The sequence below is a fragment of the Microbacterium sp. SORGH_AS_0454 genome (assembly GCF_031453395.1).
GTDB lineage: Bacteria > Actinomycetota > Actinomycetes > Actinomycetales > Microbacteriaceae > Microbacterium.
Map to the genome: position 1 here is coordinate 1,428,615 of NZ_JAVIYS010000001.1, position 55,311 is coordinate 1,483,925.

54 protein-coding genes (2 of these 54 running past the window's edge) are annotated in these 55,311 nt (G+C 70.8%); 25 read left to right on the forward strand and 29 right to left on the reverse strand.

The window, feature by feature from the left end:
- Positions 1-711, reverse strand: partial view of a YqjF family protein gene (locus tag QE454_RS06620; protein ID WP_307456788.1) — the 5' portion only. Its footprint begins 21 nt before the window's first position; the window shows 711 of its 732 coding nt (coding positions 1-711); the start codon lies at positions 709-711; its stop codon lies off the left edge, out of view.
- A gap of 47 nt (positions 712-758) precedes the next feature.
- Here QE454_RS06620 and QE454_RS06625 point away from each other — a divergent pair, with 47 nt between their 5' ends.
- Positions 759-1,019 carry a DUF3253 domain-containing protein gene (locus QE454_RS06625; RefSeq protein WP_210075694.1) on the forward strand — a complete coding sequence of 87 codons (261 nt, stop codon included), beginning with the start codon at positions 759-761 and terminating at the stop codon, positions 1,017-1,019.
- 301 nt (positions 1,020-1,320) lie between these two features.
- Here the strand turns inward: QE454_RS06625 and QE454_RS06630 are convergent, their stop codons facing one another.
- The 4 genes from QE454_RS06630 to purL form a co-directional block, all read right to left on the reverse strand.
- Complete coding sequence (locus tag QE454_RS06630) at positions 1,321-2,055, reverse strand: hypothetical protein (protein WP_307456782.1); 735 nt, start codon at positions 2,053-2,055, stop codon at positions 1,321-1,323.
- A 33-nt stretch (positions 2,056-2,088) separates the two neighbouring features.
- Complete coding sequence (locus QE454_RS06635; RefSeq protein WP_307314264.1) at positions 2,089-3,081, reverse strand: hypothetical protein; 993 nt, start codon at positions 3,079-3,081, stop codon at positions 2,089-2,091.
- A gap of 154 nt (positions 3,082-3,235) precedes the next feature.
- On the reverse strand, positions 3,236-3,373 hold the full coding sequence (locus tag QE454_RS06640; protein WP_170210666.1) for a hypothetical protein: 138 nt from the start codon (positions 3,371-3,373) through the stop codon (positions 3,236-3,238).
- 45 nt (positions 3,374-3,418) lie between these two features.
- The gene (gene purL / locus QE454_RS06645) at positions 3,419-5,821 is read right to left on the reverse strand and encodes a phosphoribosylformylglycinamidine synthase subunit PurL (RefSeq protein ID WP_373459395.1); all 2,403 of its coding nucleotides are present in this window, start codon (positions 5,819-5,821) and stop codon (positions 3,419-3,421) included.
- A 161-nt stretch (positions 5,822-5,982) separates the two neighbouring features.
- Between purL and QE454_RS06650 the strand changes: the two genes are divergently transcribed.
- The gene (locus tag QE454_RS06650; protein ID WP_307456774.1) at positions 5,983-6,978 is read left to right on the forward strand and encodes a glycerate kinase; all 996 of its coding nucleotides are present in this window, start codon (positions 5,983-5,985) and stop codon (positions 6,976-6,978) included.
- A gap of 123 nt (positions 6,979-7,101) precedes the next feature.
- On the opposite strand, the gene QE454_RS06655 is transcribed toward QE454_RS06650, so the two are convergent.
- Both QE454_RS06655 and fdhD read right to left on the reverse strand, forming a co-directional pair.
- Positions 7,102-9,426, reverse strand: coding sequence for an FdhF/YdeP family oxidoreductase (locus tag QE454_RS06655; protein WP_307456771.1), 2,325 nt, complete (start codon positions 9,424-9,426; stop codon positions 7,102-7,104).
- 60 nt (positions 9,427-9,486) lie between these two features.
- Complete coding sequence (gene fdhD, locus QE454_RS06660; RefSeq protein ID WP_210075720.1) at positions 9,487-10,377, reverse strand: formate dehydrogenase accessory sulfurtransferase FdhD; 891 nt, start codon at positions 10,375-10,377, stop codon at positions 9,487-9,489.
- Between the two features lie 300 nt (positions 10,378-10,677).
- Between fdhD and QE454_RS06665 the strand changes: the two genes are divergently transcribed.
- From QE454_RS06665 to QE454_RS06690, 6 genes are read left to right on the forward strand one after another with little or no spacing between them, the layout of a single operon-like run.
- On the forward strand, positions 10,678-11,157 hold the full coding sequence (locus QE454_RS06665) for an Asp23/Gls24 family envelope stress response protein (protein WP_210075723.1): 480 nt from the start codon (positions 10,678-10,680) through the stop codon (positions 11,155-11,157).
- The gene (locus tag QE454_RS06670) at positions 11,154-11,342 is read left to right on the forward strand and encodes a DUF2273 domain-containing protein (RefSeq protein WP_210075725.1); all 189 of its coding nucleotides are present in this window, start codon (positions 11,154-11,156) and stop codon (positions 11,340-11,342) included. Before QE454_RS06665 ends, QE454_RS06670 begins: the two co-directional genes overlap by 4 nt.
- A complete protein-coding gene (locus QE454_RS06675; protein WP_210075728.1) occupies positions 11,339-11,731 on the forward strand; it encodes a hypothetical protein in 393 nt (130 codons plus the stop codon). The genes QE454_RS06670 and QE454_RS06675 overlap by 4 nt, the downstream gene beginning before the upstream one ends.
- Positions 11,731-12,312 carry a DNA/RNA endonuclease G gene (locus tag QE454_RS06680; RefSeq protein WP_307456763.1) on the forward strand — a complete coding sequence of 194 codons (582 nt, stop codon included), beginning with the start codon at positions 11,731-11,733 and terminating at the stop codon, positions 12,310-12,312. Before QE454_RS06675 ends, QE454_RS06680 begins: the two co-directional genes overlap by 1 nt.
- Entirely contained in the window at positions 12,309-12,896 is a 588-nt protein-coding gene (locus tag QE454_RS06685; RefSeq protein ID WP_210075730.1) for a hypothetical protein, read from the forward strand. Before QE454_RS06680 ends, QE454_RS06685 begins: the two co-directional genes overlap by 4 nt.
- Before the next feature lie 18 nt (positions 12,897-12,914).
- Complete coding sequence (locus tag QE454_RS06690) at positions 12,915-13,868, forward strand: Asp23/Gls24 family envelope stress response protein (RefSeq protein ID WP_307456759.1); 954 nt, start codon at positions 12,915-12,917, stop codon at positions 13,866-13,868.
- Here the strand turns inward: QE454_RS06690 and QE454_RS06695 are convergent.
- Positions 13,850-15,703, reverse strand: a complete 1,854-nt coding sequence (locus QE454_RS06695; RefSeq protein ID WP_307456755.1) for a ricin-type beta-trefoil lectin domain protein — start codon at positions 15,701-15,703, stop codon at positions 13,850-13,852. The two genes, QE454_RS06690 and QE454_RS06695, sit on opposite strands and share 19 nt — an antisense overlap.
- A 353-nt stretch (positions 15,704-16,056) precedes the next feature.
- Complete coding sequence (locus tag QE454_RS06700; RefSeq protein ID WP_307456752.1) at positions 16,057-16,551, reverse strand: DUF1990 family protein; 495 nt, start codon at positions 16,549-16,551, stop codon at positions 16,057-16,059.
- A gap of 82 nt (positions 16,552-16,633) precedes the next feature.
- Between QE454_RS06700 and QE454_RS06705 the strand changes: the two genes are divergently transcribed.
- Genes QE454_RS06705 through QE454_RS06715 form a run of 3 tightly spaced genes read left to right on the forward strand, consistent with a single transcriptional unit; the run spans position 16,634 to position 18,898 of the window.
- Positions 16,634-17,092 (forward strand): GNAT family N-acetyltransferase, encoded by a 459-nt coding sequence (locus QE454_RS06705; protein WP_103207239.1) that lies wholly within the window; start codon positions 16,634-16,636, stop codon positions 17,090-17,092.
- Positions 17,093-17,132: 40 nt separating this feature from the next.
- A complete protein-coding gene (gene glp, locus QE454_RS06710; RefSeq protein WP_307456749.1) occupies positions 17,133-18,329 on the forward strand; it encodes a gephyrin-like molybdotransferase Glp in 1,197 nt (398 codons plus the stop codon).
- On the forward strand, positions 18,323-18,898 hold the full coding sequence (locus QE454_RS06715) for a molybdenum cofactor guanylyltransferase (protein WP_307456746.1): 576 nt from the start codon (positions 18,323-18,325) through the stop codon (positions 18,896-18,898). Before glp ends, QE454_RS06715 begins: the two co-directional genes overlap by 7 nt.
- A 12-nt stretch (positions 18,899-18,910) precedes the next feature.
- On the opposite strand, the gene QE454_RS06720 is transcribed toward QE454_RS06715, so the two are convergent.
- Positions 18,911-19,474, reverse strand: coding sequence for a TetR/AcrR family transcriptional regulator (locus tag QE454_RS06720; protein ID WP_307456743.1), 564 nt, complete (start codon positions 19,472-19,474; stop codon positions 18,911-18,913).
- A gap of 115 nt (positions 19,475-19,589) precedes the next feature.
- Between QE454_RS06720 and QE454_RS06725 the strand changes: the two genes are divergently transcribed.
- Complete coding sequence (locus QE454_RS06725; protein WP_210075745.1) at positions 19,590-20,552, forward strand: alpha/beta hydrolase; 963 nt, start codon at positions 19,590-19,592, stop codon at positions 20,550-20,552.
- Between the two features lie 137 nt (positions 20,553-20,689).
- Here the strand turns inward: QE454_RS06725 and QE454_RS06730 are convergent, their stop codons facing one another.
- The 7 genes from QE454_RS06730 to QE454_RS06760 are packed head-to-tail and all read right to left on the reverse strand — an operon-like array spanning position 20,690 to position 28,554.
- Entirely contained in the window at positions 20,690-21,349 is a 660-nt protein-coding gene (locus QE454_RS06730) for a hypothetical protein (protein ID WP_309668559.1), read from the reverse strand.
- Positions 21,350-21,368: 19 nt separating this feature from the next.
- Positions 21,369-23,642: a glycoside hydrolase family 2 TIM barrel-domain containing protein gene (locus tag QE454_RS06735; protein WP_309668560.1), complete on the reverse strand. Its 2,274-nt coding sequence runs from the start codon at positions 23,640-23,642 to the stop codon at positions 21,369-21,371.
- Entirely contained in the window at positions 23,639-24,385 is a 747-nt protein-coding gene (locus QE454_RS06740) for a glucosamine-6-phosphate deaminase (protein ID WP_307456734.1), read from the reverse strand. The genes QE454_RS06735 and QE454_RS06740 overlap by 4 nt, the downstream gene beginning before the upstream one ends.
- Positions 24,386-24,387: 2 nt before the next feature.
- Positions 24,388-25,284 carry a carbohydrate ABC transporter permease gene (locus QE454_RS06745; protein WP_210075749.1) on the reverse strand — a complete coding sequence of 299 codons (897 nt, stop codon included), beginning with the start codon at positions 25,282-25,284 and terminating at the stop codon, positions 24,388-24,390.
- Positions 25,281-26,249, reverse strand: a complete 969-nt coding sequence (locus QE454_RS06750) for a carbohydrate ABC transporter permease (RefSeq protein WP_267788961.1) — start codon at positions 26,247-26,249, stop codon at positions 25,281-25,283. The genes QE454_RS06745 and QE454_RS06750 overlap by 4 nt, the downstream gene beginning before the upstream one ends.
- Entirely contained in the window at positions 26,246-27,520 is a 1,275-nt protein-coding gene (locus QE454_RS06755) for an extracellular solute-binding protein (protein ID WP_307456730.1), read from the reverse strand. The genes QE454_RS06750 and QE454_RS06755 overlap by 4 nt, the downstream gene beginning before the upstream one ends.
- Entirely contained in the window at positions 27,517-28,554 is a 1,038-nt protein-coding gene (locus QE454_RS06760) for a PfkB family carbohydrate kinase (protein ID WP_210075751.1), read from the reverse strand. Before QE454_RS06760 ends, QE454_RS06755 begins: the two co-directional genes overlap by 4 nt.
- A gap of 131 nt (positions 28,555-28,685) precedes the next feature.
- Here QE454_RS06760 and QE454_RS06765 point away from each other — a divergent pair, with 131 nt between their 5' ends.
- From QE454_RS06765 to QE454_RS06785, 5 genes are all read left to right on the forward strand, one after another.
- The gene (locus QE454_RS06765; protein ID WP_210075753.1) at positions 28,686-29,432 is read left to right on the forward strand and encodes a DeoR/GlpR family DNA-binding transcription regulator; all 747 of its coding nucleotides are present in this window, start codon (positions 28,686-28,688) and stop codon (positions 29,430-29,432) included.
- Positions 29,429-30,769, forward strand: coding sequence for a 6-phospho-beta-glucosidase (locus QE454_RS06770; protein ID WP_210075755.1), 1,341 nt, complete (start codon positions 29,429-29,431; stop codon positions 30,767-30,769). Before QE454_RS06765 ends, QE454_RS06770 begins: the two co-directional genes overlap by 4 nt.
- A 120-nt stretch (positions 30,770-30,889) precedes the next feature.
- Entirely contained in the window at positions 30,890-33,964 is a 3,075-nt protein-coding gene (locus tag QE454_RS06775) for a glycoside hydrolase family 38 C-terminal domain-containing protein (protein ID WP_309668561.1), read from the forward strand.
- On the forward strand, positions 33,961-35,244 hold the full coding sequence (locus QE454_RS06780) for a nitrate/nitrite transporter (protein WP_307456723.1): 1,284 nt from the start codon (positions 33,961-33,963) through the stop codon (positions 35,242-35,244). The genes QE454_RS06775 and QE454_RS06780 overlap by 4 nt, the downstream gene beginning before the upstream one ends.
- A gap of 98 nt (positions 35,245-35,342) precedes the next feature.
- Positions 35,343-35,612, forward strand: coding sequence for a DUF6457 domain-containing protein (locus tag QE454_RS06785; RefSeq protein ID WP_307456721.1), 270 nt, complete (start codon positions 35,343-35,345; stop codon positions 35,610-35,612).
- Positions 35,613-35,659: 47 nt separating this feature from the next.
- On the opposite strand, the gene QE454_RS06790 is transcribed toward QE454_RS06785, so the two are convergent.
- Together QE454_RS06790 and QE454_RS06795 are read right to left on the reverse strand one after the other, a co-directional pair.
- Positions 35,660-36,049: a hypothetical protein gene (locus QE454_RS06790; RefSeq protein ID WP_307456718.1), complete on the reverse strand. Its 390-nt coding sequence runs from the start codon at positions 36,047-36,049 to the stop codon at positions 35,660-35,662.
- Between the two features lie 139 nt (positions 36,050-36,188).
- Positions 36,189-37,370 carry a citrate synthase gene (locus tag QE454_RS06795; protein WP_307456714.1) on the reverse strand — a complete coding sequence of 394 codons (1,182 nt, stop codon included), beginning with the start codon at positions 37,368-37,370 and terminating at the stop codon, positions 36,189-36,191.
- 52 nt (positions 37,371-37,422) lie between these two features.
- Here QE454_RS06795 and QE454_RS06800 point away from each other — a divergent pair, with 52 nt between their 5' ends.
- Together QE454_RS06800 and QE454_RS06805 are read left to right on the forward strand one after the other, a co-directional pair.
- Complete coding sequence (locus tag QE454_RS06800; protein ID WP_307456712.1) at positions 37,423-38,505, forward strand: citrate/2-methylcitrate synthase; 1,083 nt, start codon at positions 37,423-37,425, stop codon at positions 38,503-38,505.
- Between the two features lie 176 nt (positions 38,506-38,681).
- Complete coding sequence (locus tag QE454_RS06805) at positions 38,682-39,878, forward strand: MFS transporter (RefSeq protein WP_307456711.1); 1,197 nt, start codon at positions 38,682-38,684, stop codon at positions 39,876-39,878.
- 33 nt (positions 39,879-39,911) lie between these two features.
- On the opposite strand, the gene QE454_RS06810 is transcribed toward QE454_RS06805, so the two are convergent.
- A complete protein-coding gene (locus tag QE454_RS06810; RefSeq protein WP_309668562.1) occupies positions 39,912-40,799 on the reverse strand; it encodes an AraC family transcriptional regulator in 888 nt (295 codons plus the stop codon).
- A 43-nt stretch (positions 40,800-40,842) separates the two neighbouring features.
- Positions 40,843-41,214: a hypothetical protein gene (locus QE454_RS06815; RefSeq protein WP_307456704.1), complete on the reverse strand. Its 372-nt coding sequence runs from the start codon at positions 41,212-41,214 to the stop codon at positions 40,843-40,845.
- Between the two features lie 83 nt (positions 41,215-41,297).
- Here QE454_RS06815 and QE454_RS06820 point away from each other — a divergent pair, with 83 nt between their 5' ends.
- Complete coding sequence (locus QE454_RS06820) at positions 41,298-42,047, forward strand: DUF429 domain-containing protein (protein ID WP_210075774.1); 750 nt, start codon at positions 41,298-41,300, stop codon at positions 42,045-42,047.
- A 9-nt stretch (positions 42,048-42,056) separates the two neighbouring features.
- On the forward strand, positions 42,057-43,130 hold the full coding sequence (locus QE454_RS06825) for a DUF4241 domain-containing protein (protein ID WP_307456697.1): 1,074 nt from the start codon (positions 42,057-42,059) through the stop codon (positions 43,128-43,130).
- A 19-nt stretch (positions 43,131-43,149) separates the two neighbouring features.
- On the opposite strand, the gene QE454_RS06830 is transcribed toward QE454_RS06825, so the two are convergent.
- From QE454_RS06830 to QE454_RS06845, 4 genes are read right to left on the reverse strand one after another with little or no spacing between them, the layout of a single operon-like run.
- Positions 43,150-43,929 carry a DUF6671 family protein gene (locus tag QE454_RS06830; protein WP_307456694.1) on the reverse strand — a complete coding sequence of 260 codons (780 nt, stop codon included), beginning with the start codon at positions 43,927-43,929 and terminating at the stop codon, positions 43,150-43,152.
- A gap of 53 nt (positions 43,930-43,982) precedes the next feature.
- Positions 43,983-44,306, reverse strand: coding sequence for a P-II family nitrogen regulator (locus tag QE454_RS06835; protein ID WP_210075779.1), 324 nt, complete (start codon positions 44,304-44,306; stop codon positions 43,983-43,985).
- A complete protein-coding gene (locus QE454_RS06840) occupies positions 44,306-46,855 on the reverse strand; it encodes a DUF2309 domain-containing protein (protein ID WP_307456692.1) in 2,550 nt (849 codons plus the stop codon). The genes QE454_RS06835 and QE454_RS06840 overlap by 1 nt, the downstream gene beginning before the upstream one ends.
- Positions 46,855-48,330, reverse strand: a complete 1,476-nt coding sequence (locus QE454_RS06845; RefSeq protein WP_307456688.1) for a proton-conducting transporter membrane subunit — start codon at positions 48,328-48,330, stop codon at positions 46,855-46,857. Before QE454_RS06845 ends, QE454_RS06840 begins: the two co-directional genes overlap by 1 nt.
- Positions 48,331-48,428: 98 nt before the next feature.
- Here QE454_RS06845 and QE454_RS06850 point away from each other — a divergent pair, with 98 nt between their 5' ends.
- From QE454_RS06850 to QE454_RS06865, 4 genes are all read left to right on the forward strand, one after another.
- Positions 48,429-48,701 carry a winged helix-turn-helix domain-containing protein gene (locus tag QE454_RS06850; protein WP_115916228.1) on the forward strand — a complete coding sequence of 91 codons (273 nt, stop codon included), beginning with the start codon at positions 48,429-48,431 and terminating at the stop codon, positions 48,699-48,701.
- Between the two features lie 34 nt (positions 48,702-48,735).
- A complete protein-coding gene (locus QE454_RS06855) occupies positions 48,736-49,641 on the forward strand; it encodes an arginase family protein (protein ID WP_307456685.1) in 906 nt (301 codons plus the stop codon).
- Between the two features lie 138 nt (positions 49,642-49,779).
- The gene (locus QE454_RS06860; protein ID WP_373459394.1) at positions 49,780-50,142 is read left to right on the forward strand and encodes an ArsR/SmtB family transcription factor; all 363 of its coding nucleotides are present in this window, start codon (positions 49,780-49,782) and stop codon (positions 50,140-50,142) included.
- Between the two features lie 18 nt (positions 50,143-50,160).
- The gene (locus QE454_RS06865; RefSeq protein ID WP_307456679.1) at positions 50,161-51,138 is read left to right on the forward strand and encodes an SRPBCC family protein; all 978 of its coding nucleotides are present in this window, start codon (positions 50,161-50,163) and stop codon (positions 51,136-51,138) included.
- 186 nt (positions 51,139-51,324) lie between these two features.
- Here the strand turns inward: QE454_RS06865 and QE454_RS06870 are convergent, their stop codons facing one another.
- The 4 genes from QE454_RS06870 to QE454_RS06885 all read right to left on the reverse strand — a co-directional run.
- Positions 51,325-53,325, reverse strand: a complete 2,001-nt coding sequence (locus tag QE454_RS06870; protein ID WP_309668563.1) for an Ig-like domain-containing protein — start codon at positions 53,323-53,325, stop codon at positions 51,325-51,327.
- A gap of 574 nt (positions 53,326-53,899) precedes the next feature.
- Positions 53,900-54,334: an iron chaperone gene (locus QE454_RS06875; protein ID WP_307456673.1), complete on the reverse strand. Its 435-nt coding sequence runs from the start codon at positions 54,332-54,334 to the stop codon at positions 53,900-53,902.
- A 148-nt stretch (positions 54,335-54,482) separates the two neighbouring features.
- Complete coding sequence (gene sufU, locus QE454_RS06880; protein WP_210076974.1) at positions 54,483-54,938, reverse strand: Fe-S cluster assembly sulfur transfer protein SufU; 456 nt, start codon at positions 54,936-54,938, stop codon at positions 54,483-54,485.
- On the reverse strand, positions 54,935-55,311 hold the 3' end of the coding sequence (locus tag QE454_RS06885) for an aminotransferase class V-fold PLP-dependent enzyme (RefSeq protein WP_210076973.1). 865 nt of this gene lie beyond the right edge of the window; only the last 377 of its 1,242 coding nucleotides appear in the window; its start codon lies beyond the right edge, outside the window; its stop codon occupies positions 54,935-54,937. Before QE454_RS06885 ends, sufU begins: the two co-directional genes overlap by 4 nt.

A 55,311-nucleotide genomic window follows, 5' to 3' on the forward strand; every position in this document is an offset into this window, starting at 1 on the left:
CGTGAAACGCGTGATGAAGCCGGGGTGGTCGGCGGGCATCGCCAGCACCGAATCGGGCGTGCGTCCAGCGAGCTGGGGAAAGCCGGAATCGGCGACGAGGTCGTCGTCGAGCACGTCGAGCTCGGCGCTGACGAGCGGCCAGGGTTCGTGCGCGTTCGCGGCCCAGATCGTGCGGCCGAGGTGTCGCTCGTGGAAGCCCCAGCGGGCGGTGAGGAAACGCGACAAGGGGGTGTCGACCGTGTCCGTGCCGAGGGTCGCCCGCACCCGGGTCGCCGGATGCCGCGCCCCGTGGCGCCGAGACCGGAACTCGATGCGCGAGCCCTCGGTGCGCACCCCCGTCCGGGCCCAGCGGTACGGCAGGCCGAACAGGGCGCGCGCGGCGAGGACGGGAGCGAGGTGCTCGGCCTCGAGTGTGCGGAACACGACCCCGCGGCGGCCGTGATCGTCGACGGCGTAGGTGCGGACGTTGATCTCGGTGAAGGTCCCGAGAAGCGGCACCGGCGGCAGCGGGAGGAACCGGAACTCGCTCAGCACGAACGGCACGAGACCCACCCACGCGGAACCGTCGTGCACGTCGGGGCGGGTACCCGGCGGCAGGAGCGGGGCGACCTCGGCCGGATCGACGCGCCAGTGCACGAACACGGCGCGGTTCCAGCGCTGCGCGATGACGGCGCGTCCGGGCAGGTCGGGGGAGTGGCGCTCGGTGATCACCGGGTCATTCTGGCCCTGCCGCCCCGGCGCGGAGGGACACTGGACAGATGGCCCCGTCATCTGGTGCAGATCCTCGGCTCGTGGCATCCATCCGCGAGCTGCTCGCGGCGCGCGACGCCGGCAAGACGATCTGCCCGTCCGAGGCCGCTCGCGCGGTCGGCGGCGACGACTGGCGCGACCTCATGCAGCCCGCACGCGATGCGGCGCGTGAGTTGGTGGGGCTCGGCGAGGTCGAGGTGACGCAGCGGGGTGAGGTCGTCGACGTGACCACGGCCCGGGGTCCGGTGCGGATCCGTCGCGCGCGCTGAGGCGTGCGCTGCGGCTTTCGTGGAATCGGAGATTCGCATTGAAATCGGATGCTAGGGGCGTCGGCATCCGATTCTGCTGCGGTTCTCCGATTTCGGGGCGCCGTCGGTCGGGGCAGGTGCTCGCTGAGCGCGCGGGTGTCGCAGATCGCGGCGCTTTCGTGAGGCGGTGAGGTCTCCGCGGGCGGGCCGACCGTCGTGGAATCGGAGATTGTCGCCGGAATCGGATGCCAGGGGTCTCGGCATCCGATTCTGCTGCGGTTCTCCGATTTCGGGGCGCATCAGCCCCCGGACGCGAGCGCGGTCAGGCGGCCGAGCCGGGCGCGGTCTCGGCCGGGGGCGCGGATGCCGGGGGCGCGGTCGCTGTTCGCGGGAGTTCGAGGGCCACCTTCTTCTCGAGCACGTCGACGGCCTCGTCGGACAGCAGGATCAGTCCGTCGAGCTCTTCGCGGACGCGCTTGTAGGCGAGCTGGCGTTCGTTCGGGGTGGCGGCCTGGTCGGTCGCGACGGTGAGCAACTGCTTCGCGGTGTCGAGGCGTTTGCGTTCGTCGGGGGTGAAGGCCGCGTCCTTCACGCGGCGCGCGTCGCGCTCGGCCACCTCGAACGCGACCTCGTAGTCGGTGACGGCGTCGCGGTATTCGCGCAGCCGTTCGGGCGTGAGCGTCTCGCCGTCGTCGGGACGCAGATTGTCGGCCGCCTTCTTGGCCCGGAGGAACGCGGCGGTGAGGGGCTGACGCCCGTCGCTCATCGCGGGGTAGGAGATGAGCTTGGACGCGTCGAGCTCGTACTCAAGCCAGCGGTGGGTGACGGCATCCTGTGCCGCGATGATGCGCTGCTGTCCATCGGCGGCGACGGTGCTCGTGGGTGCGACGGCGACCGCGCCACCCTGTGCGCGGATCAGCTCGAGCTGTTCCCGGTGGCGGCGGCGGGCGGTGACTTCGCGGTGCTTCACGCGCGCGTTGACGGCTCCCATCGTCATCCCGAAGAGGGGGAAGACGAGCCACCAGTAGCTACCGGCGAAGGTCCAGAAGTGCTCCACAGCGTCATGCTACGCCGCTCCTCCCAGCGGTTCTCAGGAAGACGACGTGGGCGGCCGATCGCGTGCGGGAGGAGGCCACACCGGACCGGACCGCGGCGGGGGGCCGCCGGCATCCGGAGTCTTCTTCTGCGCGCGTCTAGCACCGCGCTCGCTCCAGTTGCGGGCGGCCGCGCGGCCCATCGACTCCATCGAGCGGGCGAGGGCGCGCTGGGCCGTCTCGGCCAGATCGGATGCCATGCGACTCCATGCGTCGTTGCCCTCGACGCTCGGCTGCTCGCCCTCGTTGCGGCGCGCCGCCCGCTCGGCGCGGTCGAAGGCGTGGGAGGCGCGGCGCACGGCGTCGCGATAGGCGAGGAAGTCGGCCGGCTCGAGCCGCGTCTGCACCGACGCGGGGCGCAGCCACTGCGCCTTCTCGTGCGCGCGCAGGAAGTCGGCGAGAAGGGGCCAGCGGGAGTCGCTCATCTGCGGATAGTCGATGGCGAGACCCGGGTCGGTCTCGTACGCCATCCACCGCGCGAGGATCGCGTCGTGCTCGGCCAGCAGACGGGCGACGGGCAGCGGCGCGCTGCCCGAGCGGATCGCCGGCAGCATCGCCTTGGCGGCCTTCACCCCGGCGCGGCGGGCGCGCACTTCGGCCATCGCGGCCCGCAAGTCGCGCTGCGCGTCGGTGAGGCGGCCGCGAGCCGCGGAGACGGCGTCGGACGAGACCCGGGATGCCGCCCGCTCGGCCTGGGCGCGGACAACCTCGGCGTCGGCGACCTTGACGTCGGCGCGTCCGCGGGTGACGGCGGTGCGCGCGACCTGGAGGTCGAGCACGGCGGCGTCGAGTTCGAGGCGGCGCGCGGCGGCTTTGCCGAGGGGACGCGTCGACCAGGCGCGGACGGCTCGACCGGTCGTGGTCGTCGCACCGGCGGGAAGCGCGTGCTGGCGCGAACGGCGCACGCCGAGCCAGCCGACGGTGCCCGCACCGGCCGCTGCCGGGCCGATCCACCACCAGTCGACCAGAAGGGCCATCAGCGGTTCCACGGTCCCCATGCTATGCCGGGCCTCCGACAGCGGGCTGGGCGTCGGGCCGAAATCCGCAGCGGTCAGCCCGGGTGCACCACCGTGCGGGGCTGCTCCGTCGTCCCGGCGGCTTCCCGCGGCAGGAAGTGGCTCCTCACGCGAGGATCGGGCGGCCTCAGCCGAGGATCAGCGAGATCACCGTGGCGCCGCCGCCGGTGAGCACCAGCGCGCCGATCACGACCCACGCGGTGATCTTGACGCGCTTCTGCCGCTTGTCGCTGAACACGGTCATGTCGTCGTCGTCATCGGTCATCGCGCGTCTCCTCTCCAGAGTGCGTCGTGCGGGGAATCGGCCAGCTCAGGCCACCGGCTCCGAGACGGTCGGGCCAAACACGGCGGGCAGCGTCTCGGTCGACAGGCGGCGCAGCTCCGACACGGGGACGGTGAAGACGTCCTGGATCTCGAGGGATGCCTCGGTGCCCGGCTCGACGTCGGTCACGCCGATGCGCAGCACCGGGTAGCCGCGGCCGTCGCACAGGCCCCGGAACTTCACGTCTTCCTCGCGGGGGACGCTGACCAGCACGCGGCCGGTGGACTCGCTGAACAGGGCGGCCGTGGCATCCACACCGTCGCGCTCCATGAGCTCGGTGAGCCAGACGCGCGCGCCGACGCCGAAGCGCATGACGCCCTCGGCGAGGGCCTGCGCGAGGCCGCCCGACGACAGGTCGTGCGCGCTGGAGACGAGCGACTGCGAGCCCGCGGCCTGCAGCAGCTCGGCGAGCTTGCGCTCCTGAGCCAGATCGACCTTCGGCGGGCGTCCGCCGAGGTGGTCGTGGATCGTGCCGGCCCACTGCGAACCGTCGAGCTCGTCGGCGGTGACCCCCAGCAGGTAGAGGTTCTCGCCGGCATCCTGCCAGCCGCTCGGGATGCGGGCGGCGACGTCGTCGATGATGCCGAGGACGCCGACCACGGGGGTCGGGTGGATGGGCTGGTCGCCGGTCTGGTTGTAGAACGACACGTTGCCGCCCGTGACCGGGATGCCGAGCTCGAGGCATCCATCGCTCAGGCCCTCGACGGCCTGGCTGAACTGCCACATGACCTCGGGGTTCTCGGGGCTGCCGAAGTTCAGGCAGTCGGTGACGGCGGTGGGTACGGCGCCCGTGACGGCGACGTTGCGGTACGCCTCGGCCAGCGCCAGCTTCGCGCCGTTGTAGGGGTCGAGCTGGTTGTAGCGGCCGTTGCAGTCGGTGGCGATCGCGAAGCCGAGGCCCGTCTCCTCGTCGACGCGGATTATGCCGGCGTCGTCGGGGAAGCTCAGCGCCGTGTTGCCCAGCACGTAGTAGTCGTACTGGTTCGTGATCCACGAGGTGTCGGCGAGGTTGGGGCTCGCCACCAGGGTCGTGAACTGGTTGCGGAGGGTCTCGGCATCCGTCGCCCGTGAGAGCTTCGCGGCGGAGTCTGCCTGCAGGGCGTCGATCCAGGTGGGGTAGGCGACCGGGCGCTCGTAGACGGGGCCGTCGACCGCGACGGTTGAGGGGTCGACGTCGACGATGCGCTCGCCGTACCAGTCGATGACGAGGCGGCCGTCGCCGGTGACCTCGCCGAGAACACTGGTCTCGACGTCCCACTTGCCGACGACGGCGAGGAACGCGTCGAGCTTCTCGGGCGCGACGATCGCCATCATGCGCTCCTGCGACTCCGACATGAGGATCTCTTCGGGAGTCAGCGAGGGGTCGCGCAGCAGCACCTTCGAGAGTTCGACCTTCATGCCGCTGTCGCCGTTGGCGGCCAGCTCGCTCGTCGCGCACGAGATGCCCGCGGCCCCGAGGTCTTGAATGGCTTCGACGAGGTCGTCTCGGTAGAGCTCGAGGCAGCACTCGATGAGGACCTTCTCGGCGAACGGGTCGCCCACCTGCACCGCGGGACGCTTGGTGGGTCCGCCGTCGGCGAAAGTGTCGGATGCCAGGATGCTGGCGCCGCCGATGCCGTCGCCGCCCGTGCGGGCACCGAACAGCACGACCTTGTTGCCGACGCCGGTGGCGTTGGCGAGCTTGATGTCTTCGTGGCGCATGACGCCGACCGCGAGGGCGTTGACGAGCGGGTTGCCCTGGTAGACGGCGTCGAACACCGTCTCGCCGCCGATGTTGGGCAGGCCGAGGCAGTTGCCGTAGAACGAGATACCGCTGGTGACACCGTGCACGACGCGGGGGGTGTCGGGGTGGTCGATGGCGCCGAAGCGCAGCTGGTCCATGACGGCGACCGGGCGCGCGCCCATCGAGATGATGTCGCGGACGATGCCGCCGACGCCGGTCGCCGCACCCTGGAAGGGCTCGATGTAGCTGGGGTGGTTGTGCGACTCGACCTTGAAGGTGACCGCCCAGCCGTCGCCCACGTCGACCACGCCGGCGTTCTGGCCCATGCCGACCATGAGGCGCGTCTTCATCTCGTCGCTGACCTTCTGGCCGAACTGACGGAGATAGATCTTGCTCGACTTGTAGGAGCAGTGCTCGCTCCACATGACCGAGTACATTGCCAGCTCACCGCTCGTGGGGCGACGGCCCAGGATCTCGCGAATCTGGGCGTACTCGTCGCTCTTGAGGCCGAGGGCGCCGTACGGCTGCTCTTTCTCGGGCGTGGCGATCGCGTTCTCAACCGTATCGGCGAGGGCGGTACGGGCGGCGGGGTTCGGGGTGGTCACGCGGCTGAGCTCCAAGAATCGCAGGGGCCGGACGGGAGTCAGTCTAGTTGGGTGCGCCGACATCGCCGGGGTCGACGGCAGCCGGGGGCATAACCTCAGCGATCCGCGGAAAGTCAGCCGGGTTCCCCGCATTCGGGCTGAGGATGTGCGGATCGCCGAGGTGTGAAGGTGGCTCGGGCAAGATAGACGGGGCTGCACCGTCCGCAGTCAGCGGAGGAAAGACCATGCGCATCGTCATCGCCCCCGACAAGTTCAAGGGCACGCTGACCGCGCGTGAGGCGGCGGATGCCATGGCCCTGGCGGTGCGCGAGCGGTGGCCCGGCGCCGAGATCGCGATCGTGCCGATGGCCGACGGGGGAGACGGTACTCTCGACGCCCTGGGCGGGGCGAACGTCTCCGACGAGGTGACCGGACCGCTCGGCGAACCCGTGCGTGCCGCCTGGCGGCTCGACGGCCGAGCCGCCGTGATCGAGTCGGCGGCGGCATCCGGGCTCGTCCTCGCTGGGGGTGCGGAGGCCAACGACTCCTGGGGCGCGACGACACGGGGCGTCGGCGAGCTCATCAGGCTCGCCCTCGACTCGGGGTCGATCCGGATCGTGGTGGGGACCGGCGGCGTCGCCGCGACCGACGGCGGCCGCGGCGCGATCGAGGCGCTGGGCGACCACGTGCCGTTCGCTCCCGGGCAGGTGACGGTGCTCACCGACACGACCACGACGTTCGTCCACGCGGCCAAGGTGTTCGGTCCGCAGAAGGGCGCCGACGCGGCACTCGTCGAGCGCCTGACGGAGCGATTGCGGGCGGATGCCGCGGACTGGGCCGAGCGCTTCGGACTGGACGTTTCGATCGTGCCGAGGTCGGGGGCCGCCGGTGGTCTGTCGGGTGCTCTCCTCGCTGCCGGTGCCGAGGTCGTCGACGGTGCGGCCTACGTCGCGCAGGCGCTCGAGCTGAGCGAAGCGCTCGCCGAGTCGGATCTCGCCCTCACCGGGGAGGGCACGTTCGACGCGACGAGCATCGCAGGCAAGGGGCCGGGGCACGTGCTCTCGGTCGCCGCGCGCCACCGGGTGCCGGCCATCGTCATCGCGGGGGTCGTCGCCGCGGATGCCGTCGGCTCGCGGGTCTTCTCGATGAGCAAGGTCGTCGGCGCCGAGCACGCCCTCGCCGACCCTGCCGACGCACTGCGCGTCACGACGACGCAAGCCCTCTGGCAACTCGACCTCTGAGTCGTCGCTGCGGGCTCGCGACCCGGTGGTCCCGGTAGCGGATCGACGCGTCTGCGTCGGATGCCGCTGCCGAAACCGCATGACTCTCGGGCACCGGTCCGATTCTGTCGAGCGAACCCCGCGTCAGCCTCCGGTCTTCGCGATCCGCACCCGGATGTCTTTCATCAGCGGCTGGTCGCTCTGACGGCTGTAGTCGTCCGGGCCGAGCAGCACGTTCAACTCGGGGAAGTACCCGGCGGCGCTGCCGCGCGGGGTGTCGTACTCCAGCGCACGGAACGCCGTGACACTGCGGACCGATCCGTCGCGCGAGGTGGCGACGATGTCGACGAGGTCGCCCTCGGCGATGCCGCGCTCCTTCATGTCGCGTCGGTTCATGAACACCAGTTCGCGGATGTTGCGGACGCCCCGGTAGCGATCGTCGGCCGAGTAGATGGTGGTGTTCCACTGGTCGTGCGAGCGCATGGTCTGCAGCACCAGCACATCGGCCTCTTCGGGGATGACATTGGGCAGCTCGGCATCCGAGAACTCCGCCTTGCCGGACGGCGTCTGGAAGTCGCGCTCGCGAGCCGGCTGGGGGATTCGGAAGCCGTAGTGCTGGCGCACGAGCTCGTTGAACCCCTCGAACCCGGGCAGAACTTTGGCCATCGTGTCGCGGATGCGGTCGTAGTCGCCGACGTACCACTCCCACGGCGTCGCCGAATCGGGCATGGCCGCTCGCGCGATGCGCGCGATGATCTCGGGCTCACTCAGCAGGTGCGGCGACGCGGGCTTGCGGGATCCGAGCGAGAGCATGACGGAGCTCATGGCGTCTTCGGTCGAGATCGACTGGGGCCCCGTCTCTTGCTCGTCGCGCTCGGTGCGGCCGAGGCAGGGAAGGATCAGGGCCTTCTTGCCGTGCGTGAGGTGGCTGCGGTTGAGTTTGGTGCTCACGTGCGCGGTCAACTCGCACCGACTCATGCCCTCGGCGGTGAGAGTGGTGTCGGGAGCGGCGCGGACGAAGTTGCCGCCCATGCCGAGGAAGACCTTGAGGTCGCCGCGGTGCAGGGCCGCCACCGTGTGCACCGTGTCGAGGCCGGGCTCGCGGGGTGAGGTGATGCCGCACACCTCGTCGAGCTTGGCGAGCCAGTCCTCGGTGGGCTTGTGGTTGATGCCGCACGTGCGGTTGCCCTGCACATTGCTGTGGCCGCGCACGGGGGAGGGGCCAGTGCCCTTGCGGCCGACGTTGCCGCGCAGCAGCAGGACGTTGACGATCTCGCGCACGGTGTCGACGCCGTGCTGGTGTTGGCTCACGCCCAGGCACCAGCTGATGACACAGGCGCGGGAGGCGAGGTACACCTCGGCGGCGCCGCGGATCTCGGCCTCTGTCAGACCGGCCTGCTCGACCAGTTCGTCCCAGCTCGTGGCCTCGACGAGTGCGCGGTAGGCATCGAGCCCGCTCGTGTACTGATCGAGGAACGCCTGGTCGAGGGCGGTCGGGTCGGTCTCGGACGCCTCGAACACGACCTTGGCCATGCCGCGGATCAGCGCGAGGTCGCCGCCCGGGCGCACCTGGAGGTTCATCGTGCTGGTCGGGGTGGAGTTGAAGGTCGCCATGTCGACGATCTCGTGCGGCACGATCGTGCGGGTGCCGGCGACCTCGCGCAGCGGATTGACGTGCACGATCTGCGCGCCGCGGTCGATCGCCTCGGCGAGGCTCGTGAGCATGCGCGGGGCGTTCGAGGCGGCGTTCACGCCGAGGATGAACAGTGCGTCGGCGTTCTCCCAGTCCTCGAGGTCGGCGGTGCCCTTGCCCGTGGCGAGGGATGCCGTGAGCCCGCGGCCCGACCCTTCGTGGCACATGTTCGAGCAGTCGGGGAGGTTGTTCGTGCCCAGTTCGCGCGCGAACAGCTGGTAGAGGAAGGACGCCTCGTTGCTCAGGCGGCCGGAGGTGTAGAAAGCGGCCTGGTCGGGGGAGTCCAGTGCGGTGATCTCGTGGGCGATCATGCGGAACGCGTCGTTCCACGAGATGGGCACATAGTGGTCGGTCTCGGCGTCGTAGACCATGGGGCCGACGAGGCGACCGGCGTCTTCGAGCTCGAAGTCGCTCCACTGCGACAGCTCGCTCACCGAGTGCTCGGCGAAGAACTCCTTGCCGACGCGCTTGTGGGTCATCTCCCACGTCACGTGCTTGATGCCGTTCTCGCAGATGTCGAGAGTGACGCCCTTGTCGTCGGGCCACGCGCACCCGGGGCAGTCGAAGCCGCTCTTGGGGTGGTTCATGGTGAACATGGCCTTGGTGCCGGCGACCGGCTGACGCTGTTCGAGCAGCACCTTGCCGACGGTCAGCGCCGCGCCCCAGCCGGCCGCGGGGTGCTCGTAGGGACCGGTGCTCGACCACTCGCCGTCGATCCGCGGGCCGAGGCCGCCCTGGCGCGGTTCCTCGGTCATCAGTCCGAACGATTCACCCATGTTCACCCTCCGTGGATCTCGGCGCCGAGTCGGTGGCATCTACACACCGAGCGCTGGTCGTCAGCGTACGCTCGCCACCTTCTGGGTGGAGGGGGTTGTGGACGCCGCGGGCTCGGGTACACGGACACGGTCGGCGCGCGTGTAGAGGTTCATGCTGTTGCCGCGCACGAAGGCGGCGAGGGTCAGCCCGGCGCGCTCGGCGAGTTCGATCGCGAGAGACGACGGCGCCGAGACGGCGGAGAGCATCGGGATGCCGGCCATGACGGCTTTCTGCACGAGCTCGAAGCTGACGCGGCCCGAGACCTGCAGCACCGTTTCGCGCAAGGGGAGCCGATCGTGGAGTACGGCCCAGCCCACGACTTTGTCGACGGCGTTGTGGCGACCGACGTCTTCGCGGGCGACCAGCAGCTCGCCGGTGGTCGCGTCGAACAAGGCCGCACCGTGCAGGCCGCCGGTCTTGTCGAAGGTCTTCTGCTGCTCGCGCAGGCGATCGGGGTACGCCGCGACCTCGTGCGCCGAGACGGACAGGGGGTCGGTGGACACGTCGTACGTCGACACTTTCTCGACCGCCTCGATCGAAGCGGTGCCGCACACCCCGCACGAGCTCGTCGTATAGAAGGAGCGCGCGATGTCGGGGGAAGGCAGGGCCACACCCGGTGCGAGGGTGAGATCGAGGACGTTGTAGGTGTTGCCGTCGGCGCCCCCGGTGCCCGGCCCGCCGCAGTGGATCGCGCGGGCGAAGTCCTCGCCCCGGCTGATCACGCCCTCCGAGACGAGGAAACCGGCCGCGAGCTCGACGTCGTGCCCGGGCGTGCGCATCGTCACCGACAGGGGCGTGCCGGCGACACGGATCTCGAGCGGTTCCTCGACGGCCACGGCATCCGGTCTCTGTCTGTTCACGCCGTCGAGCGTGAGGCGCGTCACGCGACGCGAGGCGGTCAGGCGGCCCATGTCAGGACCGAACCGGAGAGCTGGAGGGGGACATGGGTCGAGCGTACGCCGGGCCTCCGACACCGCGGGGGCCCTTTCGCGACGAATCAACCGGTCGAAGGGATGCCACCCCCCCGCTGCCATGAGAGCGTGCACACTCTCGAAATCCTGCGGTTTGCGGCTATCCGCATTCACTCAAATACAGAATCGCGGAACTTTTTCAAGTCCGACGTGACGATTCCCCGACCCGGTACGTCTAAGTCATGTAGGCCGAAGCGCCCACCCCGGACACCCGGGTCCAGACATTCGAAAGGCACGGACATGGCTGAGAACGCCCCCACCACCCCCGCTGCGCAGAACGTCCCCCAGTCGGCGTCGCGCGTGAACCGTCCGCTCAACGGCCGCGGCCAGGACGCCCCCGTCGAGGGCAAGACCTCGATCGCCGAGGGCGTCGTCGCCAAGGTCGCCGGCATCGCGGCCCGCGAGGTCTCGGGCGTGTACGCGCTGGGCGGCGGCGGAGCCCGTGCCCTCGGTGCGATCCGCGACGCGATCAACGCGACCGACCTTACGCAGGGCGTCAAGGTCGAGGTCGGCGAGACGCAGGCCGCGGCCGACATCACCATCGTGGTCGAGTACGGCGCCCCCATCCAGGAGGTCGCCGACCAGGTTCGCGCCCGTGTGGCCGGTGCCATCAACCGTCTGGTCGGCCTCGAGGTCGTCGAGGTCAACGTCGACGTCAACGACGTCCACATCCCGGGCGACGACAACACCGACGCCGACTCCGAGAAGCGTGTCCAGTGAGCGCCTCGACGAAGGGCGCCCTGGCCGGACTCGTTCTGGCCCTCAGCGCTCTAATCTTCGGTTTCTGGGGCTTCGTCCTCGTCGCCCTCTTCATGGTGATCGGCGTGGTCGTCGCCCGCATCACGGCGGGTGAACTCGACTTCGGCAACATCGTCAACGCCTTCAAGGGTCGGAGCACATCGTGACCACCGTCACCGCTTCCCCCGGGGTCGGCAGCCGCACCGCGGTTGCCGGCCCCGGCCTCCCGGCCGGTCGGGTGACCATCTCCGACCGTGTGCTGCAGAAGACGGCCGAGCAGGCCGCCGCCGACATCGTCGGAGTGGATGCCAAGAACGTCCGCGTCGAGATCGTCTCGGCGCGGGACACCGCTGCGGTGCGCGTGACGACGTCGTTTCCCGTCCCCCGCCTCGACGACACCGAGGCCGTACGCGCCGCGACTCCGGTGCTGGAGGCCGCGCGCGTCGCCCAGACCGAGCTGCGCTCGCGTCTGGCCCACCTGTTCGGGCGCGAGATCTCGCGCGTCGACCTCACCATCTCGGGTGCCTCCACCCCTCAGCGAAAGCGAGTGCTGTGATGACTGACACCGTGCTCCGCACCGTCGTGCGTCGCGAGACCCACTCGCCCCGCACCACCGCCATGCTCGTCGTGGTCGCGCTGTTGATCGTCGCCCTCGCGTACGCCGCGGTCGAGATCATCCTCAGCCTCTCCGGTGCCCAGCCCCTGCTGGTCGCCCCCGGTGAAGCGCTGAACGCCGTCGTCGCGGCACCGACCGCGCTCATGCCGGTCGCCTTCATCGTCGGTGGGGTCGTTCTCGCCGTCGTGGGCCTGATCGTTCTCGTCCTCGCGCTCAAGCCCGGCCGCCTCTCGCGCCACGAGATGTCGTGGGGAGAACGTGCCGTCGTCGTCGACAACGGCGTCGTGGCATCCGCCCTCGCCCAGCACCTCAGCAACGAGTCGGGCATCGTGCGGGAGGACATCGTCGTGGGCGTCGCCCACCGCTCCGTCGACGTGACGGTTCGTCCCCCGGTCGGCATCCCGGTCGACGAGGCGCAACTGCAGCGCATCGTCGACGAGGAAGTCACCTCGTACAAGCTCTCGCCCGCCGTGCGCACGCACCTGCGCGTGCACCGACCCGACACCGAGGAGTCCCGATGAACGCGACGCGACGCGGTCTGAACCGCTTCCTTCTCTTCCTGGTCGCCGTCGTGCTGCTGGGCCTGGCCGCTCTCGCCCTCGCCGTCGGCCTGCTCCCGGGCGGCGCCGACACCTGGACCTCGGTCATGGGCGGATTCCAGGGCTGGCTCGAGTCGCTGGGTCGTGAGTCCGCGGGCTGGGGCGCCGTCGCCGCGATCGTGGTGCTGGTGATCCTGCTCGTCCTGATCGCTTCGGCCGCCGTGCGCGGTCGCCGCCACGCACCGTTGCAGTCCACCGGCAGCGCGAGCGACGAGGGACGCATCACGGTCACGGATGGATTCGCCTCCGAAGCGCTGAAGAACGCGCTGGGCGAGCGTGACGAGATCCTCTCTTCGCGCATCACCGCCGGTGAGGTCGGAAAGCAGTCCGTGCTGCACGTGGCGGTCACCCCGCGTCAGAACACCTCGCCCCGTGAGGTCGCCGAGCACGTCGACACGCTGGTGACTAATCTTGCCGCGCTCACGGGCCAGAACCTGCGCGCCTACATCTCGATCCACTCGGGTCTGCGCGCGAAACTCGCGCGCGACAACACCCGCGTTCACTGACACCCACGAGGAGACGTGATGTCCATCACCGATGCGACCATCGACCCGCCCGACCTCGACGCGGCGGCGACGCTCGCGGCGACCGCTGCCGGTTCCGTTCCGGGCGTCCACGCTCTCGGCAGCTTGATCGGACGGGCGTCGGACGCCGTCCGTGAACGCGTCGGCCTGGCGAGCACCGCACCCGGCGTCAAGATCGACACCGACCGTGCCGGCTCGGTCACTGCGACCATCTCGCTGGTCGTCGATTACCCCCACAATCTGCGCGAGGTGGCGGGCGACGTGCGCACCGCGGTGGCCTCGGCTCTCGAGCCGCTCGGCCGCGGCACGATCGAGGTCGACGTCGTCGTGACCGGCGTCTTCGGTCCCTTCGACCGTGATGTGGTCGCCGAAGCCGAGGAGAAGGCGGATGCCGTCGCCGCCCGCGCGTCGGACGTGGCCGATGAGGTGAAGGCCAAAGCGCAGGACGTCGCGGATCGCACGTCGACCGCCGTCGATGATGCGCGCGAGAGGTCGAAGGATCTCGCGGCCAGTGCCTCGGAGACCGTCGATGCCGCCGTCGCCAAGACGAAGGACGTCGCCGCCGGGGCCGCGGCCGCCGTGGACGCGACCATCCGCCAAGCGCGTGAGCGGGTGACCACGGCCGACGCGGAGTCGGACATCGATGCCGCGGATCGCCTGACCGACGGCCTCGAGCCCGAGCGTCCGCGTGCCTCCGACGAAGATCGGGGCGACGATCGTGCCGACGTGAGCGACGCCGTCGCCGAGGCGCTCGAGGATGCGGCGATCGACATCGCGATCGCCGCCGACGAGGTGCGCGCCGACGAGAAGACCCCGGCCGTCGACGATGTGCAGTCGGTTGTGGAGGAGGAGCCCCCCGCGGCTGACGACACCGATGCGGAAGGGCGACCCGGCTTCGGCCGAGTCGCCCTTCCTGCTGGATCAGTCGATGGTCGTCAGAACGACCACTGCTGATTCCAAGCGCCCGTGCAGGTGTCGATGACCTGCTGTGTCCCGGAGGTCGTCGATCCGTTCGGGTCGGTCAGGCAGAGTCCCGAGCTCGGGTTGTAGACCGTCTTATCGTCGCGCAGGACCCACCACTGGTAGCCCAGATCGTTGCAGGGCCAAAGTTGCACCACGCTCCCGGGACTACTGCCCTTCACATCGAGGCACTTGCCGTTCGACCGGAACGTGCCGTCGGACCACGTGCTCCACTTCTGGTTCGACGAGGAGTCGCAGGTCTGAAGCTCGACGGGGGTGTAGTTGGCGCTGGAACCGCCGCGAAGCCCCAGGCACATGGCCAGCGATCCCGGGCCGCCGAATGTGACCGACCCCGTCTGCGTCGCTGTCGTCGAAGCCTGCTTCGTCACGGGACCCGCGGTCCACGACTGCACGGCGTACGTCACCGAATAGACGAGAGTGCCGGAGAGGGCGCATCGCGCGATTTTGTTCGCCGTCGATCCGGAGGCGCAGGTGAGCTTGTTCGCGCCGTCGTCGAGCGTGATGTTCGACGCGGTGCGGACTGGCGACGTGTAGGAAGCGACCGACGTATTGCCGTTTCCGATGGTGGAGACACTGTTGTTCGCATTCGCTCCCCATCCCCAGAGTGCTCCGCTCGATGTCACGCCGAATGTCCGAGAGCCGCCGTCGGCGACGTCTGCGAAGTCGGGGGTGTCGCTCCCTGCCGCGATGACGGGGGAACTGCTCGATGTCGTGCCGCCATTGCCCAGCTGTCCGGAGGAGTTGAGCCCGGCGCTCGACAGCGTGCCGTCGGCGGAAACCGCGCTCACATGGGATCCACCGACCGAGACCTTGATGAAGTTCTGCGAGCCCAGACCCTCGAAGGCGACCGGCCGAGAGACGGTATCGCTGGTCGACCCGTTGCCCAGCTGGCCGTTGCTGTTCTTCCCCCATCCCCAGACGGAGTTGTTGTTGAGCACGGCGGCGACGGTCGTCCCGTTGGATGACAGCTGCGTGGCGTACAGACCCGTGCGGAAGGTCACCTGAACGAAGTCGTCCGACGCGGAGTCCGTGGACCCGGTCCCCAGCTGGCCGTAGTTGTTCGGTCCGCGGCACCAGACGGAGCCGTCGGAGGCGAGGACGCAGGACCCCTCGGTGATCTGCACGATCTTGCGCCCGCCCGGCAGGACCGCCGAGGTCTGCAGGCCACCGCTGCCGGAGTAGCTGTACACGATGCCATCGGAGGCGAGGAGGAGGCTCTCGCAGTTCTGATATGCCGATACGGCGGTGATGGTCTTGCCTGACGGTACGGGGATCTGCGTCGGGGTGTTCGTCGCTTGGCTGCAGTTCGCGGCAACTCCGGAACCCCATGCCCACACGGTGTTGTCTGACGCGACGGCGATGGCGCTCGTGTCACCGATGGAGAGGTCGACGACCTGGTGGCTCGCGGCGATGCTGACCAGCGTCGGAGTGGAGGCGGAGGAGCCCCCCGTTCCGAGCTGCCCGGTTCCCGGGTCCTTGCCCCAGGTGTAGACCCTGCCCTGCGAGATCAGGCCGGAAACGGAGGTACCCGCCGAGATCGTGGTGCGTCCGCGGGTCAACGAGGCCCGCGGGTACGAATCGCTCGCTGAGGTCGCGGAACCGGTATACACCGTCGCGGGCTGACCACCGTCGACCGTTCGCGTCACGGTAAAGGTGGGCTCCTGCGTAACCCCGTTCGCGGTCGCCCAGGTCTGTCCCAGGACGCCGTCCCAGCCGATGTTGACGCCGTCGAGACGAGAGGTGGCTCGCACTTCTGCCACGGGCTGGATCGAGGCCGCGGAGAAGCCGTTGTCGGCCAGCGACTGCACGGACGTGAACCACGCCTGCGTGTGCTCGCCCGTCCCGATCGTGGAGACGGCGACCGCGAGAACAGCGAGCGCAAGCAGTCCGCGGTTTCTCCTGCGGGCTGACGCTGCCGATGTTCGCCTTGCTGGTTGGTCGTTCGACATCTGATCTCCGTGACGAGGGGGGGACGGCAACTCACGATTCGACACAAGAACAGAAAGTCACCCAAAACCGTATTTAAACATAAAATGGAGTGAAACGGGTGAGAACTGCTCCAGCGCGAGGGTGCGGCGAAAATGATCTCGAGCGGAACGGACATCACGGCGTCTTCGACCTTCTGGCGCGAGAGGCGGCGGTGCTCTCGAGGAAGAGCGCTTCAGCGTGGGTCGAGCGCGCGGAGGTACCGTCTCGTCATCCAGGCCTGCACCGCGCGACCCAGCGGGGCGCCGATGCGCGTGAACCAGCGTCCGGGCGCCGAGAACGCGGCGATGGCGAAGACGACCTCCCCCGTCGGGGCGAGCGTCAGGGTGAATCGCTCTTCCCCGCGCTCCGGGTGCCCCGGGAGGGTGCCGTAGGCGAAACCGGCGACAGTATCGGTGCGGTCGGCCCACACGACGAGGCAGGGAATGCGGACGCTCAGGATGCCGACCCCCAACCGCATCGTCACGCGTGTGCCCTCGCGCATCGGCGTCTCGGACGCCTCGATCCGGGCTCCCGCGCGCCGCTGCGCCTCACCGGCGAGAAGGGCATCGGCGGCCGTCGCGAAGACCTCCGGACCGCGCCCGATCACCCGTCGAACGCGCACGTGGTGATACCCGGGCGGCATCCGACCGGCGGTTGCGCCGACGTCGTCATATGTCAGCTCGTCCATGCGCCCACGGTAGAGGGGTGAGAGGTGGCGCGGTCCGGGGTTGTGCCGACGGAATGTCGGAGGAGGCTGCGAAGATGGCTGCATGATCGAGTTCCGAGACGCGCGCCGGGCCGACATCGACGCGATGGTCGACGTGCAGAACGCGATCCATCGCGCGGGACTACGGTCGTCGCAGTCCGACGCGGCGTTCGTCGAGGAGCGGTACTTCGACCCCGAGCACTCGATCGCCTGCACCGTGGCGGACCGCGACGGCGTGGTGGTCGGCTTCCAGTCCCTGAAGCGCGCCTGGCCCGGTAACCCGTACGGGGTCGACGAGGGCTGGGGCATCATCGGCACGCACATCGACCCCGAGGTAGGGCGTAGCGGGATCGGCCGCAGCCTCTTCGCGAGGACCCTCGCGGCGGCGGAGGCCGCGGGCCTGCGCCACATCGACGCGACCATCGGCGCCGACAACGCTCCCGCCCTGGCGTACTACGCCGCGATGGGGTTCGCGCCCTATCGCGACGGCGTTGAAGCGATCCCGCACCGCCTCGACCTCTGACCCGCGCCTACGCTGAGGGCATGCCCTTCTCCCCCCGCGGATGGACCGCGTGATCGACGTCGCCGAGCACCTCGCCGCCGTTCTCGAGCAGGTCGTTCCGCTCGCCCCCGAAGCCCGGGCCGTGGCCGCTGCCCGCGGTCGAGTGCTGCGGCGTCCCGTGTTCGCGAATGTCGACGTCCCGGGCTTCGACAGCTCGGCGATGGACGGGTTCGCCGTGCGCGACCTCGGCGCACCCGCCACTCTGCGCGTGGTCGCCGATCTGCCCGCGGGCACCGAGCTCGATCCGGGGGTGGATGCCGGCGAAGCCGCGCGCATCATGACGGGGGCGCCCGTGCCGACCGACGCGACGGCGATCGTCCCGTTCGAAGACACCGAGGGCGGGCTCGCCGGCGGGCTCGACGCGGTCACGGTGCTCATCGCTCCCCGCGGGCCCGGGGCGCACATCCGGCATCGCGGCTCAGACGTGCGGGAGGGTGAACTCGTCGTCCCCGAGGGCGTGCGTCTGACCGCCGCCCGGCTCGGCGCGATCGCGGCCGCCGGGGTGGGAACGGTCACGGTGTCGCGCGCGTCGCGGCTGGCGGTGGTGTCGACGGGCTCGGAACTGCAGCCCCCGGGACACCCGCTCCGCCGCGGTCAGATCCCCGAATCGAACAGCGTGCTGCTGGCCGGTCTCGCCGAGGAGTCCGGGGCCGAGATCGTGCTGCGCGCGAGCGTCAGCGACGAGGGCGACGGACCACGTCAGGCCATCGCTGCCGCCGAAGCAGCGGGGGCCGACATCGTGGTGTTCTCGGGAGGGGTGAGCGCGGGTGCGTACGAGGTCGTGAAGAACACCCTCGGCGACCTCATGCGTTTCGACCGGGTGCGCATGCAGCCGGGTAAGCCGCAGGGCTTCGGCCGCACCCCCGCCGGCACGCTGCTGTTCGGTCTGCCCGGCAATCCCGTCAGCGCCGCGGTCTCGTTCGAGCTGTTCGTGCGTCCGGCCGTCCGTGCTCTCGAGGGCGAGGCTGACCTGGGGCGCGAGACGTTGCGCGTCGCGCTCGCCGAGGGGCGCCGGGCCCGGCCGGGCCGCGTGCAGTACGTGCCGGTGCGTCTCGATCGCTCCGACCCCGCCCGATGGGTTGCGACTCCCACCTCCCACGGAACGCGCGGACTCGGTGACGCCGACGGTCTCGCCGTCATCCCGCCGAGCGAGCACGACCTCGCGGAGGGCGAGCTCGTCATGGTCACACAATGGTGAGCGTCGACGCCATCCTCTTGGCCGGGGGGCGGGCTTCACGACTGGACGGGGCGACGAAGCCGATGCTGCGCGTGGGCGGGCGGACGTTGCTGCACACGGCGGTGGACGCGGTCCGAGCGGCCGGTGCTCGACGCGTCGTCGTCGTCGCCCCCGTTCTCGACGATGCGCTCGAGGTGACCTGGACGCGAGAAGATCCGCCGTTCGGCGGCCCCGTCGCCGCGATCGTCGCCGCTCTCGGTGACGTGGATGCCGAGGAGGTCTTCGTCCTCGCCTGCGATCTTCCGACGGCCGGTCCGGCGGTGTCGCTTCTCTCCGGTCCGGTCCCCGACAATGCGGACGGCGCGTGTCTCGACGACGGTCGACGCCAGTGGCTCATCGGCCGGTACCGAACGGCCGCGCTGCGGGCGGCGGCATCCGGTGTCTCGGAGGGCGGGCGCGACGCGTCCATGCGGGCGCTTCTGGGCGGGCTGAGGGTGGAGTCGGTGCGGGCCGATCCCGCGCTGACGCGCGATATCGACACCTGGGAAGACCTGCGGGAGGCGGCACCGGACGGGTTCTCGTCGACCTGACGGCCGCCGTCGTCAGCGGCCGCCGTGTGCGAAGGCGGCGTCGATGAGCGTCGACGCGGCCGCGCGCGCGGCACCGGCGGCCTCGGATGTTCCAGCGATCGCCGCGGTGGTCTGGGCGCCCTCGGCGAGGATGGCGAGCTGGGGTGCGAGGAAGGCCGGAGCGCCCGCCGCCTCGACCAATTGCCCGACATAGCGCTGAAAATCGGCCTTGTGCGCGCGCACCGCGCGGGCGACGCCGGGGTTGGCGGCTCCCAGTTCGCCGAAGGCGTTGATGAAGCCGCAGCCTCGGAAGTCCGCCTCGTCGAACCAATGCGCGAGGTAGTCGTAGACGGCCAGCAGCCGTTCGCGGGGGTCGTCGATGCGCTCGACGGCGTCGGTCAACCCGTCGGTCCACATGCCGTGGCGTTTGTCGAGGACCGCGACGATCAGGTCGTCTTTGGCGGGGAACTCCTTGTAAAGGGCTCGGAGGGAAACCCCGGCGGTGTCTCGAACGCTATCCATCCCCACTTGGCCGATGCCGCGTGTGTAGTACAGGGCGTCGGCGGCATCGACGATGCGGTCGCGGGTCTCGGTCATGTGTGGAGTCTACTTGACATGAGAACGGTCGTTCTCTACGGTCGGAGCAGGGAGTGAGAACGATCGTTCTCGCAAACCCGCTTCGCAGAACCGTCGTCAAGAAGGAGCCCCGACCATGTCCGGAAACCCGCACGAGATCGCCCTCGAACCCGCCGCACAGCAGTTCGTGGATGCCACCAGCGAACCGCCCTTCCTATACCAGCTGCCGCCGGCCGAGGGACGCGCCGCCGTTGACGGCGTTCAGGACGACCCCATCTTCAAGCCTGAGATCGACGAGGAGTGGATCGAGGTGCCGGGCGGCCCGAGCGGCTCGGTGAAGGTCCGCATCGTCCGCCCGAAGGGCGCGATCGGAGTGCTGCCCGTCGTGATCTACATCCACGGCGCGGGCTGGGTCTTCGGCGACGCGCACACGCACGACCGTCTCGTGCGCGACCTCGCGGTGGGAACCGGGGCCGCAGTCGTCTTCCCCGAATACGACCGCTCGCCCGAGGTGCGGTACCCCCACGCGATCGAGCAGGTGTGGGCGACCGCCCAGTGGATCGTCGCCGAAGGGGAGTCGAAGGGCCTCGACGCGGCGCGCATCGCCGTCGCGGGCGACTCGGTGGGCGGCAACATGTCCGCGGCGCTCACCCTGCTCGCGAAGGAGCGCGGCGGCGTCGACCTCGCCGCGCAGGTGCTGTTCTACCCGGTGACCGACGCGGCCTTCGACACCGAGTCGTACCACCGCTTCGCGGAGGGCTACTTCCTCTCGCGCGACGGCATGAAGTGGTTCTGGGACCAGTACACGACCAGCGACGACGACCGCGCTCAGATCACCGCGTCGCCGCTGCGTGCCACGCTCGACCAGCTCGCGGGACTCCCGCAGGCGCTCGTCATCACGGCCGAGGCCGACGTGCTGCGCGACGAGGGCGAGGCTTATGCCGCCAAGCTCCGTCAGGCGGGCGTGCCCACCACCGCCGTCCGTTACCAGGGCATCGTGCACGACTTCGTGATGGTGAACGCTCTGCATGACACGTATGCGGCGCAGGCTGCGGTCGCGCAGGCCGTCGCCTTCCTGTCGAAGGCGCTCGCGGCGTAACGCCGACCGGCCCGGGCTGCGCTGTCGAGCGTGGCCCGGGCCCCGACCGGTCGTCATCACCCCCGGCAGCAGGCCGTCGGCCACCCGCTGGTGCACTGCCGGGGACGAGAAACGCGCACCACGGCGCCCCTGTCGGGCTACTCGAGCACCACCGTCCACGACACCGCCCGCGGCCACAGCGCGTGGCGCGGCAGCACATCGGGGCCGCACGCCCGCGAGCCGAGACCGTGCTGGGCGGCGTCGAGGTACAACCAGAGCCCCCTCGACGGCGGCAGTTCGTGCGCGTGCGCGACGCCGGTGCGCTCCTGGGCGGTGTGGCGGTCGAGCTGGAACCCGGGCAGGCCGGTCGAGCCCGACGCGACCGCGCGCAGGCGCAGGGGACCGAGATCGAGCGCGCGCAGGCCGGGGCGGTGCCCGGTCTCCTGCGGGCGGCCGTACGCGACGCCGAGCTCGTCGACGGCGGCCTCGAAGCGGCCGACGTACGCGGCCTCGGCGCTATCGCTGTACGACTCCGCCGGTCCCGTGCCGAACCAGCGCACCCGCTCGTCGGCGAGGGCGCCCGGCAGGCCGATGCGTGCGCCGACGCGCGGCCAGGTGCAGTCCCACGGGCCGAACGGGCGGATGTCGGTGTGCAGCCGCAGCCCGTCGCCGTCGAGGCGCCACGCGAACGTCGTCTCGATGCCTTGCGCGCTGTGCGCGGGCATCGACCGCACACGCTGCACGAGACCCTGATCAGTGCGCTCGACCGACAACACGCGATGCTGCAGACGGTCGAGGCCGCGTTCGAGCCACCGCACCGACGACGCCGGGGTGCTCTCATCGCCGCGACCGTCGGTGAGCGCAGGGTCGGCGGGTCTCGTAAGAGCCCTGACCGTCGAGCTGGTCGTTCTCGGTGGGGGCGCGCCACAGTTCGGGCAGCGGCCCCGACACCTCCAGGTCGCGCCAGCGCACGAGGCCGCCGCGGCGGTCGAAGACCGCGTCGCCGAGCGCGTCGCCGCGCCAGCCGCCGTTCGACGCCTGTGCCAGGCGCAGGGGAGCGGCATGCATTCGCGCCTGCGCGCGCGAGACGACGTGCCCCGCCGGGGCCCATGCGTATTCCTCGCGCAGCGCGACCTCGAGGGTCATCCAGCGCTCTGTCGTGGCATCCGGAATCTCGGGCACTTCGATGATGCTCTCGGCGCCGGGGGCCAGCGTCGGCAGGTCGAGGGCGCCCGAGGCGACCGGGATGCCGTCGTCCTCGACGCGCCACCGCAGCTCGAGGTGGCCGGTGCCGAGCGTGTGCTGCCGGTTCCGTACGCGCCACGCGCGCTCGCCGAGGTGCTCGAGCCTGACCGGGGCCCACACCGCGGCGAGCTCGCCGAGGCCGGGAGAGGGTGTGCCGTCAGAGAGGACGAGGCCGTCCATCAGGTAGACGCCGTCGTGCACGGGCTCGCCGAAGTCGCCGCCGTAAGCGAAGAACTCGGTGCCATCGGCGGTGCGGGTGCGGATACCGTGATCGCGCCACTCCCACACGAACCCGCCGTGCAGCCGCGGGTATCGCTCCACCATGCGTTCGTAGTCGGCGAGCGAACCGGGGCCGTTGCCCATGGCGTGCGCGAACTCGCACAGCACGAACGGCTTCGCCCGCTGGCGTGCGCCCTCGGCGGGGCCGATCTCGTGCACGGGCATGGTCTGCTCACCGCAGACCGAGGCGATCTCTTCCAGCGTCGGGTACATGCGCGAGTACACGTCGGTGTAGGCCCCGCCGTAGTCGCCCTCGTAGTGGATGGGGCGCGAGTCGTCGCGCTCGCGGATCCACCCGGCCATCTCGGCCAGGTTGCGCCCGGTGCCCGACTCGTTGCCGAGCGACCACATCACCACGCTCGCGTGGTTCTTGTCGCGCTCGACCGTGCGGCGGGCGCGGTCGAGGCACGCGGCGCGCCAGGCGGGGTCGTCGGCGGGGTTGCCCGTCCACTCGACGTCCCAGAAGCCATGGGTCTCGAGGTCGCACTCGAGCACGACCCAGAAGCCCAGCTCGTCGGCCAGCTCCAGCACGCGCGGGTGCGGCGGCTGGTGCGCGGTGCGGATCGCGGTGATGTTGTGCCGGCGCATGAGCGCGAGCTCGCCGCGCACGTAGTCCTCGTCGAACACGCGGCCGCGATCGGGGTCGGTCTCATGACGGTTCACGCCGCGGAAGATCAGCGCGCGACCGTCGGCGAGCAGGCGATCACCGACGATCTCGACGCGGCGGAAGCCGACGCGCAGGCGCACGGTCTCGGCATCCGTCGACACCTCGACGTCGTACAGGCGGGGGGTCTCGGCCGTCCACGCGTCGACCGCGGGGATCGGGAGGGGGGCCACCGCGCCCTCCGAGGCCCACGTCTCATCGATGCCGAGCTCGGGCACCCGCACGGTCACGGGCCAGCCGCCGCGCGGGCGCACGTCCAGCGTGCCCGCTCCCGTCGCCGGGTCGCGGTCGCCGCGCACGAAGACATCGTCGAGGCCGTTCGCGGGTCGGCCCTGCAGCGAGACGCTGCGGAAGATGCCGGGCAGCCACCACTGGTCCTGGTCCTCGAGGTAGCTGGCGGCCGACCACTGGTGCACCCGCACGGCGAGCGCGTTCTCGCCGTCGACGAGGTGGTCGGTCACGTCGAACTCGGTCATGAGCCGGCTGCCGGTGAACCAGCCGACCTCTGTGCCGTTCAGCCACACCGTCGCGAGCGACTCGACGCCCTCGAAGCGCAGCAGTGTGCGGCCGCCGGGGCAGAACGAGGGATGCCATGTGAAGACGCGGCGGTGATCGCCCGTGGGGTTGGCGTCGGGCACGTGTGGGGGATCGAGCGGGAACGGGTACCGGATGTTCGTGTACGTCGGGTGGCCGTGACCGTGCAGGCCCCAGTGCGAGGGCACGGGGATGCGGTCCCACGCCGAGACGTCGGCGTCGACGGCTGCGAACGGGGGCGGGCCGTCGAGGTCGTCGCCCGGGTCGGCGTCGTGCAGAAGAAAGGCCCAGTCGCCGTCGAGGCTCTGGACCGGGGCGTCGGATCGCAGCCAGGCGCGCGGGGGCAGGCGGCTGTCGGATCCGGGGGCGGTGTCGCCGAGGTGGGTCATCGGTCCTCTCGGAGGGCGTCGGGGTCGGCGACGACGGTGACGTCGGGATGCCGTTGCAGGAACGAGGCGGGGTTGTCGGCGGTGACGGGGCCGGTGAGGGCGGAGCGCAAGGCGGCGGCCTTCGCGGAGCCCGCGGCCACGAGCACGATACGCCGCGCCGAGAGGATCGTCGCGACGCCCTGGGTGAGCGCGTGCGTCGGCACCTGCGCGAGGTCGCCGTCGAAGTGCTCGGCGTTGGCGCGGCGCGTGCTCTCGTCGAGCTCGACCACGCGCGTGCGGGTCTCGGCATCCGAACCCGGCTCGTTGAAGCCGATGTGGCCGTTGCGGCCGATGCCGACGATCTGCACGTCGACGCCGCCGGCCTCGGCGATCGCGCGCTCGTAGGCCGCGCCGTCGGCGTCGGTCGAGCCGCTGGGCACCCGCACGTTCTCGGCCGGGATGCCGAGCGGCTCGGCGATGACGGAACGCACGTAGGCCGCGTACGAGCGGGGGTCGTCAGGGGACAGCCCGACATACTCGTCGAGCGCGAAGAGGCGCAGCCCCTCGGTGCGCAGGCCTTCGGCGCGGCGACGGATGAGCGCGGCATAGAGCGCGAGCGGCGACGAGCCGGTGGCCACGCCGAGCACGCCGTCGGAGGCGATGGTCGCCACGACGTCGGCGGCGACCTCGCCGATCTCGTCGGTCGCGCAGGCGACGACGCGCGTGGTCGGCGAGACGGGAACCAGGGCGGCAGGAAGGGTCACGCTCACTTGATCGCGCCCTTGGCGATGTCGCCGATGAACTGGCGTGCGCCGATGAGGAAGACGATGAGCAGCGGCAGCACGGCGAGCAGGGCGCCGGCCATGACCATGCCGTAGTCCTGACCGAACGCGGTGTTCAGCTGGGCCATCGCGACCTGCAGCGTCACCTGGTTGGGGTTGGTCAGCACGACGAGCGGCCACAGGTAGTCGTTCCACGCGGCGATGAACGTGAAGATGCCGAGGAAGCCCAGGCCCGGGCGGATCAGCGGCAGGCACACGGTGAACCACTGACGGAAGAAGCCCGCGCCGTCGAGCACCGAGGCATCCATCAGCTCGTCGGGGATCGACGACACCATGTACTGGCGCAGCCAGAAGATGCCGAACGCGTTGGCGGCCGCGGGCACGATCAGCGCCTGCAGCTGACCGACCCAGCCGAGGTTGGTCATGGTGATGAACTGCGGGATGACGGCGAGCTGCATCGGCAGCATGAACGTCACGAGCGTGATCGTGAACAGCGTGCGGCGCAGCGGAAACTCGAACTTGGCGAACGCGAAGGCGGCGAGCGAGTCGAACACCAGCACGAGGAACGTCACGCTGCACGCCACGATCACCGTGTTCAGCAGCGAGCCCGCGAAGTCGATCCGGGTGAACACCGCCCCGATGTTGTCGAACAGGCGGGGCCCGGGGACGAACGTCGGCGGCGTGGTGTAGATGTCGCTCGTGGAGTTGCTGGCCATGACCACGAGCCAGTACAGCGGGAAGAGCGAGATGAACGCGCCGGCGCTGAGCACGCCGTAGAGGAGCACACGGCTCGGGGTCACCTTGCGACGACGGCGAAGCGGCACGCCGGCGGTCGTGATGTGCTCGGTGATCGTCGCGGGCGGGGGCGTGGTGACGGTCATGCGCGGGCCTTGTCTTCCTTCTTGCCGGCGGTGAAGCGCCAGCTGATGATGGTGAAGATCACGACGATGAGGAATACGCCCCACGCGATCGCGGCGCCATACCCGAAGCGGTTGTAGCTGAAGGCCTGCTGGTAGAAGTACAGGACCATCGTCAGACCGCCCTGGCCCGCACCGCCGCTGTTCGGGTTGGTCGTGCTCGAGCTGGCCGTCAGCACCTGGGCCTCGGTGAAGCTCTGCATGCCGGTCACGGTCGAGACGACGAGCACGAAGATGATCGTCGGGCGCAGGAGCGGCAGCGTGATCGAGAAGAAGCTGCGGATGGGGCCGGCGCCGTCGAGCTTGGCGGCCTCATAGACCTCTCCCCCGATGGACTGCATGCCGGCGAGGAAGATGATCGCGTTGTACCCGGTCCACTGATACGTGATGAGGATCGAGATCGTCAACTGGATGCCGAAGGGCGTCGACAGCCATTGCACCCCGGGTAGCCCGAGGGCGTGCAGGAAGGAGTTGGCGAGGCCGAAGTTCTCGCCGAAGATCGAGCCGAACAGCACCGCCATCGCCACGACCGAGGTGATGTTCGGCACGAAGTAGGCGATGCGGAAGGCCGTGCTGAAGCGCACGGCGTTGTTCAGCATGGCGGCGACGGCGACCGCGATGATGAGCATCGGGAACGTCGACAGGACGAAGATGACGAAGGTGTTGCGCACCGACAGCCAGAACGTGGGGTCGGTGAAAAGGCGGGTGTAGTTGTCGATGCCCGTCCACTTCGCAGCCCCCAGCCCGTTCCAGTCCTGGAACGACAGGACGAGCGAGTAGGCGGTGGGGAAGAGGCCGAAGCCCAGGAAGAGCAGGAAGAAGGGGGCGATGGCCACGTACATCGGCCAGTGCCGGATCAGGCCCCGGCCTCGGGGGCGCGCACTGGGGCGCACCCCCGAGGCCGTCATGACGCGCGTGGCGGATGTCACTTAGAGCGCTCCCAGACCTGCTGGGCGGCGGCCAGGGCGTCGTTCCAGGCCTGCTTCGGGTCCTTGCCCTGCGACTGCACGTTCGTCAGCTCGGTGATGAAGGGGGCCTGCAGCTCGTTGTCGATCGGGCTGGTGTAGCTGATCGGCATGTTCTCGGAGGCCGTCTTGAAGACGTCGGTGGTCACCTGGTCGCCGAAGAACGGGTCGGGCTGCTGCAGGGCAGGCTGGCTCAGTGCCGCGGTCGAGGACGGGAAGTTGCCCACTTCGGTGTACGTGGTGGCCTGGTTCTCGGCGTCGAGGAGGTAGTCGATGATCTTGATCGCTTCGTCCTTGTTGCCGGTGGCGGCGGGGATGGTCAGGAACGAGCCGCCGATGTTCGCCGGGCCGCCGGGCATGGCCGTGACGTTCCACTTGCCGGAGGTGTCGGGCGCGTTGCTCTTCATGTCGCCCTGGTACCAGGCGGCGCCGAGCAGGGTCGGGAGCGAGCCGTTGTTGACCGCGGCGGCCCAGTCGGGGCTGCCGTCCTGGATGCCGGCGACCAGGCCGAGCTCGTTCGCCTCGATCGCGGTGTCCCAGGCCTTCTTGACCTGGGCACTGTCGCCGAGGAACTCGCCATCCTGCGAGACCATCTTCGTCTCGCCCTGACCCATGACCTTCGTGAACACGTCTTCCATCGAGACCTCGAGGTACGCGCCGGTGGCGGCCTTGAGCTTCTTACCGAAGGCGAAGTAGTCGTCCCAGGTCTTGGTGGCGGCGGCGACGGCGGCCGGGTCGGTGGGAAGGCCCGCCGCGGCGAGCACGTCGGTGCGGTAGTACAACGCGGTGGGACCGATGTCGGTGGGCAGGCCGATGAGCTTGCCGTCGGGAGTCGTGGCCTCGGCGAGCTTCCAGGCGGGGAAGTCGGCGAGCTTGTCGTCGATACCGAGCGTCTTGAGATCGGTGAAGAGGTCGGCCTGCTGCAGGAAGTAGGGCATGTCCTCGCCCTTGATCCCGGTGATCGAGGGGATGCCGCTGCGGCCGGTGAACACGGTCACGAGCTTCTGCTTCACGTCGTCACCGATGGTCGTGACCTCGAGCTTGGCGTCGGGGAACTGGGTCTTGGCCGCGTCGACGACGCTCTCGCCGAGGCCGCCGGGCCAGGTCCAGAGGGTCATCGGGCCGTCGGACGAGCCGCCGGCGCCGCCGGAGCAGGCCGAGAGGGACACAGCGGCGACGGCGGCGACGGCGACGGTGCCGAGCGCGCGTCGGTGGCGCGGGGTGAGGGTCATCATGGGTGGGTCACTCCTTGATTCGGGTGCGGTGTGAGTGCGGGGCGGGGCGGGGTGGCGAAGGGCGATGCGCCGTCGTGCAGCGCGGCGCGAAGGAAGGCGAAGCGCGCCGGGTCGGCGGCCGCCGGGTGGGCGTCGAGCCAGGGGAGCAGCTCGTCGAGTCGGGGAGCAGCGGCCGCGCCGCCCGGGCGCGACACGGTGATGGCGGCGACGAGCGTGGCGAACTCCACGCGCTCGCGCAGTGACCAGGCCGTGAGCTCGGCGGCGGCGAGGGCCCCACCGAAGACGTCGCCGGCGCCCGTGGCATCGACGAAGTCGATGGCGACGGCGTCGATCTCGACCTCGTCGCCCGCCGCCGCGTCGACGGCGATGGCACCGTGTCCGCCGCGGGTGACGACGGCGAGGGGGACGCGCTCGGCGATAGCGCGGGCGGCCGTGCGGGCGTCGTGGGCGCGGGTGTAGGCGCGGGCCTCGGCCTCGTTCGGGAGGAACGCGTGACAGCCGTCGAGCACGTCGAGGGCCGTGGCATCCCACCGCTCGTCGGCATCCCAGCCGATGTCGGCGAACACTTTGGTGCCGGCCGCAGCGCGCTCACGTACCCACTCCGATACCGAGTCGTCGATGTGCAGGGCCGCCACGGGAGTCACGGGGGCATCGTGCAGGAGGGATGCCAGGGGGGCGGCGGGACGACCGCCCGTGACCAGAGCGCGGTCGCCGTCGTAGTTCATCGCGGCGGTGACGGGCAGGTTCCAGTTGGTGCGCTCGCGGACGCCGTCGATGATGCCCTCGTCGGCCATACGGTCGCGCACCAGTCGAGACATCGGGTCAGCGCCGGCGTCGGCGCAGAGCATGGTGTCGACGCCGAGACGGGCGGCGGCGATCGCGTAGTTCGCGATGCCACCGGGACCCCAGCCGAAAGCCGGTGTCCAGTGCTCCTCACCGAGGCGCGGGGCCGAGGCGAGGTCGGCGAAGACCAGATCGAGAAAGAGCTGCCCCGCCGTCAGAAGGCGAGGGGTGGGACCGGATGCAACTGTCATCGGCCCCTCCTCTCTTCGGTGACGACCGGGGGCGTTGCACCGTTTATAGCACCGTGCAATCATGAACGCGCAAATTTTTGCGTGTAAACATTTTGTTACTGAGCGATTTTGAGCGCTATGGTGATCGAACCATGAAAGACGTCAGAGATCGCGAGATCCTCCAGCACCTTCGTTCCGCCCGAGCGGCCACGGTCGCGGAGCTCGCCGAGGCCACCGGCTCGAGCATCGCCACGATCCGCCGCGATCTGCAGCGCCTCGACGACGCGGGGCTCCTCCGGCGCACCCACGGCGGTGCGGTGATGAGCGAGGGCGACGCCCCGTTCGCGACCGTCGAGCCCGTCAACCGCGAGGGCAAAGAGCGCATCGCGCGGGCTGCGGCCGCGACCATCCGCGACGGTCAGGCCGTCATCCTCGACGTCGGAACGACGACGCTGCAGCTCGCCCGTCTCTTGCGCGGCCGCGCGGTCACCGTCATCACGAACAACCTGGCGATCTACGACGTGCTGCGCGATGAACGCGAAACGCACCTCGTGATGCTCCCGGGCGATTACGATCCGGTCTACCGCAGCGTCGCCGGCCACCTCACGACCGAGTCGCTGCGTCTGATCCGTGCCGACCACGCGTTCCTCGGCGTCAGCGGCATGTCTCCCGAGGGCGACCTGCGCGACACCACGCTCGCCCAGGTGCCGATCAAGCAGGCCATGCTCGCCGCGTGCGACGCGGCGACCGTGCTCGCCGACCACAGCAAGTTCCCCGGCAGCGGCGCCGGGCGTATCGCCCTGCCCCTCGCCCTGCGGCGGCTCATCACCGATGCGCCGCTCGAGGGCCCGATCGTCGAGTCCCTGGGCCGACGGAATGTCGAGATTGTGACCGCATGAAGCTTGCCATGATCGGTGGCGGAGGATTCCGCACCCCTCTGGTCTACCGCGCCCTCCTCCTGGACCGCGACCCCGGACGCGTCGACGAGGTCGCCCTCATCGACACCGACGGCACCCGGCTGCGCACGATGGCCCGCATCCTCGAAGATCAGGCCCGCGACTTCTCCGACGCGCCGCGCGTGAGCGTGCACATGGATGCCGAGGAGGGCCTGCGCGGCGCCGACTTCGTGTTCTCGGCCATCCGCGTCGGCGGCATGGAAGGTCGGGCGGCCGATGAGCGCATCGGCCTCTCGCACGGGGTCATCGGTCAGGAGACCGTCGGCTTCGGCGGCATCTCGTACGCGCTGCGCACGCTGCCGGTGGCCATGCGGCTCGCCGAGCTCATCCAGCGGGTCGCCCCCGATGCGTGGGTCATCAACTTCACCAACCCCGCCGGCGTCGTCACCGAGGCCATGGGTCGTGTGCTCGGCAAGCGCGTGATCGGCATCTGCGACTCACCGATCGGCCTGGCCCGTCGCGCGCTCGGGGCTCTCGGCATCCGGGACTCCGCTGACGTCGAGATCGAGTACGCGGGTCTCAATCACCTCGGCTGGCTCACCGCCCTGCGCCGCGACGGCGTCGACCTGCTGCCCGAGCTGCTGGCCTCTCCCGAGCGTATCGAGTCGTTCGAAGAGGGTGCGCTGTTCGGCGCCGACTGGATCCGCACGCTCGGCGCGCTGCCCAACGAGTACCTGCACTACTACTCGTACCGCCGCGACGTACTGCAGGCCGACCAGTACGCGGCGACCACCCGCGGGCGGTACCTGCTCGACCAGCAGGCCGGGTTCTGGGATGCCGCGGCGACTGCCCCGCACCCGCACGCGGCGTGGGAGGCCTGCCGCCACGAGCGCGAGGTCACCTACATGGCGACCAACCGCGACTCCGCCGGCATGGGCGACCGTGACGAAGAAGACCTCGTCTCGGGCGGCTACGAGAACGTCGCGATCGCGCTGATGCGCGCGATCGCCTACGACCAGTCGGCCCGTCTGATCCTCAACGTGCCGGGCGGCGGTGTGCTCGCCGGTCTCGACGACCAGGCCGTGGTGGAAGTCCCGTGCATCGTCGGCGCCGACGGCCCGCGGCCCATCGAGAGCGCGGCCGTGCCGGCTTTCGGCCTCGGTCTCGTCACCACGGTGAAGTACGTCGAGCGGCAGACCATCGAGGCCGCGCTCACGGGTTCGCGCGCCGCCGCGCTGCGCGCTCTCGCCCACCACCCGCTCATCGACTCGGTGCGGGTGGCCCGTGCCCTCCTGGACGACGCCGGCTCCAGCTTCGCCGACCTGTCGTACCTTCGCTGACCCGGGGGTGCGGTTCCGCCCCCCACGGCGCCGCACCCCCGCACCACGTCACAGCCCCGCAGAACGAAACCCGAACCGCGCAGCCCCGAATCTCGCGCAGCCTTCGAATCGGAGACCACCGTGCACCAGAACCTCACGCTCGTCGAAGAGCGCATCCACCGCGTTCTCACCGAGCGCATCGTTCCCGCCGTCTACTCGGCCCGCGTGCCCGTCGCGTTGCAGGCCTGGATGGTCCCCGACGAGCCGGTCCCGGCATCCGAGGCGCTCGCCGCCGACTACTCGCCCTTCGCCGTCGGCGACAGCTGGGGCCGCGCGTGGTCGACGTGGTGGTTCGAGGTCACCGGCGAGATCCCCACCGACTGGGCCGGCCGCACGGTCGAGCTGCTGCTCGATCCGGGCTTCCAGGGCGACTGGCCGGGCAACCAGGCCGAGGCGCTCGTGCACACCCCCGACGGCGTGCAGGTGAAGGGCATCCACCCCCGCAACCACTACGTCCGTTTGGCCGACGAGGCCGCGGGCGGTGAGCCGGTGCACTTCTTCGTCGAGGCCGCGGCCAACCCCGACATCTTGAAGAACGACTTCGTCCCGACGCCGTACGGCTCGAAGAAGACGGCGCCCGAGGCGCCCATCTACACGTTCCGTACCGCCGAGCTGGCCGTTTTCGAGCCCGAGGTGTGGGGGCTGCAGTTCGACGTCGAGGTGCTCTACCAGCTGATGAAGGAGCTGCCCGAGACCGAGCCCCGCCGCCACGAGGTCATGCGCGCGCTCGAGCGGGCGCTGAACGTGCTGCGCCTCGACGACATCGTCGGCACCGCCGCGGCCGCCCGCGCCGAGCTGGTCGACGTGCTCTCACGCCCGGCATCCGCCTCGGCCCACCGCCTCTCGGGCATCGGTCACGCGCACATCGACACCGCGTGGCTCTGGCCCATCCGCGAGACCAAGCGCAAGACCGCCCGCACGTTCTCGAACGTGCTCGCCCTCGCCGAGCAGTACCCCGACTTCCGCTTCGCCGCGTCGTCGGCGCAGCAGTACGCGTGGGTGAAGGAGCGCTACCCGCACGTGTGGGAGGGCATCAAGGCCGCGATCGCCGCGGGCCAGTGGATCGTCGTGGGCTCGCAGTGGGTCGAGCCCGACGGCAACCTGCCGAGCGGCGAGGCGATGGTGCGCCAGATCACGCAGGGCATGCGCTTCTTCCGCGACGAACTCGGCGTCGAGACGCACGGCATCTGGCTGCCCGACTCGTTCGGCTACACCGCCGCGTTCCCGCAGATCGCGAAGCTCGCGGGGCTCGACTGGTTCCTCACGCAGAAGATCTCGTGGAGCCAGACGAACAAGTTCCCCCACCACACCTTCTGGTGGGAGGGCATCGACGGCTCGCGCATCTTCACGCACTTCCCGCCGATCGACACCTACAACTCCACGCTCGAGGGCGAGGAGCTGCACCACGCCGTGCGGCAGTTCCGCGACAAGGGCGTGGCGACCACCTCGCTCGTGCCCTTCGGCTACGGCGACGGCGGCGGCGGACCCATCCGCGAGATGATGGAGCGCCAGCGCCGCGTCGCCTCGCTCGAGGGCTCGCCCCGCGTCGAGATCGAGCACCCCGACGACTTCTTCGCCGCAGCCCAGGCCGAGTACCCCGACGCCCCCGTGTGGGTGGGCGAGCTGTACCTCGAGCTGCACCGCGGCACCTTCACCTCGCACGCCCGCGAGAAGCGCGGCAACCGCGAGGCCGAGAACCGCCTGCGCGAGGCCGAGCTCTGGTGGACCGCCGCCGCGCTGAAGGGTGCCGAGTACCCGTACGAGGCGCTCGACCGCCTGTGGCAGGGCGTGCTGCTGCAGCAGTTCCACGACATCCTGCCCGGCTCGTCGATCCAATGGGTGCACGAGCAGAACGAAGAGGACTACGCCGCCGCGCTCGCCGAGCTGGAGCGCTCGATCGCCGAGGCGCTCGCGGCCGCGGGCCTGTCGGCCGCGGTCGTCAACTCGGCGGACCACGCGCGTCGGTCTCTGACCCTGGATGCCGAGGGCACCCCGCTCGCACTGGTGGAGGCGCCGGCGCTGGGCGTGGCATCCCTCGTTCCCGTCGTTCCGGCGCACCCGGTGACCGCGCACCGCGACGGCGAGGACATCGTGCTCGACAACGGCCTCGTCCGGGTGACCGTCGACGCCCGCGGCCTCGTCACCTCGATCGTCGACCTCGCCGAGAACCGCGAGCTCGTGCCCGCCGGCCGCGTCGCCAACCTGCTGCAGCTGCACCAGGACCTGCCGAACGCGTGGGACGCGTGGGACATCGACGCGCACTACCGCTACACCTTCGACGACCTCGATACCGCTGACGCGGTCGAGCTGCTCGTCGACGGCGACCTGCGGGCCCGGGTCGTCGTGACCCGCTCGTTCGGCACGTCGCGCCTGACGCAGACGGTCGCCGTGCAGGCCGACGACGTGCGCGTGCACTTCGCCGTCGACCTCGACTGGAACGAGCGCGAGAAGCTGCTCAAGGCGTCGCTGCCCTTCGTCGTGCACGCCCACCACCACAGCGCCGAGATCCAGTACGGCCACGTGCGCCGCGCGACCCACACGAACACCTCGTGGGAAGACGCGAAGTTCGAGGTCATGGCGCACCGCTGGGTGCACGTCGAAGAGCCCGGCTACGGCATCGGCGTGACGAACGCCGCCACCTATGGCCACGACATCACCCGTACCGTCGGGGCCTCGGGCGAGGTCGAGACCGAGGTGCGCCTGAGCCTCGTGCGTGCCGCGAACTCGCCCGACCCGATCCAGGATGCCGGCCACCACACGTTCGCGTACGCGGTGCACCCCGGTGCCGACATCGCCGGGGTCGTGGCATCCGGTTACGAGCAGAACCTGCCGCTGCGCCGCCCCGTCGTGGAGGGCACCGTCCAGCCGTGGAGCGTCGTGCGCTCGACCAACGAGGGCATCCGGATCGAAGCCGTCAAGCTCGCCGACGACCGCTCGGGCGATGTGATCGTGCGTGCGTACGAGGCGCTGGGTCGTCGCGCGGCCACGACGCTGGTGCCCGGGTTCGCCGTGGCATCCGTCTCCGAGGTCGACCTGCTCGAGCGCCCGCTCGGTGCCGACATGGCGCGTTCGCGTCAGCTCGCGCACGAGAGCGACGAGATCCAGCTCGAGCTGCGGCCGTTCCAGGTCGTGACGCTGCGGCTGACCCGCGGATGACCCGGAGCGCGACCCCGGCGGCCCCCTGGCGACAGCGCATCGGCGTGCTCGCCGTGTGGCTCGTCGGGGTCGTCGCGTACGTGGTCTCCATCGTGAATCGCACCTCCCTGTCGGCCCTCGGGCTCGAGGCGGCGGATCGGTTCGCGATCACCGCGGCGACGCTGTCGCTTCTGGCCGTCGTGCAGCTCGCCGTCTACGGCGCGCTGCAGCTGCCGGTCGGGCTGCTCCTCGACCGGTTCGGCGCGCGCACCGTGCTCACGGTCGGCATGTTCGTGATGGCCGCGGCGCAGGTGCTTCTCGCGATCGCCCCGGGCGTGGGCCTGGCGATCGCCGCGCGTCTGCTCATGGGCGCCGGCGAGGCCGCGATCTTCCCCGGCCTGCTGAGGGTCATCGGAATGCGCTTCCCCCGACGCCTCGCGCCGACGGCCGTGCAAGTGACCGGACTTCTGGGGCAGTTCGGTCAGATCATCAGCGTCGTTCCGCTCGCGGCCCTGGTCGGTCTGTCGGGGTGGACGTCGGCCTTCCTCGCGGCGGCCGGGGTCACGGCTCTGGTGGGCGTGCTGGTCGTGGTCGTCGTCCACGAGCGCGGGTCGATCGCCGTCGCACGGGAGCCGGTCGGCCGGTCCGTGCGCGCGGCCTGGCGTGCGGCGGGCACCCGTCTGGCGTTCTGGGTGCACTTCGTCACCTCGTTCTCGGGCAACGCCTTCGCGATCCTCTGGGGCTTCCCCTTCCTCGTGGCCGGTCAGGGCCTGGATGCCGCGACCGCGGGCGGACTGTTCACGGTCTACGTCGTCGGCGGTATCGTCTTCGGGCCGCTCGTGGGTGCCGTCTCCGGGAGGTTCCCCCGTGCTCGGACCGCCCTCGTGATCGCTCTCGTCGCCGCGCAAGCGGCGTCGTGGGCGGCGGTTCTGGTGTTTCCCGACCGGGCGCCGCTGCCCCTTCTCGTCGTGCTCGCCATCGCCATGTGCGTCGGGGGGCCCGCGTCGATGATCGCGTTCGACATCGTGCGCGACCACAACCCGCCCGAGCGGCTGAGCACGGCGACAGGGGTGGTGAACGGCGCGGGTTTCCTCTCGAGCATCCTGGTGATCCTGGCGATCGGCGCCGTCCTCACCCTGCAGGCCGGTGGGGGAGAGTTCTCGCTCGCCGCGTTCCGTCTGGCGGAGCTCGTGCAGGTGCCGTTCTGGGCGATGGGGCTCCTCCTCGTGGTGCGCGCGCATCGCCAGGTGACGAGCCGCGGCATCGAGGCGCCCCGCACGGGAGCCCGCGTCGTCGGATAGCGACGGGGCGCTCGGCGCGATCGGATCGCCTGGCACCCGGATGCCACCTTCATCGGCTGTACTCGTGGGACGATCTCCCCACGGCCCGAGGAGGAACCATGACCGAGTCCCGCACACTGCCCCCCGAAGCGCTGGCCGACTGGAGCGTCGCTCTCGCGGAGCGCTTCGGCCTGGCCGAGGGCGACATCCCCATCTCTCTGATCCTCGATCTCGCGCGGGACGTCGCCAACGGCGTCGCCCGACCGGCGGCGCCGCTCAGCGCATTCGTCGCCGGTCTCGTCGCCGGTCGAGCGGGCGGCTCACCCGCCGACACCGAGGCCGCCGTGGCGGCGGTGGTGCGAATGGCGCACGAGTGGGACAACCGCTGAGGTCGGATACCGAGCAGCGTGACCCCGGCGCGCGTCGCCTGCCGGTGTCACTCGAAGAGGCCCGACAGCACGATCGTGCGCGCGCGAGGATCCAGGGCGACGGTCGCGCTGTGACCGGACGCCGAGAACAGCTCGTCGAGCGCGGGGCTGCCCTCGAAGTGCCCGGCCGGCAGTTTCGCGCGCATCCCCGACACGAGTTCGGGCGGCTGCACGGAGTCGAGGTCTCCCGCCGCCTGCAGGGCGTCGACCTCGGACTGTGGGACGACCGCCACGACGTCAACCCAGTACGTCGTCGGCCCCACGTCGGAGGTGCCGGTCGTGCCGCCCATCCACTCGATCGACTCCGCCGATGCGAGCTGCGGGTAGCGCGTCGCGATCGGCGCGAGGTCGGTGCGCAGGGTGCCGTCCCCCTGCTTCGCCGCCGGGTCGCTCGTCATGTCGTTCCCCCTGGGGTGTGGTGAGGTGGGCGCGCAGCCCGTCGTGCTCGCGATCGCGACCGCGAGAAGAGCGATCGCCAGATATCGACGCATCATCTATCGACCTTCGTTCGGTGGCGAAACGGGCGGAGGCGACCGGTCACGGCCCCACGTACTCCCCGCGGGGGCGCAGCCGCATCGCCGGCTCGGCGTACTCCGCGGCGATGTGCGCGATCCATCCGGCCATCCGCCCGAGCACGAAGATCGTGCTCGCCGCGTCTTCGGGGAGGCGGGCTCCGGATGCCAGGGCCGCGAGCGCCAGGTCCACGTTGGGCCGTAACCCCGCGCGGTCGGCGACGACGTCGGACAGCCGCCGCACGGCATCCATCGTCCCTTCCCCGTCGGGCAGTGCGGCCAGGAGCGGGAACAGGGCCGTGGCCCGATCGTCGCCCCCGGCGTAGAGCGGATGACCGAAGCCCGGGATGCCGTTGCCCTCTTGCAGTGAGTCGGTCAGCGCCCTCTCGGGTTCCTGGCCGCGCCGCACGCGGGTGAGCAAGCGGGCGGTGCGGGTCGCTGCCGAGATGTGCAGCGGAGAATCGGCAGCGCCGAGGGCGGCGCTCACAGCGGCGTAGCCGTCGGCGCGAGCCGAAGCCGCGACCCGCGCGGCGAAGGTCGACACCGCCAGGTCGTGGTCGATCAGCAGGACGAGTGCGGCGTTGACGGCGGCGATGGTCGCCGCGTCGGTCGGCGGGCCCCACGCGCTCACCAGCGAGCGCGCGACATCGGCCTGCGGGTGGCCGCCGAGGGCGACGGGCAGCCCGGTGATGAGCGTCCACCCGATGCGGTGGGCGGTGTCCGCCGAGGCGTCGTAGCGCAGCGGATCGTCGGCGGCGAAGCCGGTCGCCGCGGCCCGCAGCCGGTCCATCGACCCGGCGTGCAGGGGGAGGGCTTCGACCATCGCGCGGGCGCTGCCGATCGCGGGGTCGGGGGCGTCCACGCGCTCCGCGTCCCACAGCCAGGCCACGACCTCGGCGAAGGGCTGGTTCATCAGGTCGCGGGCGCGGCGTCCGCGGTAGAGCAGTTCGTCGTCCTCGATGTCGGCGATGTCGGTCTGCACGATGCCGAGGGGCATGCCGGTCGTGGGGTGCGTCGGCGTCCGCGGCGCCGTGCGTCGGCGGCCCGAGGCGAAGGCCTCCACCTCGAGCGCGTCGAACGTCGAGCCGCGGGCGTCGCGCTCGCGGCGGAGAAGTCCGCGCGAGACATACGCATACACGGTCTCGGCTTTCACGCCGAGGCGCGCGGCGACCTGGGCCGCGGAAAGACGGGGGAGGGGTGCGGTCATCTTGATCCGATCAACGTTGACGCTGAGATCGTCATGTTCGCACACTGAGCGCATGAGCGACCTGATCGATGTGCCCCGCGGACTGAACGGCGTCGTCGCGGCCGAGACGACCATCAGCGACGTCGACGGCGAAGCCGGCGTCTACCACTACCGCGGCTTCGCGGCGGTGGAGCTGGCCCGCACGCGTTCCTTCGAAGACGTCTGGCAGCTGCTGGTGGCGGGAGAGCTGCCGGATGCCACGACCCGGGCCACCTTCGCCGCGCGCGTCTCGGCCGCACAGGCCGACCCCGCCCTGCCCGGGCTGATCGCCGCGGTCACGGCCCGCACCGATCAGCCGCTCGCGGCGCTCCGGGCGGTGTGGACGCTCGCGGCATCCGCCCGCTCGTCCGCGGCGCTGTACGACCTCGAGTCCGATGCGCGGCTCGACGAGGCGATCGCCTTCGCCGCCATGGCCCCGCTCGCTCTCGCGCCCGGGGCGGCGGGCGGTCGCGGCGTGGTGGCCGACTACCTCGAGCGCGTGACCGGGACGGCTCCCGACGAGGCCCACGTCCGGGCGCTGTCGGCCTACCTGGTCGCGGCGATGGACCACGGCTTCAACGCCTCGACCTTCACGGCCCGGGTCATCGCGTCGACGGGGGCCGACATGGCATCCTGTCTCTCCGGCGCGCTCGGCGCGCTCTCGGGGCCGCTGCACGGCGGAGCCCCGGCCCGTGCCCTCGACAGTCTCGACCGCGCGGACGACGACCCTGCCGCCTGGATCGCGGGGGAGCTCGACGCGGTACGCCGGCTGATGGGCTTCGGGCACGCGGTGTACCGCACGGCCGACCCGCGCTCCGAGCTGTTGCGCGAGGTCGCGCGCGGCCTCGGCGGCGACCGCGTGACCCAGGCGCTGGCGTTCCAAGAAGAGGCCGAGCGTCAGCTCGCGCAGCGTCGGCCCGAGCGCCCGCTGCACGCCAACGTCGAGTTCTACGCGGCGGTGGTGATGGAGCAGTGCGGCATCCCGCGCGCGATGTTCACCCCCACCTTCGCTCTCGCCCGCACGATCGGCTGGACCGCGCACGTGCTCGAGCAGGCGCGGGACCCGAAGATCATCCGGCCCGCGGCGCGGTACGTGGGGCCGGTGCTCGCGGGCTGAACCCCGGTCCTGCGGGTCGCACGATCGATGCGCCGCAGTCCGCTGCGGGCACCCGGCCTGTCGCGACTCGACTTCGCAGGACCGCCCACGGCACGAGACGCGGCTCCCGGACGAATGGTCGGATGCCGCGGACGATCGGTCGGGCGCAGACGGCGGCCCCGAACCAGCATCGAAGTATGACCTCGACCGCTCCCGTTCCGACCTCGCTCTCCGCCCCGCCCTCGATGCGGTACGGCGGCCTCATCGTCGTGATGCTGCTGAGCTTCCTGCTCGTCACAGCGGAGTTCCTCCCCAACGGCGTGCTCACCGAGATGGCCGCCTCGCTCGGCATCACCCCGGGCCAAGCCGGTCAGACCGTCACGGTCACCGCCCTCGCGGGGCTTCTCGTCGCCCCGACCGTCGGGCTGCTGCTTCCCCGGCTCGACCGCCGCACGCTGCTCGTGCTGGCGGCGGCCGCGGCCGCGCTGTCGAGCCTCGTCGTCGCGATCGTGCCGAGCCTGGTGGCCATCCTCATCGCCCGGTTCCTGCTGGGGGCTGCGATCAGCGCGTTCTGGTCGATGTCGATCACGGTCGCGGCACGCCTGTCGAGCCCCGAACGCATCGGTCGCGCCGTCATGTTCGGCTCTGCCGGTCTGTCGCTGGCGACCGTGGCGGGCGTTCCCCTCGGCGTCGCGCTGAGTGAGGCGCTCGACTGGCGGCTGGCTTTCCTCCTCGTCGCCGTGGCGACCGCGGCGGTCGGCATCGCGGTGCGCGTCGTGCTGCCGCCCGTCCCGGCGGCAGCAGCATCGAGCCTCGGCATCCTGGTCGACACGCTCCGTCGCCGGGGTGTGGCGGGCGGCATGGTCGGTCACGTGCTCGTCGTGCTCGGCCACTTTCTCGCGTACACGTACGTGCGCCTGTCGCTCGAGCGCATTCCGAACGTCGACGCGGGCACCGTCGTGCTGCTTCTCGCCCTGTTCGGGGTCGGCGGGTTCGTGGGCAACATCCTCGTCGGCATCGTCGTCGATCGCGCCTTCGCGCGTCTGGCCGTCGTCGGCCCCCTGGTGATCGCGCTCGCTATCGCGGCTGTCGTCCTGCTCCCCTCGGCGATGGCGGTGGTCGCGGCCGCCGTGCTCGTCTGGGGCTTCTTCTTCTCGTCGTGGCTCATCATCGTGAACACCTGGGTCGGTCACCGCATGCCCGACCGTCTCGAGGCGGGCGGGAGCCTCGTCGTCACCGGCTTCCAGCTCGCGATCACGATCGCGGCCGGCCTCGGCGGCCTGCTCGTGGACGCCGCGGGGGTCGTGACGGTGGATGCCATCGGCATCCTGCTGCTCGTGATCGGTGCCGTGCTGTTCGGCCTCTCGCTGCTGCGGCGCCCTCGGGCGCGATGACGGCGACGGCCCCGCCGAAGATGCGGCGGGGCCTCAGGGCGTCAGCGAGCGCCGACCGCTGCGCCAGGCCGACGGGGCCACGCCGGTGTGACGGCGGAACGCGCGGCGGAACCCCTCGTCCGAGGCGTACCCCAGGGCGCGCGAGGTCTCGGAGACGGGCGTTCCCGCGTCGAGGAGGTCTTCGGCTCGGCGCATCCGCACCGCCGTGACGTACGAGGCGGGTGAGGTGCCGAACACCTCCCGGAAACGGGCGGCGAACACCGACCGCGACATCGCGCCGAGGGCCGCGAGCTGATCGATCGTCCACTCCTTTCCGGGGTCGTCGTCGACGGCGGCCGCGACACGGGCGAGGAACGGGTCGGCGGTGCGCGGCGGCCACGAGGTCTCGTGCTCCGACGCGGCCCACGCACGCAGCGCCGACAACAGCACCGTGGTCACCATGAGCTTGCAGATGGTCTCGTCGCCCTGGCGGTCGAGCGCGGCACCGGGGGCGGGAATGCCCAGGTGGGCGGCGAGGCCGGCAGCCGCGGGTTCTGCGCGTGCGAAGCCGCTGACGAAGACGACCGGCGGTAGGGCGCGGGTGTGCACCGTCGGAACCACCTCGAGCGGAACGACGGTCACCTCGGCGCCGGACTGCGAAGCCAGCTCGAGCGAGTGGCATCCGAGCGAGATGAAGGCGTCTCCCGTGAGCAGCGTACGTCCGCCCTCCACCGCGGTCGCCGCCCCGGAGGGCGCGTTGACCGAGCATCCCGCTCGCGCGGCGCTGAGGCCGGTGAGCTCGCCGGAGCGCACGTAGACGATCGCGGATTCGCCCTGCGCCAGCGTCGTGCTCTCGCCCACCGACAACGACCGCCGCCACGCGCGACCGGGGTGCACGTCGATGTTCGACAGAGCGCTCTCGAGCGCGGCACGCGAGGTCATGAGAGCGGCAACCCCGCTCGTCTCGGCGCTATTCCGAGCGTCGTCAGCCCAACAGTTCGAGCCCGCTGAACAGCCCGATCGTCACAGAGAGAAGGCCCGCCGCCACTCCCGCGATGAACCCCGCCGCGGCGAGCTCGCGCGCCATGCGGGCGTTCAGGCTCACGATGCCGCAGACGAACGAGATCAGGGCCAGCACCCACATGCCGATCTGGATCCACATCAGGTTGTCGACGTCGGCGATCGCGCTCGCCGTGGCGACGAAGAGGTACCAGGCGATGACGACGACGCCGGTGACGATCGCGACGACGGAGACGACCCGCAGGTCACCCTTCGGCGCAGGAGGGGCGGGCGGCTCGTCGCGCGGCGGGATGTCGACGGCCGGTTCCAGCGAATCGGGGAGGTCGTCGTCTGCCATGTCTCGATCCTCCCAGGTCGCGAGGCCTTTCGGCGAGGTCTTGACGGGCCTCGCCGCGGGCGACCGCGCCTAGGCTCGAGGGGATGAGAACCGTCGGAGTCGACCTCGCCGCCGGAGCCCCCGGCACGGCCCTCGCCGAGATGCACTGGGCCGATGGCGCGGCCCGGCTCACGCGGCTCGAGATCGGGATCCAGGATGCCGACATCGTGGCATCCGTCCGCTCCGGCGACGTGTGGCTCGGGGTGGACTGCCCGCTCGGCTGGCCCGACGCCTTCGTCGACTTCGTGCAGGCGCACCACGCCGGCGCGGCCCCGACGCTCGGACCGGTCGACGGAGGCGCGGACTGGCGGCGCACGCTCGTCTACCGCCACACCGACCACGTGGTGCGCGAGCGCATCGGGCGCTGGCCGCTGAGCGTCTCGACCGACCGCCTGGGCGTGACGGCGCTGCGCGGCGCGGGCCTCTTGCGGCGGTTGGCCGAGGCCGGGTTCCCGGTCGACCGCGCGGCCGAGGGGCGCCTGTTCGAGGTCTACCCCGGCGGATCGCTGCGCCTGTGGGGCTTCGACACGAGCGGATACCGAGTCGATGCGGCCCGCCGGGCGATCCTGCTCGACGCGCTGACCGAGCGCGCCCCGTGGCTCGACCTCGGCGGATTCGGCCCCCTCGCCGTCGCGAAGGCCGATGCCTTCGATGCCGTCGTCGCCGCCCTGGCCACGCGCGCCGGAGCCCTCGGGTCGTTCGAGCGCCCGGCATCCGCAATGCTCCCCGTCGCCCGGCGCGAGGGGTGGGTCGTGCTGCCGGACGGGCCTCTCGAGGAGCTGGCGGCGACCTAGGCTGGCGGCATGTGGGGCGATCGCGGGGCGAAAGCGGCAGAGAAGCGCGTGCAGCGTTTCCTCGAGGATTACGACGCGCAGTGGCGGCGTGCAGCGCCCGCCTTCGAGGATCGGTCCACACGGCGCAACGCATTCTCCGAGTGGCGAGAACTCGTCGTCCCGCTGACACGTGATCACGTGGTGGGGGAGCACGTTCGCTTGGACTCCTCGTTCGGTACGCCGCCGGGGTACGGGGTCGCCGTGGAACGGATCGTGCGTTCCGAGGTCGAGGGTGACCGCGCGTTCGTCCTGACCGAGATGATCGACTCGCCGACGCGGCAGAAGCACGAGTACGTCCTCGAGCGCGAGGGGCGCGGGTGGAAGATCAGCGCCATCGAACAGCACTTCGACGACCCCCGCACCCCCTTCGCCGATGCGGCCCATGCCCGGGCGCTCGCCGCCGACGCGGCACCGGACGCCTCTCTGGACGAGCTGCCCGATGAACAGCGAACCCTCGACGAGGTGCGCAACTTCACCGAGCGCTCGGTCGTCCACCGGCGCAGCGGAGAAGAGTCGGAGGTGCGCGTCTCACCCGCGGGCACGCTGGTGACGACGTCGGGTGTGCTCGCCGTCCTCGACTTCGGCTACGACAACGACGACGCGCGACCCCTGGCCCGCAGCGTGACCCCGGGGTCGTACCCGGTGGAGAGGGTGACCGGTTTCGGCCGCAACGCCGCCCTGCGGGTGCGTTTCAGCGATCGGATGCCGGTGACCTGGCATCCCGCCGATCTGCCGACCGGGCCGGGGCACTTCTTCGGCGTCGACGCGGGTTCGGCGTGCATCGTCGACCTCGCCGCGTACGCGACCATGAGCCGGCGGGCCAAGGCCGCGGCCTTCACCGAGTACATGTACGCGCCGTCGCCGAGCGTGCAAGAGGTCGCCCTCGGTCCATCCGACGTGGGCATCGTCGCGGAGTCCGGGTACGGCGACGGTCAGTACCCGGTGTACTGGGGGCTCGACGAGACGGGCGCGGTCGCCCAGCTCGTCATCGACTTCCTGGTGCTCGTCACCGCGGACGAACAGGGGAACCTGCGGCACCTGTGACATCGCCTGCCGACGCCTCTCACGGGTTGCAGACGTCGCACGTGGCCGGATCGGCCTCGCGCTGAGGCCGTCGGCGCTCGCGCTGCTCATCGCAGGCCGGGCAGCCGTCGACGTCGATGCGCACCTGCGAGGTGGCGTTGCCGCACGCGCCGCACCGCAGTCCGCGAACGACGCCCACCGTGCCGAAGCCCGGGCATCCGCACCCCGGACACAGGCGGTTCAGCCGGGCCGCGAGCAGCCACGACAGGCGTCGCAGAACCCGTCGCCGGGTCGGGTTCATGTGCGCGCGCAGGTCGGGCTCGAGCTCGACGGGGCCGCGGCGCAGCAGAGCGTCGATGACCGCGGCATCCTGAATCCCTTTATGCATCCCGGTGTCGGTGCGCGCGACGACGGCCTGATGGGGAAAGCCCGCGCGAGCGAGGTAGCGCCGCACCTCGCTCTCGGTACGCACGACACGTGCCGGGGCGACGTGCGTGTGCTGGCGGAGGCCGTGGCGCACGCGGATACCGCGTTCGACATCGACGAAGACGGCGAGCTCCTCGTGCACCATGGGGCCGAAGCCCCCGAGTGCCGGGGCGTACGACGCCTCGGTCGCGAGCCCCGTGGAGGTACCGAGCTCGAGAGCGGCGGCCCGCGCCTTGGACGTGGCCGCCTGTTCGGGGGTGCCCGCCCTCGGCACGTCTCGGGTGAACGTGCCGAGGGAGTCTGTGTCGAGCTGCACCGTCGGGCTGACACCCGCGCCGAGCCACCGGGCGAAGGCGGGGGCGAACGCGGTCTCTTTCCCGTGCAGGGTACCCATGGCGGTCGTGTGGCCGACGTACGGCGACCCCGCTCGACTCGTCGCGGCGCACATCAGGCGAAGTAGTCCGCGCGGCTGACCGAGGTCGGCGAGACGAACATCACGCCGGAGGCGTGGTCGAGGACGGGGCGGATGCCGGCGACGATCGCGTCCGCCTTCTCGGGTGCCACGACGGTGACGAGCAGCGTCAGGGTGTCGTGGTCGTTGAAGAGCAGGCGTCCGCCGCGGGGGCCGTGGTGGCCCACGCCGGCCACGCCGGTGATCGCGGTGTAGCCGCGGGCTCCCAACGACTGCATGAGGGCGGACACCTCGGCGACGTCGTCGCTCGCGACGACCACCTCGATCTTGGTCATCGGGGTCAGCTCGGACAGGCTCATCAGCGGATCTCCTTCGTGGTGGTTTCTTCGTGGGCGGCGGGGAGGCCGGAGTGGTCGTGGGCGTCGAGGTCGTCCGCCTGCCAGCCGTAGCGACCCCACCGCATCCAGCGGGCGCTGTCGTGCTCGCGGACGCGGAGGGTGATCCAGCGATTGGTCACCAGGGTGCGCACGGCCTCGGAGGCGTCGATGATGTCGTTCACCCGAGCGAGCGGGGCCTCGACGAACACCTGAAGTCGGATCGGTTCGTGCCGGGACGCGCGGCCGACGCCCACCGACTGCCAGGGCAGCCCGAGGCGCAGGTCGCCGCCGTATCCGGAGAGCACGCCGACGGTGCCGACGACGTTGTGCAAGGGCTTGGGCCCGGCGCCGAAGCGATCGGGAGCCACCGTCGAGGCCGAGTACTGGGCGTTGATCCACTGCGCCACGATCATCGGCGCCGTCAGGATCGTCTCGAGTCCCGCGCCGTCGGGGTCGGCGGCCGCGTCATAGCTGTGCAGGAAGGCGCGGCGACCGAGGTCGGCGCCCGCGGTGATCGCGCGCGGCCCCACGATGAAGGCGGCGTTGCCCACCAGGCCCCACTCGGGGTACGCCTCGGCCCAGTCCGCGGACCGGCGCTCGGTGTCGCGAATCGCGCCGTGCCGCCCGCCCGCGCCAGGCAGGCCGGCGCTGCGGTCGGCCGTGTTGGCGGCGCGTGCGGCCTCGAGCCGCCGGGTCAGCTCCAGCACGACGGTCTCGTGCGTGGCCGGGATGGCCCAGGGCTCGAGCACGGTGACCTCGTCGGTCGCGGTGTCCATCTGCGCCGCGACGAAGAGCGTGTCGGCCGGTATCGAGACGCCGCGACCGGCGAGGGCGGCGCGCGTCTCGGGGTCGTTGAAGATCATGGCCGCCGCCCGGGCGTTGGGCTCGCCCTCGTGTCCGCCGCACGCGCCGCACTGCAGCGATGAGGCGAACGGGTTGTTCGTCACCGAGGCGCCGTGCCCCGTCAGCAGAACGATGGGCGCGAAGCCGTCGACGAGGCCCATCATCCGCAGCGCCGTCTCGGCGTAGAGCACGCGCTCTTCGAGGGTGAAGACGACGTTCGCGTCGACGTGCGTCGACGGCTTCGCAGGGCGCATCCGCGACACCAGTGCCCGCCAGGCCTCGGGAGCCAGCGTCCGCGCCGCGCTCGCCGCGCCGAGCACCCATCCGGCGGTCTCGGCGAAGGCGTACGGTGCGACGGCGGACTCTTTGAGCGCGTCGATCGTGGCATCCCGTTCCACGCTCGCCGCGTGCTGCCGCCTCCAGCGCGCGATCGCGTCGCGCTCCACGGACGACTCGGTGATGGCGACGCGGGGCGTGAGGAGCACCGGGCACGAGGCCACCTCGGCGGAGCCGTCGGCGGGACGGAACGAGATGGGGGCGGCGAAGAAGCCCGCGAAGCCGAGCGTCTCGACCTCGCCGGCGGCTTCGAGGTGCCGCCGGAAACTCTCCGACCGCGTGTCGATGCAGAAGACCGCCTGCGCGAGCGGCCGCTGGGTCCGAGCGCTCGGGCGAAGTACCGGCGCGGTCGCCGGGGCGAGCTCGCGCGCGATGCCCCTCTCGAATGCCTCCTGCCAGACGGCGAGCCGCGTCACGGGCTCGATGAGAGAGAGGACGGGTCGCAGGGCGGTGCGCACCTCGCCGTCGTTCGAGTCGACGCCGAGGGCGAGAGCGACGGCGCCGATGCGGGCGGTGTCGTCGACCGCGGACTCCTCGCTCACAGCTCCGGTCGGGAGGGAGGCGTCGGAGGGCAGCAGCAACCGTTCGAGCGTCGCGCGGATGGCGACGAGCGCGGTCAGGTCGATACCGGTCGTGGCGCTGTGTCGGACGAGGGCGGCCCACCCCGGCAGCGCGAGCACGTGCGCCCGCAGGAAGGACTCCGCCGCGGGCCCGTCGAGCTCCCACCGGGCGAGCGCTTCGCCGATGGCCCCGGCCGGGTCGTCGGAGCAGTTCCGGATGCCGCTGCGTACCCGCCGCGACAGGGTCGGGTCGAGCGCGGCCAGGCGCCGCCATGCCGTCCACATGCTCTCGCCCTTCATCGACCGCGACCAGGGCGCGGTTCCGAGCGAGGTGGCGAGCCAGCGCGCGGTGAGGTCGTCGATTCGCGCGTGGATGCGTGGCGACAGACGCGCCGCCGGCGTCGGGTGCGGGGAGGGCGCCGTCATCGGGGGAGTGACGAGCAGATCATGTCCGAGCACTTCGCCGACGGTTGTGGCCAGGCCGCCGATGCGCAGGACGCGGGGCGATCCCGCCTCGGACACGGTGAACCGCAGGGCCGCATGGAGGTCGGCGGGCGAGATCCGTCCCTGCGCGTGCAGGTCGCGAAAGCGCTGCTCGGGAAGGGACAACAGGATGCCGTGATCTCCGGCGATCCGTCCCATCGCCTCCTCCCAGTCGAGACTCTCGTAGCCGGCCACGGGGTTGCGGGCGATGAAGGTCTCGAGTGGGAAATGCGGCGAGATGCTGCGACCGGCGGCGGCGATCCAGCCCCGGATGACGGCGGACGAGGGAGGGGAGGCGAGGGCGGTCATCAGAATCTCCGGTACTCGAGGGGGCCGTCGGCGGGCGCCGGGGTCCAGGGCATGTCGGTGCGGGGTGCGGCCGGGGGCAGGGGCGGGCGGCCCCACGCGAAGGCGAAGGCGAAGAGGCGGTCAGCGAGCGGACCGGAGCTTCGCGCGACGAGGCCCGAGGCGGCGGCGATCGCGAAGACCGCGATGGCGAGTACTGCGGGTGCGGGTGCGGCGGCGATGACGGGGGTGAGCGCTTCGGCGGCGGGGAAGACCACCGCCAGGTAGGCGGCGGTCAGCGCGGCGAGAGCGCCGATGAGAACAGCCCGGGTGGCGGCCGGCGCCGAGCTCGCACCGATCCGCGCGCCGGCGATCGTCGCGGTGGCCCACGCGAAGAGCAGGAGCACCGCTGCGCTGTGGGTCATCGCCCCGGATGCCGCCAACGCCGCCGCCCCGGTCAGGAGCACGACCGCGCTGCCGATGATCGCGCCGCCGCGCGACGGGGCGGGGTGCGCGATGGCTCGGGCCTTGAGCGCGTGCTCGACCGCGGTTCCGGCACCGAGGAACAGGCTCGCCTTGTAGAGCGCGTGGCCGATGGCGTGGACCAGGGCGACCCCGAAGGCCCCGAGCCCGCAGGCCAGGAGCAGGAAGCCCATCTGTGCGGCGGTGGATTGCACGAGGCGGCCCTTCACGTCGGGGCGGGTGAGCATGGCGAGGGTCGCGACGATCATCGTGATCCCGCCGGCGGCGGCCACCGCCCAGGGGCCGACGGTGGAGGGCACCGCGGCGTAGCGCAGCAGAAGCAGAGCGCCCGCGTTCACGAAGCCCGCGTGCAGGAGCGCCGAGACCGGGGTGGTCGTCGCGGCGGTCGCGGGGAGCCATCCGTGAAGGGGGAAGGAGCCCGCGCGGGCCACGGCCGCGACCGCTACCAGTGCGCTCACGACCGCCGCCGAGGAGTCGTCGAGGCTACCGAGGGCTGCGAGCGAGACGGAGCCGGTCGACGCCACCGCCACGACGACGGCGGCCCACAGGGCCGCGTCTGCGAGCAGCAGCGTCACGGCGCTGCGCACCACCGCCACGCGCGTCTGCGGGCCGGCGCCGCCCGTCGAGATGAGGGCGATCATGCTGACCGTGCCGAGGGTCCACCCGGCTGCGAGGAGCACGACGTCGTTCGCGGCAATGGCGGTGGTCGACCCGACAGCCGCGAGCGACGACAGCGCGAAGAAGGTGCGCGATCGGGGGTCGCCGCGCAGGTTGCGGCTGGCGTAGGCCTGCACGACCACGGTGAGGCCGACGACCAGCAGCGCCAGAGCGGCACCGGCGATGTCGACGTCGGCGGCGAAGGCCGACGCGAGGCCCGCCGCGGCGAACGCCGCGGCGACGGCTGCAGGCCAGACGGCGAGGGAGCCCGGGGTGTGGCGACGCGCGACGTCCGGGAGGAGGGCGGCGACGACCGCGGCGAGCAGCGCGGCGATCGTGAGCGGGGCGAGAAGCGACATGCGCAGCACATTACCTGCAAAAAATTGCTTGTGTCAAAAAACAGGTAACAAATAACCGGTGCTTTGATTCCGGTACAGCAGGTCAGTATGCTGTGGCGATGACGACATGGACGTTCCTCACCAACCACGCCCATGTGTTCATCTACGTCGCCCGCGACCCCGGTGCCCGCGTGCGTGAGATCGCGGATGCCGTGGGCATCACGGAGCGCACGGCGCACGGCATCCTGGCCGACCTCGTCGACGCCGGGTATCTCAAGCGTGAGAAGGAGGGCCGACGCAACCGATACGAGTGCGTCGAGGACCTGCCGTTGCGTCACCCGATCGAGAGCGATCACCCCGTGGGGGCGTTGCTGCAGGCGTTGCGGGGCTGACCTCCCGCGGCGACACGCAGGGCAAGATCGAGAGATGATCACCGTCGTTTCGGCCCCGACCAATCTCGGCTTGCGGCCGCCTCGGCGGGGGAGCGTGCCGGGGGTGTCCAAGGCGCCGGATGCTTTGCGCGAGGCCGGCCTCTTCAAGCGCCTCGCTCATCGGGGGGCCCAGGAGGGCGGAATCGTGCTCGCCGGCCGGTATGTCGACGACGACGACGCGCGCGCCCCGGGTCTCGTTCGCAATCAGGCTCAGCTCGTCGACCATGCGCGGCGGCTCGCTGATCGCATCGATGGCGTCTGGGCGTCGGGCCGGTCGCCCCTCGTCATCGGCGGCGACTGCAGCGTCCTCATCGGGGCGGGGATCGCCAGTGCGCGTCGAGGTGGCGGCGGTCTCGTGCACATCGACGGGCACACCGACTTCCGGCACCCGGGTAACAGCGACGACTGCGCGAGCGTGGCCGGGGAGGATCTCGCCGCGGCTGTCGGTCTTCATTGGCCGGCGATTGCGGACATCGACGGCCTGTCCCCCTACTTCGACCCGTCTCGTGTTGCGCACATCGGGCACCGGGACGACGACCAGCACGTCGTCGAGGCTCGTCGCGTGCTGGGGCGGGTGGTGCCCGCGGGGGACCTTCGGGCGCGAGGTGCCGCCCCCGTTGCCGCCGAGATCGGACGCGTCGTCGGACGCGGATACTGGCTCCAGGTCGACGTCGATGTCCTCGACCCTGCCGTCATGCCCGCTGTTGATAGCCCGGATCCGGGCGGTCTCGACGCCTCGCAGCTGACCCGGCTCCTCGTCGAACTCGCGCCGTCCGCTCGCGGCGCCTCCGTCACCGTCTTCGACCCCGACCTTGACCCCGACGGCTCTCACGCTCGCGTCGTGGCGGCCATCGTCGTGAACGGTCTGGGAGAGCTCGGGACCGCGATCCGGGTGCCGTGACGTCCGCAGGGCGACGAAATCACCGAAAAGTCGGGATTGCAGTCAGTTGACACGGGATGCCGAGCGAACGGTGCTGTTTCGGGGCGCTCTTGCAGGCGTGTGGTCACCGCGCTAACGTGCAACCAAATGGTTGAACAAATGAGCGATGCGGACATCGACCGGGTCTTCCACGCCCTGGCCGATGCGACCCGTCGCGACATCGTGCGGCGAACGCTCGTCGCCGAGCAGTCGGTGTCGGAGCTCGCCGCGGCCTACGCGATGTCGTTCGCCGCCGTGTCGAAGCACATCGCCGTGCTCGCCGAGGCGCGGCTCATCACCAAGCGCGCGGAGGGGAGGGTGCGACTCGTGTCCGCCGACCCCGCCGCTCTGGCGAAGGCTCAAGCGCTGCTGCGCTCCTACGAAGACCTCTGGCGCGGCCGCGTCGACCGACTCGACGCGATCCTGCTCGAAGACGCCGGGGTGCCGGCATCCGATCCTCTCTCCGAACCCACCGAAAACTGAACCGACGAAGGAGTCGTCATGCCCGTCACATCCGTCGAGAGCGACACCGAATCTCTCACCATGACCCTGGTTGCCGACTTTCCGGTCGGCTCCGAACGCCTCTGGGCGGTCTTCACCGACCCGCGCCAGCTCGAGCGCTTCTGGGGCCCTCCCGGGTGGCCGGCGACCTTCGACGCCTTCGACTTCCGGATCGGCGGCCAGGCGAAGTATCACATGACCTCGCCGCAAGGACAGCGAGCCGGTGGTGCGTGGGAGTTCACCGCGATCGACGAACCGCGCGGGTTCGAGGTGATCGACTCGTTCGCCGACGAGGACGGCACCCCCATCGAGGGGATGCCGTCGATGCGCATGGTCTTCACCTTCGAGGCCACGCCCGAGGGCTCGCGGCTCACCAACGTCAGTCACTTCGCCTCCGTCGAGGCGCTGGAGCAGGTCGTGGCGATGGGCGCGGTTGAGGGCTCGACGCTCGCGATGAACCAGCTGGACGCCGTGCTCCAGGGGCTCCGCGAATTCGCACAGGGTAAGGGGACGCAGCTCGAGGTCCTCGACGATCAGCACGTGCGCATCACGCGGCTCATCGACGGACCGCGCGAGCTCGTCTGGCGTGCGCACGTCGACCCCGAGCTGATGCGGCAGTGGATGCTCGGCCCCGACGGCTGGCGCATGACCGAGCGCGAGGTCGATCGCACCGAGGGCGGGACGTACCGCATCGCGTGGGAGCCCGAGCCCGGCACCGAGGGCGAGGCGTTCGGGTTCGACGGCGAGATCCTGCTGCTCGACGAACCCCGCCGCATGGTGCAGACCGAGCACATGACGGGCACCGACTACCCCGCGACGATCAACGACTTGTCGCTCTACGAGGAGGACGGAGCCACCCTGGTGACGCTGTTGATCGAGTACCCGGATGCCGCCACCCGCGACGCCGTGCTCGCCACCGGCATGGTCGAGGGGATGGAGCAGAGCTTCCGGCGGATGGAGCGCGTGGTTCTGGGGTGACGGGGGCGGCCGGATGCCGGGCCAGTGCAGCCCACGTGGAGGGAAGGTCTGCCAGGCGGTGGCGAGAGGCGTCGAGATGCCGTGATGTGCAGAACCCCAGGGGTGCACCTTGCGGCGCAGGCCCCTGGGGTTCTGGCGCTTTCGGTCAGTCGACCCGTCGCGTCGTGCGGCGGCGCTGAACCAGCGTCACGGCGATGCCGGCGGCGAGGATGCCGAGTGCCCAGCCGATCGGTGCCAGGGGTGCGGATCCCGTGGTGGCGAGGTGGCTCGAGGCGCTGGCGCCGCTCGTGCTCGGGGTGGTGCCCGCGCTCGGGGCGGGGTCGGTGAGGGAGTCACGGTCGAGGTGGGGGTGACCTGGACGGTGAAGGAGTTGGTGAGGTTCCCGACCTTGAAGGTGATGGTGTGCGGGCTGGCGTGGTTGAACGTCACGGTGGTGAGGTTCGTGGTCGGGTCGTAGGTGATGGTGTCGGTGTCGACGCTGGAGGTGGTCACCGGTTGAACGTTTCCTCGGGTGGTGGGGTTGCCGTACTGGTCGACGGGCATCGTGTCGAACACGATCGAGTCGCCCTGGTTGGCGGTGATCGTCGTGGCGACGGTCCCGTCCGGGGCGACGGCCCACCGCGTGGTGCTGCTGCTGTCGCCGGGAGACACGAGGGCTTCAAGAGCGGTGGCGGTGCCGGGGGCGATGGTGAGCTTCACGTACTCGGTGGCGGTGCCGACGCTGTTGGTCGCGGTGACCTTGACCTTCCAGGTGCCGGCGCGGGTGGAGGACCCGGCGAGGATGCCGTTGGTGAAGGTGACGCCGTCGGGCAGGACGGTGCTGTCGGTGTCGTCGTTTTCGATGCTGTAGGTGGGGGCGGGGGTGCCGATCGCTTTCAGGTCGAACGAGAACGTTTCTCCGGCGGCGGCGCTCTTCTCGATCGGTTCTGCCGTGGAGGAGTCGGTGCTGAAGGAGGGGGCCGTGTAGGCGGTGACCGTCACCGTGGTGCTGGTGGTGGAGGGGCCGTGGGAGGTGTCACCGGAGTATGAGGCGGTGATCGTGTGAGTACCGGCAGAGAGGAAGTTCAGGAGGGTCGCGGTCCCGTCGGCGAGGGTGATGGACCCCAGCTCGGTGCTGCCCTCCGTGAACGTGACGCTCCCCGTTGCGGTCGCGGGCGATACCGTCGCGGTCAGTTCCGTCGCGGTGGCGTCGTTGGGGTTGTCGCTCGCTTTCAGCTCGATCGTGGTGGCGTCCTTCGGATCGTCGTAGGTGATGACGATGCTGCCGTTGCCGGAGTTGCCGTCCAGAGCGCGGACGTTCGTCGCCGACTCAGCGACGAAACCGGACCCGCCGCCACCTGAGCCGGTCTGCCCTCCCGGTGAGTCAGACCCACCACCGCCACCGCCGTAGAAGCCGCCGCCGCCACCACCGGCGGTGCCGTAGTTGTAAGCGGTCTGGTTGTCGGAGCCGGCGCCGCCCTGTCCGAAGGCCGTCGAACTCGAGGCGGGGCTGTTACTGCCGGCTTCTCCCAGATAGTCTCCGCCTCCGCCGTTGCCGGGGCTCGAGCTCGTCGCACCCCCGCCGGAATATACCCACGAGGAGGCGTTTTCCGGTGCGTTTCCCGGGTCACCTGCGCCGGTAGATCCGCCTGCGCCTCCGATCACCGCCTGGGAACCCGCGTTCGAGCCGCCGCCTCCGCCGCCGGTTGCCAGGAGGAGCGAGGCTGAACTGAACAAGAAACTTCCGCCGCCACCTCCACCGCCGCTCGAGTGCTGTGCAGCGGCCTTGGTGCCGGCTGAGCCGCCGCCGCCGAAACCGCCCGCAGCGGGATCGAGCGAGTCCGGGACGCCCCTTTTCCCAGCCCCTCCGACGACAGCGGTGAGCTTCTCGCCTGGCTCTACAGTCAGCGTTGCCCGTACGGAACCGCCGAGGCCGCCGGCACCCGTCTCGGCCTGGTAGCTGTTAGGCGCGCTCGCGCCGCCGGATCCAGCCGAGACGGTCGCCGTGACACTTGTCACACCGCTGGGAACTACCCATTGTTCGGCGGCCCGCGAATAGGCGAACGTGACGGTGCAGACGCCGGACACACACGAGGTATCGGCTGCCTGCGCGGAGACTGCTCCCGCGAAGGTCAGGGCGGCGGTCATGGCGACGCCGACACCTCCCGCGACCAGACGACGAACCGATAGGGACGAGGGAGAGCGCATACGGAGCTTCCTTAGGTGAAGGGGCAGAGGCCATTTCCGGCACGCCGACCGGCCGGTGTCAAAGCTACCGTACAGGTCACTTTCAAACCGTTTAATACCGTTTCGTTACAAGTCCGGTCGGTGGTGGTTCGGCGCACCGACGGCGAGACCGAGGGTTCTCTCCGCACAGTGGTTCGACGTGCGGCGCCGCGACCTCCGGCATCCACACCCCGTATGGGTGGGAAGGGGACGCGTCGAGCTCCGCCGAGCCCGCACCGACCATACGTAGCGATCGACGTCCTATCGGCTCACGGAGAGGGCGCGGCAGCCGATGTCGTCGATCGGCTGTCCGCCTTCCGCCGCGCCACGCCACGCGGACCACCGGCATGGTCGAGGAGTGGAGCAGATCTTCCGGCGGGGGCGCGAAGGGTTCTGGGCAGACTCGCGTCGCCGTGGCTCGGGGCTCATCGTCCGGCCCGCGCTACCCGGTCGTCGCGGAATCGGAGAACCGCACCGGAATCGGATGCCGGGACTCGCTCGCTCCGATTCTGCTGCGTTCGTCCGACTCTGCTGCGTGAGCCCCCGGCCCTGGGCCTCAGGCCGCCGGCGCCGCCCGCCGCACCTGCGCGCGGATGTGCTCCTCGACCTCGGGGGTCACCTCGAGCACTGCGAACGACACCGGCCACATCGGGCCGTCGTCGAGCTGGGCGGTCTCGTCGAAGCTGACGGTGCCGTAGCGCGTCTTGAACTTCGATGCCGGCTGATAGAAGACGACGACCTTGCCGTCTTTCGCGTAGGCCGGGAAGCCGTAGTACGTCTTGGGGTTCAGATGTGGCGCCTCTTCGAGCACGATCACGTGCACCCGCTCGGCGATGGCGCGGTCGGTTCCCTCGAGCTTCTCGATCGCCTCGAGGCAGGCCTCGTTCTCCTTCTGCAACTTCGCCAGGCCCTTCAAGCCCTTCATGGCCTTGAGCTCCTCGGCGCGCTGCTTCATCGCCGCGCGTTCTTCGTCGCTGAATCCGGTGGCCATGGCATCCGCCTTCGTTGAGGTCTGACCGAAAGAGTAGCGCGCGTCAGGCCCGCGTATCCTCCGGGATTCGCGCAACCTCAGCTCGGATCAGTGGATGCCGGCTAACTTTGCGTGGATCGCTGAGGTGATGCCGCTCGCGGCGCCGCGCTCAGGCCTGCCGCAGCCCCTCTTCGAGTGCGACCCAGGCGAGCATCGCGCACTTCACGCGGGCCGTGAACTTCGAGACACCCGAGAGGGCGGCGGCGTCGGCGAAGGTCTCCTCGTCGAGGGGGATCTTGCCGCGGGAGCGCAGCGACTCACGGAACGACGCGATCAGCGCTTCGGCGTCGGCTCGCGGCATCCCTTCGTCTCCGCCGTCTTCTTGCAGCAGGGCGACGAGCATCGACGCCGAGGCCTGCGAGATCGAGCAGCCCGCGCCCTCCCAGGTCACCGAGGTGATGCGGTCGCCCTCGACGTCGACCCGCAGGGTGATCTCGTCGCCGCAGATCGGGTTGCGCTGGTGCACGGTCGCGCTGTGAGCGCCGGGCTCGGCGAGACCGAACCCGCGTCGGTTCTTCGCGTGGTCGAGGATGAGCTCCTGGTACAGGGACTCGAGGCCGCTCATGCGCCCACCCCGAAGAAGCCGCGCACGCCCGAGACGGCGTCGAGCAAGGTGTCGATCTCGTCCTCGGTCGTGTGGATGGCCGCGCTCGCGCGGACCGACGCCGTCATGCCGAAGCGGCGGTGCAGCGGCTGAGCGCAGTGATGTCCCACGCGGACGGCGACCCCGCGCGAGTCGAGGAACTGGCCCACGTCGTGGGCGTGGACCCCCTCGACCTCGAAGGCCTGCAGGGCGATGCGCTCCGCGGCATCCGTGTCTCCGAGAAGACGGATGCCGTCGATGGAGCGCAGACCCTCGCGCAGGCGCTTCTCGAGCGTCGCTTCGTGGGCGTGTGCGGCCTCGAGGTCGTGCTGGCCGAGCCAGCGGACGGCGGCGG

What these genes read in the sequence shown, in the direction of transcription:
- QE454_RS06625 (WP_210075694.1), top strand. Translation starts at nt 759, where the DNA reads ATGGCCCCGTCATCTGGTGCAGATCCTCGGCTCGTGGCATCCATCCGC.
- QE454_RS06640 (WP_170210666.1), bottom strand. Translation starts at nt 3,373, where the DNA reads ATGACCGATGACGACGACGACATGACCGTGTTCAGCGACAAGCGGCAG.
- purL (WP_373459395.1), bottom strand. Translation starts at nt 5,821, where the DNA reads ATGTCGGCGCACCCAACTAGACTGACTCCCGTCCGGCCCCTGCGATTC.
- QE454_RS06650 (WP_307456774.1), top strand. Translation starts at nt 5,983, where the DNA reads ATGCGCATCGTCATCGCCCCCGACAAGTTCAAGGGCACGCTGACCGCG.
- QE454_RS06655 (WP_307456771.1), bottom strand. Translation starts at nt 9,426, where the DNA reads ATGGGTGAATCGTTCGGACTGATGACCGAGGAACCGCGCCAGGGCGGC.
- fdhD (WP_210075720.1), bottom strand. Translation starts at nt 10,377, where the DNA reads ATGGGCCGCCTGACCGCCTCGCGTCGCGTGACGCGCCTCACGCTCGAC.
- QE454_RS06665 (WP_210075723.1), top strand. Translation starts at nt 10,678, where the DNA reads ATGGCTGAGAACGCCCCCACCACCCCCGCTGCGCAGAACGTCCCCCAG.
- QE454_RS06680 (WP_307456763.1), top strand. Translation starts at nt 11,731, where the DNA reads ATGACTGACACCGTGCTCCGCACCGTCGTGCGTCGCGAGACCCACTCG.
- QE454_RS06685 (WP_210075730.1), top strand. Translation starts at nt 12,309, where the DNA reads ATGAACGCGACGCGACGCGGTCTGAACCGCTTCCTTCTCTTCCTGGTC.
- QE454_RS06690 (WP_307456759.1), top strand. Translation starts at nt 12,915, where the DNA reads ATGTCCATCACCGATGCGACCATCGACCCGCCCGACCTCGACGCGGCG.
- QE454_RS06700 (WP_307456752.1), bottom strand. Translation starts at nt 16,551, where the DNA reads ATGGACGAGCTGACATATGACGACGTCGGCGCAACCGCCGGTCGGATG.
- QE454_RS06705 (WP_103207239.1), top strand. Translation starts at nt 16,634, where the DNA reads ATGATCGAGTTCCGAGACGCGCGCCGGGCCGACATCGACGCGATGGTC.
- glp (WP_307456749.1), top strand. Translation starts at nt 17,133, where the DNA reads ATGGACCGCGTGATCGACGTCGCCGAGCACCTCGCCGCCGTTCTCGAG.
- QE454_RS06715 (WP_307456746.1), top strand. Translation starts at nt 18,323, where the DNA reads ATGGTGAGCGTCGACGCCATCCTCTTGGCCGGGGGGCGGGCTTCACGA.
- QE454_RS06720 (WP_307456743.1), bottom strand. Translation starts at nt 19,474, where the DNA reads ATGACCGAGACCCGCGACCGCATCGTCGATGCCGCCGACGCCCTGTAC.
- QE454_RS06725 (WP_210075745.1), top strand. Translation starts at nt 19,590, where the DNA reads ATGTCCGGAAACCCGCACGAGATCGCCCTCGAACCCGCCGCACAGCAG.
- QE454_RS06735 (WP_309668560.1), bottom strand. Translation starts at nt 23,642, where the DNA reads ATGACCCACCTCGGCGACACCGCCCCCGGATCCGACAGCCGCCTGCCC.
- QE454_RS06745 (WP_210075749.1), bottom strand. Translation starts at nt 25,284, where the DNA reads ATGACCGTCACCACGCCCCCGCCCGCGACGATCACCGAGCACATCACG.
- QE454_RS06755 (WP_307456730.1), bottom strand. Translation starts at nt 27,520, where the DNA reads ATGATGACCCTCACCCCGCGCCACCGACGCGCGCTCGGCACCGTCGCC.
- QE454_RS06760 (WP_210075751.1), bottom strand. Translation starts at nt 28,554, where the DNA reads ATGACAGTTGCATCCGGTCCCACCCCTCGCCTTCTGACGGCGGGGCAG.
- QE454_RS06765 (WP_210075753.1), top strand. Translation starts at nt 28,686, where the DNA reads ATGAAAGACGTCAGAGATCGCGAGATCCTCCAGCACCTTCGTTCCGCC.
- QE454_RS06770 (WP_210075755.1), top strand. Translation starts at nt 29,429, where the DNA reads ATGAAGCTTGCCATGATCGGTGGCGGAGGATTCCGCACCCCTCTGGTC.
- QE454_RS06780 (WP_307456723.1), top strand. Translation starts at nt 33,961, where the DNA reads ATGACCCGGAGCGCGACCCCGGCGGCCCCCTGGCGACAGCGCATCGGC.
- QE454_RS06785 (WP_307456721.1), top strand. Translation starts at nt 35,343, where the DNA reads ATGACCGAGTCCCGCACACTGCCCCCCGAAGCGCTGGCCGACTGGAGC.
- QE454_RS06790 (WP_307456718.1), bottom strand. Translation starts at nt 36,049, where the DNA reads ATGACGAGCGACCCGGCGGCGAAGCAGGGGGACGGCACCCTGCGCACC.
- QE454_RS06795 (WP_307456714.1), bottom strand. Translation starts at nt 37,370, where the DNA reads ATGACCGCACCCCTCCCCCGTCTTTCCGCGGCCCAGGTCGCCGCGCGC.
- QE454_RS06800 (WP_307456712.1), top strand. Translation starts at nt 37,423, where the DNA reads ATGAGCGACCTGATCGATGTGCCCCGCGGACTGAACGGCGTCGTCGCG.
- QE454_RS06805 (WP_307456711.1), top strand. Translation starts at nt 38,682, where the DNA reads ATGACCTCGACCGCTCCCGTTCCGACCTCGCTCTCCGCCCCGCCCTCG.
- QE454_RS06810 (WP_309668562.1), bottom strand. Translation starts at nt 40,799, where the DNA reads ATGACCTCGCGTGCCGCGCTCGAGAGCGCTCTGTCGAACATCGACGTG.
- QE454_RS06815 (WP_307456704.1), bottom strand. Translation starts at nt 41,214, where the DNA reads ATGGCAGACGACGACCTCCCCGATTCGCTGGAACCGGCCGTCGACATC.
- QE454_RS06820 (WP_210075774.1), top strand. Translation starts at nt 41,298, where the DNA reads ATGAGAACCGTCGGAGTCGACCTCGCCGCCGGAGCCCCCGGCACGGCC.
- QE454_RS06825 (WP_307456697.1), top strand. Translation starts at nt 42,057, where the DNA reads ATGTGGGGCGATCGCGGGGCGAAAGCGGCAGAGAAGCGCGTGCAGCGT.
- QE454_RS06830 (WP_307456694.1), bottom strand. Translation starts at nt 43,929, where the DNA reads ATGGGTACCCTGCACGGGAAAGAGACCGCGTTCGCCCCCGCCTTCGCC.
- QE454_RS06835 (WP_210075779.1), bottom strand. Translation starts at nt 44,306, where the DNA reads ATGAGCCTGTCCGAGCTGACCCCGATGACCAAGATCGAGGTGGTCGTC.
- QE454_RS06840 (WP_307456692.1), bottom strand. Translation starts at nt 46,855, where the DNA reads ATGACCGCCCTCGCCTCCCCTCCCTCGTCCGCCGTCATCCGGGGCTGG.
- QE454_RS06845 (WP_307456688.1), bottom strand. Translation starts at nt 48,330, where the DNA reads ATGTCGCTTCTCGCCCCGCTCACGATCGCCGCGCTGCTCGCCGCGGTC.
- QE454_RS06850 (WP_115916228.1), top strand. Translation starts at nt 48,429, where the DNA reads ATGACGACATGGACGTTCCTCACCAACCACGCCCATGTGTTCATCTAC.
- QE454_RS06855 (WP_307456685.1), top strand. Translation starts at nt 48,736, where the DNA reads ATGATCACCGTCGTTTCGGCCCCGACCAATCTCGGCTTGCGGCCGCCT.
- QE454_RS06860 (WP_373459394.1), top strand. Translation starts at nt 49,780, where the DNA reads ATGAGCGATGCGGACATCGACCGGGTCTTCCACGCCCTGGCCGATGCG.
- QE454_RS06865 (WP_307456679.1), top strand. Translation starts at nt 50,161, where the DNA reads ATGCCCGTCACATCCGTCGAGAGCGACACCGAATCTCTCACCATGACC.
- QE454_RS06870 (WP_309668563.1), bottom strand. Translation starts at nt 53,325, where the DNA reads ATGCGCTCTCCCTCGTCCCTATCGGTTCGTCGTCTGGTCGCGGGAGGT.
- QE454_RS06875 (WP_307456673.1), bottom strand. Translation starts at nt 54,334, where the DNA reads ATGGCCACCGGATTCAGCGACGAAGAACGCGCGGCGATGAAGCAGCGC.
- sufU (WP_210076974.1), bottom strand. Translation starts at nt 54,938, where the DNA reads ATGAGCGGCCTCGAGTCCCTGTACCAGGAGCTCATCCTCGACCACGCG.